Annotated in this window: 46 protein-coding genes (1 of these 46 running past the window's edge); 14 read left to right on the forward strand and 32 right to left on the reverse strand. The window is 44.8% G+C overall.

Translation table 11 applies throughout. The annotated features are described in order from the left end of the window. The first annotated feature begins 156 nt into the window (after positions 1-156). A complete protein-coding gene (locus tag ACTIE0_RS00600) occupies positions 157-1,062 on the forward strand; it encodes an alpha/beta fold hydrolase (protein ID WP_046321873.1) in 906 nt (301 codons plus the stop codon). Positions 1,063-1,593: 531 nt separating this feature from the next. Then, positions 1,594-2,718, forward strand: coding sequence for a THUMP domain-containing class I SAM-dependent RNA methyltransferase (locus ACTIE0_RS00605; RefSeq protein ID WP_439516819.1), 1,125 nt, complete (start codon positions 1,594-1,596; stop codon positions 2,716-2,718). A 612-nt stretch (positions 2,719-3,330) separates the two neighbouring features. Here ACTIE0_RS00605 and ACTIE0_RS00610 read toward each other — a convergent pair. From ACTIE0_RS00610 to ACTIE0_RS00620, 3 genes are all read right to left on the reverse strand, one after another. Beyond that, entirely contained in the window at positions 3,331-5,736 is a 2,406-nt protein-coding gene (locus tag ACTIE0_RS00610) for an ATP-dependent helicase (protein WP_006624312.1), read from the reverse strand. 108 nt (positions 5,737-5,844) lie between these two features. Beyond that, the gene (locus ACTIE0_RS00615) at positions 5,845-6,396 is read right to left on the reverse strand and encodes a hypothetical protein (protein ID WP_006624311.1); all 552 of its coding nucleotides are present in this window, start codon (positions 6,394-6,396) and stop codon (positions 5,845-5,847) included. A 67-nt stretch (positions 6,397-6,463) separates the two neighbouring features. Further along, on the reverse strand, positions 6,464-7,924 hold the full coding sequence (locus ACTIE0_RS00620; RefSeq protein ID WP_006668427.1) for a TIGR03985 family CRISPR-associated protein: 1,461 nt from the start codon (positions 7,922-7,924) through the stop codon (positions 6,464-6,466). An 85-nt stretch (positions 7,925-8,009) separates the two neighbouring features. Between ACTIE0_RS00620 and crn3 the strand changes: the two genes are divergently transcribed. After that, positions 8,010-8,939, forward strand: coding sequence for a CRISPR-associated ring nuclease Crn3/Csx3 (crn3, locus tag ACTIE0_RS00625; RefSeq protein ID WP_006624309.1), 930 nt, complete (start codon positions 8,010-8,012; stop codon positions 8,937-8,939). A 188-nt stretch (positions 8,940-9,127) separates the two neighbouring features. Beyond that, positions 9,128-10,057, forward strand: coding sequence for an RluA family pseudouridine synthase (locus ACTIE0_RS00630; protein ID WP_006624308.1), 930 nt, complete (start codon positions 9,128-9,130; stop codon positions 10,055-10,057). Positions 10,058-10,187: 130 nt separating this feature from the next. Here the strand turns inward: ACTIE0_RS00630 and ACTIE0_RS00635 are convergent, their stop codons facing one another. Continuing rightward, the gene (locus tag ACTIE0_RS00635) at positions 10,188-11,345 is read right to left on the reverse strand and encodes an AAA family ATPase (RefSeq protein ID WP_006624306.1); all 1,158 of its coding nucleotides are present in this window, start codon (positions 11,343-11,345) and stop codon (positions 10,188-10,190) included. A gap of 155 nt (positions 11,346-11,500) precedes the next feature. Continuing rightward, positions 11,501-14,131 carry an alanine--tRNA ligase gene (gene alaS, locus ACTIE0_RS00640; protein ID WP_006668426.1) on the reverse strand — a complete coding sequence of 877 codons (2,631 nt, stop codon included), beginning with the start codon at positions 14,129-14,131 and terminating at the stop codon, positions 11,501-11,503. 39 nt (positions 14,132-14,170) lie between these two features. On the opposite strand from alaS, the gene ACTIE0_RS00645 reads away from it, so the two are divergent. The 3 genes from ACTIE0_RS00645 (at position 14,171) to ACTIE0_RS00655 (ending at position 17,256) form a co-directional block, all read left to right on the forward strand. Further along, positions 14,171-15,679, forward strand: a complete 1,509-nt coding sequence (locus ACTIE0_RS00645; protein WP_006668425.1) for a DUF3370 domain-containing protein — start codon at positions 14,171-14,173, stop codon at positions 15,677-15,679. Between the two features lie 228 nt (positions 15,680-15,907). Then, a complete protein-coding gene (locus ACTIE0_RS00650; RefSeq protein ID WP_006668424.1) occupies positions 15,908-16,726 on the forward strand; it encodes a HoxN/HupN/NixA family nickel/cobalt transporter in 819 nt (272 codons plus the stop codon). Between the two features lie 53 nt (positions 16,727-16,779). Next, positions 16,780-17,256 (forward strand): hypothetical protein, encoded by a 477-nt coding sequence (locus tag ACTIE0_RS00655; protein ID WP_006668423.1) that lies wholly within the window; start codon positions 16,780-16,782, stop codon positions 17,254-17,256. A gap of 264 nt (positions 17,257-17,520) precedes the next feature. Here ACTIE0_RS00655 and leuS read toward each other — a convergent pair whose 3' ends face one another. The 3 genes from leuS to ACTIE0_RS00670 all read right to left on the reverse strand — a co-directional run bounded on the left by leuS (position 17,521) and on the right by ACTIE0_RS00670 (position 23,036). Next, positions 17,521-20,100, reverse strand: a complete 2,580-nt coding sequence (gene leuS, locus ACTIE0_RS00660) for a leucine--tRNA ligase (protein WP_006624300.1) — start codon at positions 20,098-20,100, stop codon at positions 17,521-17,523. A gap of 117 nt (positions 20,101-20,217) precedes the next feature. Next, positions 20,218-20,508 (reverse strand): hypothetical protein, encoded by a 291-nt coding sequence (locus ACTIE0_RS00665; protein WP_006624299.1) that lies wholly within the window; start codon positions 20,506-20,508, stop codon positions 20,218-20,220. A gap of 14 nt (positions 20,509-20,522) precedes the next feature. Next, positions 20,523-23,036 carry an HD family phosphohydrolase gene (locus tag ACTIE0_RS00670; protein ID WP_006624298.1) on the reverse strand — a complete coding sequence of 838 codons (2,514 nt, stop codon included), beginning with the start codon at positions 23,034-23,036 and terminating at the stop codon, positions 20,523-20,525. Positions 23,037-23,934: 898 nt separating this feature from the next. Here ACTIE0_RS00670 and ACTIE0_RS00675 point away from each other — a divergent pair. Both ACTIE0_RS00675 and ACTIE0_RS00680 read left to right on the forward strand, forming a co-directional pair. Further along, positions 23,935-24,081, forward strand: a complete 147-nt coding sequence (locus ACTIE0_RS00675; RefSeq protein ID WP_006624295.1) for a hypothetical protein — start codon at positions 23,935-23,937, stop codon at positions 24,079-24,081. Between the two features lie 36 nt (positions 24,082-24,117). After that, positions 24,118-24,354 carry a hypothetical protein gene (locus tag ACTIE0_RS00680; protein ID WP_006624294.1) on the forward strand — a complete coding sequence of 79 codons (237 nt, stop codon included), beginning with the start codon at positions 24,118-24,120 and terminating at the stop codon, positions 24,352-24,354. A 220-nt stretch (positions 24,355-24,574) separates the two neighbouring features. On the opposite strand, the gene ACTIE0_RS00685 is transcribed toward ACTIE0_RS00680, so the two are convergent. From ACTIE0_RS00685 to glyA, 6 genes are all read right to left on the reverse strand, one after another. Further along, positions 24,575-25,399, reverse strand: coding sequence for an ADP-ribosylglycohydrolase family protein (locus tag ACTIE0_RS00685; RefSeq protein WP_006668420.1), 825 nt, complete (start codon positions 25,397-25,399; stop codon positions 24,575-24,577). Between the two features lie 16 nt (positions 25,400-25,415). Continuing rightward, a complete protein-coding gene (aroQ, locus tag ACTIE0_RS00690) occupies positions 25,416-25,856 on the reverse strand; it encodes a type II 3-dehydroquinate dehydratase (RefSeq protein ID WP_006624291.1) in 441 nt (146 codons plus the stop codon). Positions 25,857-25,897: 41 nt separating this feature from the next. After that, on the reverse strand, positions 25,898-26,035 hold the full coding sequence (locus tag ACTIE0_RS00695; RefSeq protein ID WP_006624290.1) for a hypothetical protein: 138 nt from the start codon (positions 26,033-26,035) through the stop codon (positions 25,898-25,900). 231 nt (positions 26,036-26,266) lie between these two features. Further along, complete coding sequence (locus ACTIE0_RS00700; protein WP_006668419.1) at positions 26,267-27,511, reverse strand: competence/damage-inducible protein A; 1,245 nt, start codon at positions 27,509-27,511, stop codon at positions 26,267-26,269. 31 nt (positions 27,512-27,542) lie between these two features. Further along, positions 27,543-28,610, reverse strand: a complete 1,068-nt coding sequence (locus ACTIE0_RS00705) for a glycosyltransferase family 4 protein (protein WP_006668418.1) — start codon at positions 28,608-28,610, stop codon at positions 27,543-27,545. A gap of 141 nt (positions 28,611-28,751) precedes the next feature. Then, positions 28,752-30,035 carry a serine hydroxymethyltransferase gene (gene glyA / locus ACTIE0_RS00710; protein ID WP_006624286.1) on the reverse strand — a complete coding sequence of 428 codons (1,284 nt, stop codon included), beginning with the start codon at positions 30,033-30,035 and terminating at the stop codon, positions 28,752-28,754. A 298-nt stretch (positions 30,036-30,333) separates the two neighbouring features. On the opposite strand from glyA, the gene ACTIE0_RS00715 reads away from it, so the two are divergent. Beyond that, complete coding sequence (locus tag ACTIE0_RS00715) at positions 30,334-30,528, forward strand: hypothetical protein (protein ID WP_006624285.1); 195 nt, start codon at positions 30,334-30,336, stop codon at positions 30,526-30,528. A 160-nt stretch (positions 30,529-30,688) separates the two neighbouring features. Then, a complete protein-coding gene (locus ACTIE0_RS00720) occupies positions 30,689-31,156 on the forward strand; it encodes a Tic20 family protein (RefSeq protein ID WP_006624283.1) in 468 nt (155 codons plus the stop codon). 71 nt (positions 31,157-31,227) lie between these two features. On the opposite strand, the gene ACTIE0_RS00725 is transcribed toward ACTIE0_RS00720, so the two are convergent. The 5 genes from ACTIE0_RS00725 to ACTIE0_RS00745 form a co-directional block, all read right to left on the reverse strand. Continuing rightward, the gene (locus ACTIE0_RS00725) at positions 31,228-32,298 is read right to left on the reverse strand and encodes a hybrid sensor histidine kinase/response regulator (protein ID WP_006668417.1); all 1,071 of its coding nucleotides are present in this window, start codon (positions 32,296-32,298) and stop codon (positions 31,228-31,230) included. A gap of 87 nt (positions 32,299-32,385) precedes the next feature. Next, entirely contained in the window at positions 32,386-33,645 is a 1,260-nt protein-coding gene (locus tag ACTIE0_RS00730) for a S1 family peptidase (protein WP_039932312.1), read from the reverse strand. Positions 33,646-33,672: 27 nt separating this feature from the next. Further along, positions 33,673-34,560, reverse strand: coding sequence for a S1 family peptidase (locus ACTIE0_RS00735; RefSeq protein ID WP_006624279.1), 888 nt, complete (start codon positions 34,558-34,560; stop codon positions 33,673-33,675). A 37-nt stretch (positions 34,561-34,597) separates the two neighbouring features. Continuing rightward, positions 34,598-35,194, reverse strand: coding sequence for a COP23 domain-containing protein (locus ACTIE0_RS00740; RefSeq protein WP_006624278.1), 597 nt, complete (start codon positions 35,192-35,194; stop codon positions 34,598-34,600). Between the two features lie 237 nt (positions 35,195-35,431). Continuing rightward, the gene (locus ACTIE0_RS00745) at positions 35,432-36,727 is read right to left on the reverse strand and encodes a glutamate-5-semialdehyde dehydrogenase (RefSeq protein ID WP_006668415.1); all 1,296 of its coding nucleotides are present in this window, start codon (positions 36,725-36,727) and stop codon (positions 35,432-35,434) included. Between the two features lie 153 nt (positions 36,728-36,880). Between ACTIE0_RS00745 and ACTIE0_RS00750 the strand changes: the two genes are divergently transcribed. From ACTIE0_RS00750 to treS, 3 genes are all read left to right on the forward strand, one after another. Then, on the forward strand, positions 36,881-37,618 hold the full coding sequence (locus ACTIE0_RS00750) for an AsmA family protein (protein WP_006624276.1): 738 nt from the start codon (positions 36,881-36,883) through the stop codon (positions 37,616-37,618). 72 nt (positions 37,619-37,690) lie between these two features. Next, the gene (locus ACTIE0_RS00755; protein ID WP_006624275.1) at positions 37,691-39,022 is read left to right on the forward strand and encodes a dihydroorotase; all 1,332 of its coding nucleotides are present in this window, start codon (positions 37,691-37,693) and stop codon (positions 39,020-39,022) included. A 43-nt stretch (positions 39,023-39,065) separates the two neighbouring features. Beyond that, positions 39,066-42,386 (forward strand): maltose alpha-D-glucosyltransferase, encoded by a 3,321-nt coding sequence (gene treS / locus ACTIE0_RS00760; RefSeq protein ID WP_006624274.1) that lies wholly within the window; start codon positions 39,066-39,068, stop codon positions 42,384-42,386. Between the two features lie 86 nt (positions 42,387-42,472). Here the strand turns inward: treS and ACTIE0_RS00765 are convergent, their stop codons facing one another. The 13 genes from ACTIE0_RS00765 to trxB all read right to left on the reverse strand — a co-directional run. Beyond that, the gene (locus ACTIE0_RS00765) at positions 42,473-43,180 is read right to left on the reverse strand and encodes an MgtC/SapB family protein (protein WP_006624273.1); all 708 of its coding nucleotides are present in this window, start codon (positions 43,178-43,180) and stop codon (positions 42,473-42,475) included. 161 nt (positions 43,181-43,341) lie between these two features. Next, positions 43,342-43,953 (reverse strand): DUF7219 family protein, encoded by a 612-nt coding sequence (locus ACTIE0_RS00770; RefSeq protein WP_006668414.1) that lies wholly within the window; start codon positions 43,951-43,953, stop codon positions 43,342-43,344. Positions 43,954-44,032: 79 nt separating this feature from the next. After that, the gene (gene mgtE / locus ACTIE0_RS00775) at positions 44,033-45,403 is read right to left on the reverse strand and encodes a magnesium transporter (protein WP_006668413.1); all 1,371 of its coding nucleotides are present in this window, start codon (positions 45,401-45,403) and stop codon (positions 44,033-44,035) included. Positions 45,404-45,767: 364 nt separating this feature from the next. Next, positions 45,768-45,902, reverse strand: a complete 135-nt coding sequence (locus tag ACTIE0_RS00780; protein WP_006668412.1) for a hypothetical protein — start codon at positions 45,900-45,902, stop codon at positions 45,768-45,770. A 107-nt stretch (positions 45,903-46,009) separates the two neighbouring features. After that, positions 46,010-46,354 carry a hypothetical protein gene (locus tag ACTIE0_RS00785; protein ID WP_006624269.1) on the reverse strand — a complete coding sequence of 115 codons (345 nt, stop codon included), beginning with the start codon at positions 46,352-46,354 and terminating at the stop codon, positions 46,010-46,012. Between the two features lie 400 nt (positions 46,355-46,754). Then, complete coding sequence (guaA, locus tag ACTIE0_RS00790; protein ID WP_006624265.1) at positions 46,755-48,380, reverse strand: glutamine-hydrolyzing GMP synthase; 1,626 nt, start codon at positions 48,378-48,380, stop codon at positions 46,755-46,757. A gap of 111 nt (positions 48,381-48,491) precedes the next feature. Beyond that, positions 48,492-49,616, reverse strand: coding sequence for a cobalt-precorrin-5B (C(1))-methyltransferase CbiD (cbiD, locus tag ACTIE0_RS00795; RefSeq protein ID WP_006624264.1), 1,125 nt, complete (start codon positions 49,614-49,616; stop codon positions 48,492-48,494). Positions 49,617-49,666: 50 nt separating this feature from the next. Beyond that, entirely contained in the window at positions 49,667-50,557 is an 891-nt protein-coding gene (locus ACTIE0_RS00800) for a fumarylacetoacetate hydrolase family protein (RefSeq protein WP_006624263.1), read from the reverse strand. A 214-nt stretch (positions 50,558-50,771) separates the two neighbouring features. Continuing rightward, positions 50,772-52,409 (reverse strand): acetolactate synthase large subunit, encoded by a 1,638-nt coding sequence (locus ACTIE0_RS00805; protein WP_006624262.1) that lies wholly within the window; start codon positions 52,407-52,409, stop codon positions 50,772-50,774. A gap of 161 nt (positions 52,410-52,570) precedes the next feature. After that, entirely contained in the window at positions 52,571-53,938 is a 1,368-nt protein-coding gene (locus ACTIE0_RS00810; protein WP_006624260.1) for an NAD-dependent succinate-semialdehyde dehydrogenase, read from the reverse strand. Positions 53,939-54,211: 273 nt separating this feature from the next. Further along, positions 54,212-55,375 carry an RNA polymerase sigma factor RpoD gene (gene rpoD, locus ACTIE0_RS00815; protein ID WP_006668411.1) on the reverse strand — a complete coding sequence of 388 codons (1,164 nt, stop codon included), beginning with the start codon at positions 55,373-55,375 and terminating at the stop codon, positions 54,212-54,214. 966 nt (positions 55,376-56,341) lie between these two features. Beyond that, complete coding sequence (locus ACTIE0_RS00820; protein WP_006668410.1) at positions 56,342-57,226, reverse strand: ABC transporter permease; 885 nt, start codon at positions 57,224-57,226, stop codon at positions 56,342-56,344. Positions 57,227-57,260: 34 nt separating this feature from the next. Next, positions 57,261-57,671, reverse strand: the final stretch of a protein-coding gene (trxB, locus tag ACTIE0_RS00825) for a thioredoxin-disulfide reductase (protein WP_006668409.1). 942 nt of this gene lie beyond the right edge of the window; 411 of the gene's 1,353 nt are visible here — the last part of the coding sequence; its start codon lies beyond the right edge, outside the window — the gene reads right to left on this strand; its stop codon occupies positions 57,261-57,263.

A 57,671-nucleotide genomic window follows, 5' to 3' on the forward strand; every position in this document is an offset into this window, starting at 1 on the left:
ATTAACAGCAGAACCCGGAGGGCGGGTTTATTAATATCCTGGTGGGGTGAGAGAATTAACAGCAGAACCCGCCCCTACAATTATTAATTATTAATTATTAATTATTAATTATTTATGTTGTATGATGGAAGTACAGAGTTTACAAAAGTTCACAATATGACCGCAACCCAACCGTCTGTTACTGTCCGTAGTTGTTTGGAACCTCTCGATTGGACCTGGAAAAGTCACCAAATCCGCTATACAGTCCAGGGAACAGGCCAACCCCTGATTTTAGTCCATGGGTTTGGGGCTTCTATTGGTCATTGGCGACAAAATATCCCCGTTTTAGCCGCTGGAGGATATCGGGTCTTTGCCTTAGATTTATTGGGTTTTGGGGCTTCTGGGAAACCAGCCGTTGATTATAGTTTGGACCTATGGGAAGAATTGCTGCGGGATTTCTGGAGTGAACAAGTGGGAGAACCTGCTGTTTTTGTCGGTAACTCCATTGGGGCGCTGCTGAGTTTAATGATGGCGGTAAATTACCCGGATATTTGCCGGGGGGCAGTCCTGTTAAACTGCGCGGGAGGCTTGAATCATCGCCCGGAAGAGTTGAATTTTCCCCTACGGGTGGTCATGGGAACATTTACTAAGCTAGTCGCTTCCCCGGCTATTGGGCCGTTTGTGTTTAACCAAGTCCGCCAAAAACACCGCATCCGCAACACCCTCCGCCAAGTCTACGGAAACCGAGACGCAATCACAGATGAGTTGGTGGATTTACTCTATCAACCCTCTAATGATGTGGGCGCACAACAGGTTTTTGCTTCCATTTTAACCGCCCCGGCTGGCCCTCGCCCTTCGGAACTTTTGCCGAAATTACAGCGTCCTTTATTAGTAATCTGGGGGGAAAATGACCCCTGGACTCCGATTAAGGGTGCTGATATTTATCGGGATTTAGCGACAACTGGTGCATCGGTTGAGTTTGTTTCTATTCCCGAAACTGGCCACTGTCCCCACGATGAACGGCCAACTGTGGTTAATCCTCTGATTCTTAATTGGTTGGACAACCTGGGTGGGTCGCTTTAGGGTCAGAATTTATCGAAGGTGGGGACTGACCCCCCCTATTCGCTGCTGAATGGGTCTAAGCAAACATCCATTGCTAACGGTGTGGGGAACTATAAAAATTACCTATTTGGCAAGGGTTTTGGGCATTCATCAAAATTTTTTTTGATAAAAGTGTTGACAAAACTATGGGGGTTGGCTAGAGTTACAATCGTGTGAGGAGCGAACCAGTTGGGACACCGAGACGAAACACGGCCAGTCGTCGGTGTCCTTTCTGAAAAAAGAATAGTAATGTCTGCTAAATATGCTTCATTCTTATGTGGTGTGTGAGTGAAATGGGGCGATCGCTTTAATGGTCGCTCCCATAATCTCCGCTTTTAATTAAGAGTGCCATATATGGGCTTTGTCTGATGAAATTTTGATTGCAGATATGTGTCTGGCTGCTTAGATTTGAGTAAAAAGGATATAGAATTGTGGTTGTGATGGTAAACTGCCATGTGAGAGTTGGTATTTGCACCTAGTAAATATTCGGGTGAAATTGTGAGCGGTAGTTGAATGTCTGAGTATTTTGCGACGGTGGCTCATGGGTTGGAATCGGTGGCGGCTAATGAGTTGGAAAGTTTGGGCGCGAGACAGGTAAAGCCGGACTTTGCGGGGGTGAGTTTTAGTGGCGATCGCCACTTGCTTTATAAGGTGAATCTATGGTCGAGAACTATTTTTAGGGTTTTGGTTCCCATAGCGAAATTTCCCTGTCCGAATGGCGATCGCCTTTATAAGGAAGTCCAGAAAATAGACTGGGAAGAATATATTAAACCCCATCAGACTTTATCGGTTCACTGTACGGGTAAAAATAGACAGTTAAATCATACCCATTTTACGGCTTTACAGGTGAAAAATGCGATCGTTGACCAACAGCGAGACAAGTTTAGTCAGCGGTCAACGGTGGATATTTTGGATGCTGATCTACACATAAATCTGCATATTAACGGTAATCATGGCATCCTCAGCCTAGATAGTTCTGGTCCTAGTCTACATCGGCGGGGATATCGTCCGGCGGTGGGAAAAGCACCCCTTAAAGAAAGTCTGGCCGCGGGGTTATTGGACTTAGCACAATGGCAAGGCGATCGCCCGTTTTTAGACCCTTTGTGCGGTTCTGGTACTCTCCCCCTAGAAGCGACTTTAAAAGCCCTCAACGTCGCGCCAGGGCTATTTCGTGAAACATTTGCTTTGATGAAGTGGTCGGATTTTGATGAGTCTCTGTGGAAGCAGTTGGTCTGGGAGGCCCAAGCTAGTTGTCGGGAAGATTTGAAGATCTCTATCGGGGGATGCGATCGCGATTCAGAAGCGATCGCCCAAGCCAATTATAATGCCAAAAAGTGCGGCGTAGATAGTCATATTAGCTTATGGGAGGCATACCTATCAGAGGTGGAACCCACCGGGGATAATGGTTTAATTGTCTGCAACCCTCCCTATGGGGAACGTTTAGGAAATGTGGAGGAGTTGGGAGACTTATATCAGCAACTTGGGGATATTCTCAAACAACGCTTTAAGGGGTGGACGGCGTTTATCTTTACCGGAAACAAAGCCCTATCAAAGCGCATTGGATTAAGAACTTCCCAACGTATACCCCTATACAATGGGGCCCTACCCTGCACTTTACTCAAGTATGAGTTATACTAACAGCCCCCAAAGGTCAAGAAACCCGGTTTCTCAACACGGTGGGGCGAGTTTATTCATTAAGTCGTGGGGATGGAGAATTGACAACAGAACCCGCCCCTACCATTATTAATTAATTATCGCCGGGTTTCTCCCCCAAAGGTCAAGAAACCCGGTTTCTCAAAGAAACCCGGTTTCTCAACACGGTGGGGCGAGTTTATTCATTAAGTCGTGGGGATGGAGAATTGACAACAGAACCCGCCCCTACCATTATTAATTATTAATTGACTGGAATTTCAATGATAAATTCTGCTTTAACTTTGAGAAGAATGGGATGATTTAATATATCTCCCTGTTGTTCTACCACCAGTTCAATGGTACGGACTTGATCAATACCACCGGGAGCAGTTCCCCCACTCAGAGTTTGCAGAACTCCTATTTTTATAGGTTCTCCTGGGTTAATGGTAACGCAAGCGATCGCATCTGTGCATTCAAAAGGTGTCTCCTGAGTACAACCACTCAGTCAGGTAGCCACGGAAAGGGAAAGTGACAGTAAAGGTAGTTTAAACTTCAACATAATGGGAAATAGTTGAGAGTTGATTGTTTACAGTCGATGAATTACAAGGGGATACCTAATTAATTATCTTCATTGTAACTCCTAGATATGAAACTATGGGGAAATTCTTTTTTTAAGGCAGCTAAAACCGGACATGGTCTTTGTTTATCCTGGTTTTCTGGTCTGCGCCAATAAGAAGGGGCCCGTTGGGCGGCGGACATCCATAACAGCCGTTTGGCTCTAGTCATGGCTACATAAAGTAAGCGATATTCCTCAGCAGTTTTTAGGTATTTTGCCTGTTCCCAAGCCGTGGTTATATCCGGTAATTGCTGGGAATTATGGAGGTTAGCGCGAATTTGGGCGCGAGCGACTTCCGATAGGGTAAAATCCCCTAAAAATCTGATTTGGGGATTAACTCGCAGGTTGCCGGGGATAATTTTTTCATGTAAAAATGGCAGAAATACATAATCCCAGTCTAGTCCTTTGGCTTTGTGCATGGTGATAATTGTTACCTGACCGGGACGGGTAAAAATACTATCATCTGAATTTTCTTCCTCTTCTATGGTCTCAAATCTTTCGGAACTAACCATTTCATCCAAAGCCGTTAACATTGCCGATAAGGATTGATTTCCTGCGGTCTTCTGAGAAATTTTAGTGGCGAGTTTATCGGCGCTGGCGAGTTCGCTTTTTTCGTATTGTAAAGCGAGGGCGAGAAATGCAATTAATTCATAAGCGGGAAGTTCGACACGGGCTTTAATTAGGTTACAGCAAAGTTGACGACAGCGGCTGACTGTTTCTGGCTGAGGAGGTGAGAGAGGACTGGGATATAAAAATTGTTCTGGCTGTGCTGCTAGTATGTTAAAATCTTGGTTGGGAATACGATGGCGATCGCTTAATACTTTGAGAGCAGCCTTCAAATATTCGGGAGAATGGGGACGGTGTATAAATTGCAGTAAGTGCAACATTTCCCTAGGAATATGAGACTGACGAGTGCTTTCATAAGCATCAAATATGGTAATTGGATAATCACTAAAGTTAACCTCTAGGTCATATTCTTGGGGTTGACGCAGTGCATTAGCGATAAATTCTCCTTGGCGATGTTCTCGGACTAAAATTGCAAAACTTCCCTCCTTGTGTTGCTGAAAAATGGATATAATTCGCTTAACAATGAGGTTAACTGTATCATAAATATTTTCCGGCTCATATATTTCTAATCCTTTTCCTGTGGGATTAGGGTTGGCGTTTTCTTGTGGGTCATCCGGGTCAACCGGGCGAATTTCCTGTTCTCTAAACGGAAGTTCATTTGGCTGAGAAACTTTATGATTTACCCACTTTAATACAAAGTTAGCCGCTGCAATAATAATCTGATTACTACGTCCCGCCCTATCCATGGTGGCTAACCTTTCCAAGGCTTCGCAGTTTTCACAAAATTGACGAAAATACACCGGGTCGGCGGGGGTAAATGTTGAGTTAATCGCTTGATTTGGGTCTCCCACTCGCACTAAGTTTAAGTTATCCAAATCTGAGTTATTACTACTATCCTGGGCTAAAATTTCTATGAGTTTATTTTGCAATGGTGTCGAGTCTTGGGCTTCGTCCTCAAACACCGCAAAAACTCGCTGTTGCCAACGGAGACGGATTGGGGGATTTTCCAAGACTCGCAACGCCCCTAAAATCATTTCCTCATAATCCAAAAATGGCTGCTTTTGTAACAGTTGTTGATAGTTATAATATAACCCAGCCGCTATGTTCATGATTTCGTAATCGTCCGGGATTTTTTGCCCTAAACTTCGCAACTGGTCGGGAGTTAAACCAGAGCTTTTGGCTTCCTGAATAACTTTCCAGGCTAACTCTGGTAAAACTTCGGTACGCAAAACCGATCGCCGCCGCAATTTTTCGGTTTCTTCCGAGTCAAATTGACATCCCTCGATTAGGGTTTCGTACAGGCGGGGATTATGGGTTATCCACTGTTCCACACAGGCGCGGATTAGGCGGTGGCTGGAAGTGGGAACTACTAAGGTGAAGTTGTCTAGGTCTAAGCCTGATAATTCCGGGTGACTGGTCGCAATGTATAGCGCTAGTCCGTGGAGGGTATTCACCACGAAGCCGACGGGGGGAATGGATAGGTTGTTCAGGTGTTGGCGAATTTTGGCGCGGATATTACTGGCGGCGGCGCGGGTGAAGGTGACAACGATTAATTGGCGTTGGGGGTTGAGTTGATGACGGGCGATCGCTAAAGCTGCCGCCGCGGCCATTCCCGTCGATTTTCCCGCACCAGGAACCGCCGAAACCGCCAAGGGTCCCCCTTTCCATTTACCCATCGCATCCTGTCCCGGACGTAGGCTAGACTCTATGCTATCAAGGGCTTTTTGTCTTTCTCGCCTGCTGATTTCTGCTGTCTCCGAGTCGAGGTTATAGCTTGAGTCCCACAGGTTCCACCCGCTATCAGGGGACGGGTTTAATTGGTCTTCGGTATCTTTAGTCACAGACCGCGCCCATTTTATCGTATGATTTCCAGTTTAGCAGATTTGGGGATTTTTAGCAAGTGATTGGCTAAATTTTCCCGAAAAACCAAGTAATTAATCTGGGTTTTTTTAATCCTGAATTAATTGCCTAATTTTCGGCATACTAGAGACTATACCTTCTCCTCGGTCATTAAATATGGGATTATCATTTACTCCCCAAGTTCCCGTAGCTTCTAGGGAGTACAGGGTTCCTAACAAACGAGCGCCATTTTGGTCAATATTAGTATTTTCCGCCTGGGGATATACTGGCTTCCAGAGATTGATAATATAACGACAATAGGCGGCGACTAAACGACAGGATAAAGCATCATCAAGAAGCGATCGCACAATGGCTACAGGTCTCGGATAATCATCTAATAATTCACTATAGACTAATTCCGCCGTTTTGGGTTTAAATTGAGCCACCCCAATAGACCAGTTAGCCCAATAAACTAACCGAGGGAAAATTCTGGCAATAATTTCTTCCCAATCATCTTTAAAACCTCGCCGTTGTAATTCATCTAAAATAATCCCTCCCACAATTTCGGGAGAAATCGCAAACTCAGCGGCGGCACTATGAATATGATGGCGCAGTTTATGAATGATTATCTCTTTTTTAGACCAGCTAGAAATTGAAACCATGGCTTGATATTTACTCGCGAAAATTTGATAAATTTGTTAATGCCTGTATTAACATTTAATCAGCCTGTTAATTGCTGAAGTCCTGACCATAATGCAAACGTTCGGCTTCTACCTCCTCCCACATTTGTTGACGTAGCACAACTGGTGCAATTATTTCTCCCTGGGGTCGCCAGTCTCGCAGTCGCATCACTATGTTAATATCACCGACCCTCACCCATGCTTGATAGTAGGCATCATCAGGAGAACGTTGCCGCAAAATTTTCTGGATAAGTTGTCTTTCTTCCCTATTATTAATCTGGGTTTCAACGGAGCTAAATAATTCCGAATAAGGGATTTTTTGAAAAGTTGAATGTCTCACAGTATCATCCACATAATTACTAGCAAAGTCTACAGGAAAGCGCATAATCAATAGAGCTTTAGGTAGATAAAAATTAAACCCCCAGGCTTCCTCTAGTTGTTCTTCAATCCATCCAGGATTAGGAAGTGTACCAGTTTCGTGCTGTTTTTTGAGCAGTTGAGGAACTGCTGGATCATCCCAGGATAAAATCCTCAATTGGGGAGACATAATGCGATCGAGTCGATAATTATGCCAAGTAATTTCACCCCAAGGATCAACTCCATAAGCACTTAGATATTTAGCGCGTCTAGCATAGTGTAAACACACAGGATACACTGTAACTAAAGCCACCCGGTTTTCCCTTGCCACCCAGGTTTTAAATTGAATTATGCCACCATCATGATTATACCATAAGGATTCAATTTGTTGTTGCCAATCATCGACTTTTTCTTGAATTTCCGAGGATAGAATATAGTCAAAATGCAGAAATATCCGCCGATTTTGCTCGATCAAATAGTCAGATGAGTTAGGCGTTGAGTTAGTCAATTCCTCCCACAATGTATTAATGGCGATGTCAATATCTGGCTGTACAAAAGCCACTGATTCTAATATATGGATAAGATGCGATTTTTGGCTAGAAGATAGTTGCTCAAAGTGGCGGTTAGACTGAGGGGCTATAGGTGGCTTTGGTAACTGTTGGGGAGGGAAAGAATAATAGCCTTGGCGGGTTCTATGCTTTAACCATCCCTGGGATGCTAACAGGGTTAAATCGTCTCGTAATGAACGGTGAACGGTAGCAAAAGGACAGTCATCTAGGTGAGTTTGAATTTCCGCGACAGATAAGCCTGTGCGTTGGGATGTTTCAGTTACCCATTCACTCAAACTTTGAGGTAAGTTACTATGGCTTAATATGGTACTAAGTGACTGATGACATAAACATTTGGGGTCAGAACAATTTACGGTTAATTCTTGGGCTGATAAAGTTTCGCCTTTGCTATGACTGAGAGAAAATAGACGATCGCGTAATTGGCTATAACGAAATGGCTGGGATAGAGATTGAACCCAGTTAAATTGTCCTCCATAAAGGCGATCGAGTATTAACCACATTCTGACTGATCTATGTAACCGACTAGGAAACTGTCCCTGACTCAACCATTGCAAAATCGCGGGAGTAGGTGGATAAGTAAACATACTAATTAGTTGTAGAAGTACCCTCTTCAATTGCTATGCCATAATACTCTACAATATTTGTAGCTTAATTTGTCGGTTAAAAAAAATGCCCCAGTCTGCTGAACCAGCGATTAAATTAACTTTAAGTCAATCCCGGTCTGTACAAGGGTTAAGTTATCAGATTCTGTCTATTGAATTGGTAACTAAAGACCGCCTAATCTCCCCGGAAGATTTGAGAGACCAGAATTTACCTGCCCACATTGACTATAAAGGTGGTATAGTTATTTCCGGGCGTGGTCCGATCTGGCTTTATGGCTATCTAATTCATGAACTACACCCGGCTGCTTGGGTGGCTTGCTACGATCCGCGCTTAGGTGCGGTGGTAGTTGCCACCCACTCCCGCCAAACTCAGGTCGGACAGGTTTTATCTATCGATGTACAGGAAAATTTACCCCCGCGTTTGTGTCCAGCCATGATGATTGTAGGACCACCTGACAGCGGTAAATCTGTCCTGTCCCACGCACTATTCCGCACCCTATTAACTGAGTATTCTGACATATATTTACAGAGGGCTCACTGGGATGGTGAAGGTAACTGGATTTTGGAGTTAGGGGAGATGACAAAATCAAGCGATCGCGAAGCCTATAAACTTGCTTATAAAGGTGGGATAACTGATAATTTTTTCCAGCATCATAGTCAAGCTATCCTTAATCTACGTCGTCAAAAAACTTTAGTTGTGGTAGATGTAGGTGGTCAAGTACAGACGGAAAAAGTACCGTTACTAGAAGCCTGTACTCATTATTTAATCATTAGTTCTAAGCCAGAAGAAATTGCCCCGTGGCATGAATTTTGTCGCGATCGCGGTAATCTCAAATGTCTGACGGTTCTGCATAGTTCTTTGGAAATAGAGGAAGTAATCCATAAACGGGAACCTTGGCTAGAAATGACTTGGGGTGTACTGGAACAAGGGGGTATTTGCCAAATTCCCACAGTTTTACTAGAGCAGGTAAAAACACTCCTAAACAAACCGCAGTAAAGTCTACTTTAATTCACCAATTAATCGAAGGTTATCTCATGTATAAAATTTGGTGTAATCATCTAGTATGTTGAGGGGGAAATTTACCTGTTAGGGAGAGTTTCCCCCAGGTGATATGTGATGGTCATGGGTTGACAAATTGGTGATTTGGTGATAGATTTAATCTCATGTCTTGAGAAGAGAGTTAATTGTTAAATTCAGGTTGGATTTATCGGGAAAAAGTCGATCGCCTTAGCGCCGGATTAACTGTCTTGGATTACTATAGCAAGCGATATACCCATTCCAGTAGAAATGAATGGTGCGATCGCATTAATAAGCAGCAGATTTGGTTAGATGGAAAGCCAGCGACAGCAGAAATAGAACTTCAAGCCGGACAGCAACTCGCCTATCATCGACCCCCGTGGAGTGAACCAGATGTTCCCCTATCTTTCCAGGTAATTTATGAGGATGCAGATATTTTAGTAGTTGCTAAACCGTCAGGACTTCCAGTGATACCTGGTGGCGGTTTTTTGGAACATACCCTACTGCGACAATTACAAAGGGAATATCCCCAGGATACACCGATACCAATTCATCGCTTAGGTAGGGGAACATCAGGACTGGTGCTATTGGCGAGGTCTACCTTAGGGCGATCGCATTTAACCCAACAAATGCGCCACCGACAAATTACTAAGGTTTATTTAGCCTTAGCTGAAGGTTGTAGTCCTAGGGATTATTTTAGTATTAATTGTGCGATCGGCAAAATTCCCCATCCGATTATCGGGTATATTTACGGCGCGACAGAAACCGGATTATCCGCCGAAAGTCACTGTCAAGTAATTAAGCGAGACACCGATAAAATGATCGTACAAGTAACCATTCTGACAGGTAGACCCCATCAAATTCGCATTCACCTCGCCGCCGCCGGATTTCCCCTAGTGGGAGATCCTCTTTATACCATTGGCGGAAAGCCACGCATACCCGACCCAACCTCAAACCATCATAGCACATTTCCGGGAGATTGTGGATATTATTTACACGCTTATTCTCTGAGTTTCCAGCATCCTCAAACTGGCGCAAATCTCCATCTAACCGCTACCCCACCCCAGGAATTATCTACCGAATATCCACCTATGTAGATATTTGGGTTTTAATCATTTCACAAAAACTAGCATTTATCCCGTAGGGGCGGGTTCCACAGTCAATTAAATTTCCCAGCGACCATATTGCTAAACCCGCCCCCAGACTCAAATTAATTATCAATTAGGCTTATGAACTTATGAGATGATAATTATTATTATTTGCCAGTTCGTCATCTTTAAGGACATTAATTAAATCAATAAAAGCCTTTTGTCTCGATTCTGGGATATGAAAATCTTTGGCACTTTTCACGGTGACTAAACCCCCTTTACGAGTGACTATTTTCCAATAAGCAGGACTGATATTATTAATGATATAAGGGTGATGGCTGGTCAGAATAAATTGAGATTGTCTATCGGTTAAAATTAACTCCGTGACCTGTTCAATGCAATTAACTCCTAAACTATTCTCAAATTCATCAATCAGAATCACGCCATCATTAGGAGATAAATATAATTCACTGATATACATCAAAGTTTTAAACATTCCTGATGAAATATTATCAATCCATTTGTCTACCCCTTTTTCCTTGATACTAACCATCGTCGCCTCTTGTAATAATCGGGATAATGCCATAGGAATATCCTCATCTTTTAAAGTTTCTACTTTGATATCTTCGACATTATTAAAGATACTGATAAAAGTTGTTTTGATTTTGGCAAACTCTTGGGGAAGTATTCTATAAACAATAGCCAATTTAATAAAAATAGGTAAATCACTTCCTTTAATAACTGACAAAGAGGCATTTTCATGCTTTCTAAATACAGAGACTGGTAATCTCCAGATTTTATCAAAATCACGTGCTGAATCAGTAATTATAATTTTGTCTAGTTCTTGTTTAATTGGAATAATAATATCTTCTTCTTTTAATAATTCTATAACGCTCTCAAAAGGCGATAACTTAGGGGTTTTTGAACCCTGAAAAATTATGTTTTCTGGCGTTCTATTGACAATGATATCTCCATTTAATTGGAGAGTTTCTTCGAGAATTCTAGCCGGGTTTTTTTTCTCAGAATCACTATCAATAAGGGTTAAATTTTCTTTGGTTTCAAATTTACCAGACCACAGATATTGATGATTATCTTTGGTAGAAAAATTAACACTCCAGCTAACGCCATTTAAAGACGCACCATTGGCTATGGCTTTTAAACTATAGATAGATTTTAAGATTCTGGTTTTCCCAGCACCAGACACCCCCACCAGTAGGTTACAATTTTCTAATAAATCTATGGGTGCCAGCCTCCATTGATATTCTTCATCGTAATATTGTAGTTGATTGATTTTCATAGTTTGACGTTATCGGTAAATTATGGCAGCAGCCAATTATAACATAAATCTAGGCACTTAATTAATTATCTGGATTCATTATTCGTTGAACCTGTAGCCATAATTATAGCCTAGGTATCAAAAAAGGTGGGTAAAATACCCACCTGATTTACTAACTATTTCAATGCGTCAATTAGCTGAGATTTTGCTGTTGATAAAGCCTCGGGTAATTTACTAGGGTCGCGTCCGCCAGCTTGGGCTAAATTCGGACGACCACCGCCGCCACCGCCGCATAATTTAGCGATCGCACCAATAAACTTACCAGCCTGCAACTTCTTATCCTTAACTACCACCGGACTAAAAGCCGCCACTAGGCTAACCTTACCATCACTTACAGACCCCAAAACCACCGCACTTTCGCCTAATTTCTGCTGTAAACGTTCCGCCGCCGTTTTCAGGGACTCTCCATCAACTCCGGGAAGTTCCGCCACCAGAATTGGCAAATCTCCCACCCTTTCAGCAGTAGATAATAATTGGTCAGATTGTGCTATAGCCAACTCAGCTTTCACAGCTTCCAACTGTTTCTGAGTCGTTTTTAATTCCGCTTGTAAATTAGTGAAGCGTTCTGGCAATTCCTCCGGTTTAGCTTTCAAGCGATCGCCTAATTCTTTAACCACCGCATCTCGGACATTCAAATAATCCAAAACCGACTGTCCCGCGACAGCTTCAATGCGCCGAATACCCGCCGCAATTCCGGTTTCCGAAACTATCTTAAATAATCCAATTTCCGCCGTATTAGTAACATGAGTTCCGCCGCACAACTCCATAGATACACCCGGGTAATCAACCACCCGCACCACCGCCGCATATTTTTCCCCAAACATAGCGATCGCCCCCTTATTTTTAGCCTCCTCTAAAGCCATTTGTGTCACCGTGGCTGGGTGTGCTTCAGCGATCCAACTATTCACCTGATTTTCCACCTGTTGTAACTCCTCAGTTGTCAAAGCACGAGGACAGTTAAAATCAAATCGTAGGCGGTCAAAAGCCACCAAAGAACCCGCCTGAGAAATACCCGGATCAACAATTAATTTTAGTGCCGCTTGCAATAAATGGGTAGCCGTATGATTAGCCTGCGCGCGACGACGACAAGCGCGGTCAATGCGTGCATTCACAGTAATTCCCGCAGTTAAAGTTCCCCTTTCCACCCTACCAAAGTGAATAAAAATATCCGAATCTTTTTTCACATCATCAACCCGGACAATCACATCAGAAGTAGTCAAATAACCGCGATCGCCAATTTGTCCCCCAGACTCCCCATAAAAAGGAGTTTGGTCAAGCACAATTTGCACCTCACTTCCCGCCACCGCTTCCGTCACCGATTTACCAGCAATTAAAACCGCTTCCACCGTCGCTTCAGAGTCCGGGAAATCATAGCCCAAAAATGTCGTTGGGTGGATCTGTTCTGCCAACTTATCCAAACTACCCTGAACAGTTAAATCAATAGTTTCATGGGCGGCTTGCGATCGCTTTCTTTGGGCAGACATTTCCGCCTCAAAACCATCCACATCAACAGTTAACCCATTTTCCTCAGCTATTTCCTGAGTTAATTCTAGGGGAAATCCATAGGTATCATAGAGAACAAAAGCATCCTGACCAGAAATTTGATCCGGCTGTTTTGCCAACAATTCAGCCAGCAGTTTTTCTCCTCTTTCCAAAGTCTCCAAAAACCGCGATTCTTCCCGTTGCAATTCCCCCTTAATCACCCTTTCCCGTTCGCGGGTATTCGGGTAAACATCTTCCGATAAACCAATCGCCGTTTCCGCCACCTTGGTAGTAAATTCTCCGGTGATACCAATCAAGCGCCCATGACGTACCACCCGGCGAATTAAGCGCCGCAGAATATAACCTCGCCCCACATTAGAAGCAGTCACCCCATCAGCAATCAGATGAACCACCGCCCGCAGATGGTCCCCTATCACCTTGAGAGAAACCTTAGTTTTATCATCACTTTTAGCGTAATCAATACCCGCCAGATCCGCCGCCGTTTTAATAATCGGGAAAATCAGATCAGTTTCATAGTTGTTCGGCACACATTGCAGAATTTGCGCCATTCTTTCCAACCCCATACCCGTGTCAATATTCTGATTTTGTAAAGGGGTCAGGTTGCCATCAGCATCCCGGTTATATTGCATAAAAACCAGGTTGTAAAATTCAATAAATCGGCTATCATCTTCCAAGTCGATATTGTCATCCCCCTTTTCTGGGTGGAAATCATAATAAATCTCCGAACAGGGGCCACAGGGTCCCGTCGGTCCAGATTTCCAGAAGTTATCTTCTTCACCCATACGTTGAATGCGGTGGGGGGGGATACCAATTTGATCTCGCCAAATCGCAAAGGCTTCGTCGTCCTCCTCAAATACACTAACAATTAAACGTTCTGGCGGCAGTCCGAATACCTCGGTAGAAATTTCCCAACCCCAAGCGATCGCTTGTTCTTTAAAATAGTCTCCAAAGCTAAAATTACCCAACATCTCAAAAAAAGTATGATGGCGGGCGGTGCGTCCTACATTTTCGATATCATTGGTGCGGATACATTTCTGGGACGTAGTGGCGCGGTTAACTTCCCGGGGTCGCTGTCCTAGAAATATGGGTTTAAACTGTAGCATTCCCGCGATAGTTAGCAGGACGGTAGGATCTTCTGGGACCAAAGAAGCGCTAGGCATAATTTTATGCTGACGTTCGGCGTAGAAATTGAGGAATTTCTGACGAATTTCGCTCCCGCTGAGGAATTGTGGTGAATAGGACATAATCAATTAACAATTTGGAACTCTAAAATCTCAGGATCAATGAAGGATCGAGTTTTCAATCTCATCACCTCTATTTGCATTGTCGCACTCGCAGCTTTAGGCGGCGGTTTGGCGGGGATCTTGTTTCGGGTGTCCGTGGTAGTTCCGGTGAAAAGCCAGGTAACTACCCAATTACTAGCCTGGAAGTCCCCTAAAAACCCCCTATTGGCTGCTCTGAAAGCCCAAAGGGAACATTCAGTCGCCATTCAACCGGGGGAAGTGCGACCTCTCCCCGGCGCTTTGGACGATATCCCAATGTTTAATAGTAACAGCCCGGAGTGGGTGAAGCAGGAGGGAATTTTGCTATCCACATTTCCCCCTCATGGTAAGGCTGTCCCAGAAGCCCATCTTGATTATCCTCTGGGGGGTGAGTTTGAATTGTTCGCCCATCACTTCGTACATACGCCACCAGAGTCCAAAACCCTCTATATAGGTATTTTGGTCTACAACCCCCATAACGAGCCTGTGAGGCTGCATATTCCGGCGGTGGCGAGTTATTTGTTGGAACCTGATGCCCCTTTTCAGGAGAAACCGCCCATGGCTGATAATTCCCTGGGAAATGTCTATTCAGGACCCGGTATTCGCGCCGTTGATGCGGTGATGCGGGGAACCCGACTAGCCGATTTTCCCTCTCAGTTAGAAATTCCCCCCGGCGAAATGCGGATGTTGTTAAATCATCCAATTCCGGTTAAAGGCTTGGAACGTCCGGTCAATGGGCGATCGACTTTTATGCGCCTCAATTGTACCACCAGTGGCACTGTTCCCACTCCTTCTCATCTGTATGTGGCAAGTTTGGCAATGTATGCCAAGATTTCCCCTGATGGTAAGGAGCGATCGCCAGAATTACAAGAATGGCAAAATCTCCTGTATAATGGCAGTTTAGCACAGCCTCGCGATCGCTTACCAACTCCACCCGAACAAACTACTGGTCAGTTAGTTTATAGTCGAGTCGCTGGAGTACAAAAGGGTTCTAAATGGCAAGCCGATTTAGTTGATGAAGCCGCTAACTACCTAACTATTCCTGAAGCCGGAAAAGCCATTTCTTATGTGATTAGTACCATCCGAAGCGGCACCTTGGGAACCCGTCAAATTCAAGCCGCCGAATTAGCCGTTCGCTATCCTGATACTGCTTATCAATCCCATGGTAATTATGGCGTTCATTATGATCTAACTACTCCCCTGTTTAATCCTACAGATACTCAACAGGTAGTCACCATTACTTTAGAAACTCCTCAAAAGGAAGAAAACCTATCCCAAGGCGGGTTGATGTTCCGACAGCCTCCCTGGGATTTCCCCTATTTTCGCGGCACCGTCCGCCTACAATATCACGACGATCGCTCTGTGGAAAATACTAAATATCTGCATTTATGGCATCGTCGCGGACAAATTCTTGAACCCCTACTAACTCTCAAGCTGAAGCCACAAGAAACCCGTTTAGTTCGGTTAGATTTCCGCTATCCCCCAGATGCTACACCTCCCCAGGTGGTGACTATCAGAACCTTAAAATAGTCCCGTAAATCTCCGTTATTTAATCACCTGTAAATCCTCACCCATGAGACTTATCAAACTGCCCAAAAATCAACCGCACTATTAGGGCAAATCAATCATAATCACAAGTCATCAACCAAAACTCACCCTGCAACTTTTCCCCATATCCATCAACGACAGCTTATAATTGGCTATTGTCGTAATATCAACTTAACCGTCAAATCAGACCTATAGCATATCACTGTTAACATGAGAGCAAATCTAATTTTCGCCCATCTCAACCATAGCGCCGATTTGGTGAATCTGCTTACAGCCGATCCGAATTTAACTACAATTCTGGTAGGGGTAGCCATTGCCTTTGGTCTAGGTGCAATTCATGCCCTATCCCCAGGACATGGTAAAACCCTAGTAAGTGCCTATTTAATCGGCAGTAAGGGAACCCCACAACAAGCCATTTTACTAGGAGTCACCACCACAGCCACCCATACCCTCAGTGTTTTTGTCTTAGGTGCGATCGCCCTATTTGCTTCCCAATATATCTTACCAGAACAATTGTATCCCCTACTGAGTGGTTTCAGTGGATTCGCCATTTGTCTCATTGGCTTAGACCTACTCAGAAAAAGATTAAATTCCCACAGCCACAGCCACAGTCACAGTCACAGCCACAGCCACAGCCACAGCCACAGCCACAGCCACGGTCACAGCCACGGTCACAGTCACAGCCACAGCCACAGTCACAGCCACAGCCACACCTCAAGTAGTGTATCATCTCTGATTAAATTAGGGATTGCTGGCGGGTTAGTTCCTTGCCCTACAGCACTTGTTCTGTTATTAAGTGCAGTAGCCCTACACCAGATCGTCTATGGATTATTTCTAGTGGGCAGTTTTAGTTTAGGGTTAGCATTAGTCCTAGTCAGTTTAGGCTTAGTAGCCGTTTATGCTGGTCAGTGGCTGGAAAAGTTCCCAGAAAATCAGATGATTTTGCAGAAGTTATCTATTGTAAGTGCCTTCTTTGTCGTTTTGATTGGCATGGGTTTAACATTTATCTCAGCCCACTCTTTCGCCTAAAACGACCGATATCAGTAGTGCCAATTAGTCAATTTTAGTATTCTCCAAAGCCGATGAAATTTAAACAGTTTGTAGTAGCGATCGCCATTTTTATTAGTCTCCTAGGTTTTCCCGGAGATGCCTTAGCCCATAGTGTCCTCACCAACTATCATCTACAAGGGGAAGCCCTAGAAATCGAGGCCGTATTTAGTACCGGAGAACCCTTTTATAATGCCGATGTAGTCGTGCATCCTCCCGCCGATTCCAATTTACCCGAGACCAAAGGACTAACAGACGAAAACGGTTTATTTTTGTTTGAACCTGATTACTCAGTCATGGGTAGTTGGGCTGTAGAAATTGGCGAAGGTAGCCACTGGGATAAGTTGATGATTCCCATCAGCGATCGCATTATTGACTTAAATGCTATCAGCCAAGTTCATTATCATTCCCCCCAACGCCATCACCATTTTGGTGATCAAATCATTGTCGCAGAAATTGCCCTTTGTTTCGGACTTTTCGGGCATTTTATGAAAAACAAAATCCGCTTTTAACCCCCAGCTACCCTAGTTCCCGTAGGGTGCGTCAGACACCGAGAATTATCCTGAACACCCGATAATTGATTGAAGGTGCGTCAGCCGATAGTTATTCGGTGAGGATTTATATAGCCGGGTTTGGACGCACCCTACCCAAATCATGATTAGAGAATTATCCTGAACACCCGATAATTGATTGAAGGTGCGTCAGCCGATAGTTATTCGGTGAGGATTTATATAGCCGGGTTTGGACGCACCCTACCCAAATCGTTAAATGGTAAATTAACCGACCACAAAATTGACTAACTTACCAGGTACAACAATCACCTTGCGTAGTTGCTTACCCTCCAGGTGTCGTTGAGCAATTTCTGAGTCTTTGGCTAGTTGTTCCAAAGTAGACTTATCCGCCCCACTAGCCACCTGAATAGTGCCGCGAGTTTTACCATTGATTTGAATTACTAAGGTGATTTCATCCACCACTAAAGCACTGGGGTCAAATGTCGGCCAAGACTGTAGATGAACTGAATCACTATGACCAATTTGATGCCACAAATCCTCAGTAATATGGGGACTAAAAGGAGCCAGAAGTTTTAACAGAGTCTCGATTCCTTCCTGATAAATGGGGGAGTCTTGAATTTTGCTGTTATCAGATAGGGCGTTACTCAATTTCATCATTTCCGATACGGCTGTATTAAATTGGTAATCCCCCTCTAAATCCTCGGTAACTTCTTTAATAGCATTATGGATAGCGCGGCGCAGGTCTTTTTCGGCTTTATTCAGATTCCCAGTAGTTGATTTGGTACTACTAACCGAGTGATTAGCCGCAAATTCGGTAACTAACCGCCATACCCGATTCAGGAATCTAAATTGTCCTTCGACATCAGCATCATCCCATTCTAAATCCTTTTCTGGGGGTGCTTTAAAGAGGATAAACATACGGGCGGTGTCTGCGCCATATTTTTCCATTACCAATAATGGATCAACTCCATTATATTTGGATTTCGACATTTTCTCAAAGAAAACCTGCAAGCGATCGCCTGTTTCCGGGTCTTTGGGTTCATTGGTGTTAACTAGATTCGGGGGGATATATTTACCAGTTTTCGGGTTTTTGTAAGTAATCCCCTGCACCATCCCCTGGGTTAATAACCGCTGGAAAGGTTCATCAAACTTTAATAAATTGCGATCGCGTAGTACCTTAGTAAAAAAGCGAGAATACAACAAATGTAGAATCGCGTGTTCAATCCCCCCCACATACTGATCAACAGGCATCCAATCATTAGTCTGAGCCACATCAAAAACCTGGTCAGCATTTTTAGCATCAGGATAGCGCAGGAAATACCAGGAAGAATCAATAAACGTATCCATAGTGTCAGTTTCCCGCTTGGCTGGCGTGCCACAACTAGGACAGGGAACATTAACCCAATCTTCCAAAGTTGCCAACGGAGACGGACCACGGCCGCTAAATTCCACATTTTGCGGCAATTTCACAGGTAAATCCCCATCAGGAACCGGAACCGCCCCACAGTCAGGACAATGAATAATCGGAATGGGACAACCCCAATAGCGTTGACGAGAAATCAACCAATCCCGGAGGCGATATTGAACCCTTCCTTCCCCATAGCCTTCATCTTCCGCATACTCAATCACCGCCTGTTTACCGTGGCTAGAGTGTTCGCCGCTAAAAGGTCCTGAGTCTACCATAATTCCCGGTTCCGTGTAGGCTTGCTTCACCTCATCATCCGGGTCATTATCGTTATCAGCATCATCAGGAACAATCACCTGGCGAATGGGTAAATTGTATTGAGTAGCAAAGGCAAAATCTCTGACATCATGGGCGGGAACCCCCATCACCGCGCCAGTTCCGTATTCATAGAGGACATAATCCGCAATCCAAATAGGAACCTCTTTTTTAGTAAAAGGATTGATAGCTTTTCCACCCGTGGGAATGCCGCGCTTGGGTTTATCCTCAGCGGTGCGTTCCATTTCGCTTTCAGCCGTCACTTGTTTAATAAAGGCTTCTACCTCAGCTTTGCGGTCTTTTGTGGTAACTTGGGCGACTAAGGGATGTTCTGGGGCGAGAACAACGTAAGTCACCCCATAGACCGTATCAGGACGGGTGGTAAACACAGAGATTTGATCATCAACTCCCACAATGGGGAAATCTAAACGCGCCCCCACAGATTTACCAATCCAGTTAGCCTGCATTAGTTTCACTCGTTCTGGCCAACCGGGGAGTTTTTCCAGGTCATTGAGGAGTTCTTCGGCGTAGTCGGTAATTTTGAGGAACCACTGGCGCAATAATTTCCGTTCTACTATGGCACCAGAACGCCAGGAACGCCCCTCATTATCTACTTGTTCGTTAGCTAATACGGTTTGGTCGATGGGGTCCCAGTTAACCGCCGATTCTTTTTGGTAGGCGAGTCCGGCTTGGAAAAATTGCAGAAAAATCCACTGAGTCCAGCGATAATATTCCGGCGAACAGGTGGTTACTTCAGCATCCCAATCAATGGAAAATCCCAGCCGTTGGAGTTGTTCGCGCATTTGGGCGATGTTTTGATAAGTCCAGGTTTGGGGAGGGATACCGCGATCAATGGCTGCATTTTCGGCTGGTAGTCCAAAGGCATCCCATCCCATGGGGTGTAGGACGCGATATCCTTGCATCCGCTTCAGTCGCGCGATTACATCGGTGATGGTGTAATTACGCACATGACCCATGTGCAGGCTTCCCGATGGGTAGGGAAACATGGATAGGGCATAAAATTTGGGTTTATTGGGGTCTTGATGGGTTTGGTACAACCCCTGTTCAGCCCATGTGTTTTGCCACTTCTGTTCGATGGATGCAGGATTATATCGGGACTCCACAGTTTAACTCCGCGCTGTTGATGATCATAGAACTCTCTGGGATTATTTTTGCACATTGAGGGCTAGATGGCATCTGTGAAATGCAGTTAGAGGAAATACCCCAGGGAGCGGTTATTATTATCCCGGTTGAATGGATAAAAATTCAATGGTGGGAATCAGGGGGTCTTTGACCATCCCCAAGCCAGAAAATCCCCAACGTTGAACAATGCTTTGGATTTGAGAACCTGAGATAGATTCAACGGTAAAGCGATCGCTAACTTCTGCGCCATGTTGGTTCAGGTAGCTAAGGGCTTCAAAATGTTCGGCAAATAGCAGCACATAGCTTTCGGGTAAATCCGGGTTAGGATGAGCGGCTACATATTGACCATCTTTTTGAGAGCAGAGTAAATAATAAACTTGGGAAAACATTTGTCAATTATCCATTATCTTGATGAGAAAACACCTTTGGGGTAAGCGATACGTTTATGGTTAACTTGTTCCCAGACCCGGACGAAAATTTCGGCAATTTTTGCCATTTCTTCCCGTGTTAATCCCGAATCTACTAATTGATTATCTTGCCACCGAGCGCGCAGAATTTTATTAACCATTTGTAAGGCTTCTTCGTGGGTGGCATCTTTAAGCGATCGCAATGCCGCCTCACAGGAATCTGCTAACATGACAATACCAGTTTCCTTAGATTGGGGGATAGGTCCATCATAGCGGAAATCTTCTTCCTTAACTACAATGCTATTATCTTCTTTGGCTTTTTGTTGGGCTGCATAGTAAAAATAAGCAATCAACATTTGTCCCTGATGTTCGGGGATAAAAGCCTGAATAGCTTTAGGTAAGCGACATTTACGAGCCATAACTAAACCCTCGCTGACGTGCTTTTTAATAATGCGAGCGCTTTCTGTGGGGTCGTCAATTTCATCATGTTTATTCGGACCACCCATCTGATTTTCAATAAATCCTAGGGGGTCGTGCATTTTACCAATATCATGGTAAAGGGTTCCCGTCCGTACCAGTTCCACATTACAGCCTAGGTGACTGGCGGCGGCTTCTGCTAAACTAGCCACAAACATGGTATGCTGAAAAGTGCCAGGAGCTTCTGTGGCTAATCTTTTCAGTAGGGGGCGATTCGGATTAGCTAATTCTGCTAGTCGTATGGGTGTAATTAGGTCAAAAACGTGCTCTAAATAGGGGCTTAATCCTAAAGCGACAATACTCCAAGCCAAACCTTCCAAAACTTTGAGAGTGACCGCCCCCAGCAGCACATGAAAAATCACCGTAGCCGTAGAACTTACCATCAGGGTAGCGATTAAATAAACTAGCCCTTGAGTTATACCTACCGCCCCACCTAGGAGGGCTAATTCTTCACGCGATCGCAACTTTCCAGCCATTAAACTACCCACCAGACCACCAGCGGCACTAGCCACCAGGGAAATGGTCTCAATTTCCATACCAATGGGAAGCATTATTGATAGGAGAGTTACCACAGTCACACCGACTGCAGAGCCATAAAAACTCCCGATTAATAACCCCACCGCTGGCAAATTCGTAGCTGGTATTTTTAACAGTAATAACACCGGAGTGCTGAGACTTAGTATCAATAAGAGAATATAATCTCGTCGTCGCAAACCCGGACGGAATTTTCTTTGTACTACAAGCACAATCACAATCGAGACTGTCACTAAGCAGACAAACCCCATTAAGCCTCTCCAATTAATCCCCCGTTCACTCTTCCCAAAATAGTCAAGGATGACAAATTCTCGCTGAGTGATCGTCTCACCTTCTTGGATAATCACATCACCTTGATTGACATTCACCATCACAGTTTCAACTTTTTGGGCAGCTAATTCAGCTCGTCGTCGGGTAGCTACGGGATCTTTAATCAAATTAGGTCGGAGATATCTGGTTAAAACTGTATTAGCAAAGCCTTGGGATTCTGGGGGAATTACACCGTTAATATGGAGACTGGCAGCTTGTCTGATAATGTCATTAGGTAAACCTAGAGCGATACCTTGGGATAGCATTTGTCTAGCTATCTGTAAAATGCTAAATTGGGTCTCTTGCCATAGTTGATCAGACCAGTTTAATACAGTGCTATCATATAGCTCTCTAGCTTCTGAGGTCTGTTGTTCGGAGAGTAAATCAACCGCTTGGGCATAGCTGCGACGAGCATTTGAGATTTCCGAGATTAAATCTGAAAAAACTTCCTCGTCAACTCGGTTGCGGTATTGAGACAGTTGTAAATAAGCCTTACGTTGCTGTCTTTCCTGCTCCAATTTACTCTTAAACTTTTGGATATTAGATTTATCGACCGTGACGGTTTCCGGTTCGTCGGTGGTTTCTAAACTAGGGGTCTGATTAACTTTGGTAATCAACTCTTGCCATTGTCGTTGTGGTAGCTGGCGAATATGGCTCTGGACATCTGTGGAGACAATGCCAGTGTTAACATAGGGAAGGGGTCCAGCTAATTCTCGAATGGTGTTAATTTGATCAAATACTGATTCCAGGTTTTGCAGAATTTCCCGGTCAATAGTCGGATCGATAACCAGAACGGATATCTCCCCCATCTGAGCGGCTCGGCGCTTTTCTTCGGTGGTTTTTATGTCTTCAATAGTAGCATCAGCCGGAGCGATAAAGGATTCGGGAGCATATCTGCCGACTGATAATCTGGGTTGGTTATAAAAGCGAACCCCCATGACACCTGTGAGGGTGCTAATTGCTATTACCCACAGGAGGGGATAACCGATTTGAGACGATCGCCTTTTCCGGGTCGGGGAACCGTTACCGTTTCCCGCCGGAGTTTCTGAGTTCTTCAATGCGATCGCACTAGATTTTTGCTTATTTGTACCCTGATTTACCACTTCAGCCGTCCCTCCTCGCGATGATAAATGGCGAGTATGACTCCGAAGCCTTTCAATCTGTCGGGTGATTGACTCAAACCTATCCATACAAACCTATCCGGCACAATTTAAATTTAACCTAAATCCCCGGCGCGATATTCCTCAATTGGGATGAGTCATATTTCCGCACCAGTAGTTATTTAGGTCCTAGACCCCTCGAATCCGCCCCTTTTCTGCCTAGCGGCGGGCAGTATTTGTTATTTTAACTTGTGTTTTGTTCGGACGGGTATAAGTCCCGCGAACCACCCCCTTTTTTGAGTGTCGGGATACATAGATTGGCGGCGGGAATTGAGGGGCGACTTGCCCGGAAAATCGACAATCACCTATCCTCTGATGGTATTATAGTGCTAATGGTGCGATCGAGTTTATTCACAAGGGAGTCAAAGCCAGAATCTATCCGCCGGGAACCCCCGCCTTGAGACCATAGCCACCCCCCAAACCTCCTAAGAAACCTTTACCACCCTCGCCGCCATCACGGATAGGAGTTTTTTATGAAACAATCAATCACCGTTCTCTTTTGTAGTATAAGTCTGCTTTTTGGCAGTCAATTGCCATCTTTTGCACAGTCTAATTCTTGTCGTAATGCAGTAATAAACGTTAGGACCACTATTCAAAATCGTCGGAATATCGTTGTTAACTTTGAAGTTAGGGACGTTAGAGAAAGGTGGCGGGCTTTTCCTTCCGGTCGATTGGCTCATCTAGTAGTTAAGTTAGGTGGATACCCCTTTCATCCACGACAATTTGAGTGGGCGGATGATATATTAAATTCTCCTCAAATGCTTAACTCTCTATCGCACCAAATAATCAGCAATTGTGGCGATGTCAGTGCTGTTACCTATGCCAAATATAGAACAGGTCTGAGTCGAACTTTTGGAATAGTCAATGGTTCTGTTCGGCAGTTTCAATGTATTGATCCGGGCAATGTTCTCAGGTGGGGACAACATATGTGCAGTGTGTAGAGTGTGGCTGGGGTAAAGTTACTCCCACGCCCTCAGCTTGGATGAGTTATGGGACGAAACCCAACACCCAGAAAAATCTCACCAGCGAAAAGGCTAAAGAAATGGCTGCCAGTAACGAGGACACCGCCGCCTAAAATTTGGGATATTTCTAGTTAATCTAACCATGGAATATGGCAGAATTTATGTTAATTGAAAAAATCATCCAAGAATTACAAGCTATTCCCGAAGACAAACTCACCGAAATTTATGACCTAATTCACTATTTCCGTTTGGGTTTAAATCCAGAAAAATCTGCCACTGTGACCGATAACGAAGCGGAACCGCGCCGCCCTGGTTTACTCACCGGAGAACTCTCAGACGCATTTTTTGAACCTTTACCAGAAGAAGAATTGCAGCGATGGGAATAAGCTATCTCGTTGATACTCATATCCTCCTCTGGTGGCTTTTCAATGACCACAATTCGTAACCCCAACCATTACATTATGGTTAGCAGTCCCACCGTCTGGGAAATTGCCACCAAATATCGGATCGGCAAACTTCCAGAAGCAAAACCCCTGATCTAAGACTATGGAGAATAATGCGATCGCCTTTCGATCGCTAGATAACCCCCGCCATATTGTGGACCTGTTAAATTAAAGCACTGTCCAGGGCGCATGGATCAACCCCAGACCAAATTTTAAATAATTTTTCTCCTAGGTCAAGCATAGAGATTTCCGCTGGGGGGTAGGGAGTTTGATGGTTGATTCTCCAACCGACAGGAATGCCTAACAGAGTATTATAGGCTCCCGATAATATACCACTGATGATGGTTGTCAGTGCAGACCTTGAATTAACTTGGGATGAACGCTTTAGGGTTAATAGGGGTTGCTCAGGTGTACTCAGAAAACAGTACAATCCTAGGGCTAGGCTGGAATGAGGAAAACTCGACAAATGCGCCTGTGTTTGTATCAGCGTCATTGATTCAGCTAGGGCTATTTGCACCTGAGACAGTTGCTGCTCAACCCTGGTGTTGTTGGTGGATAGGTTTTCTAATATCCTCCGTATTATGGGGCGATTATCCCTTGCTGTTGCCATGATTTGGGCTATGATTTCACCCATCACTAACATTGTGGCTTCCCTTTCCAGACTGCCATCACTCTCAGACCATATTTCGGCTAATTGTTTTAATTGCTGTTGCTGGAGGGGTCGGTTTTCATGGAAAAATAGAGCTACAGGGAAGGCAATTAAAGCCGCTTCATCGGGGTTTGGTGGGCTATCTGGGGGGCGCTGGCAGCTTTTTTGCCAAATTTGACCCCAATGGTCTAAATCTAAGCCTTGATGCTCAATGAGACTGGCGGTGCAAGCCATAGTTAAACCCACCCAGTCCGGTTCGGGTGGGTGATGACTGAGATAACTACCGCAAGCCGCGCCTAGCAAAGCGCCTTGGAACTTTGCTAATAATGGGTGTTCCATGTGGAAGGTTTGGGTTTTAGGGCGATCGCAGATAGTTTACCAATGCTCTCAAACCTAAACAATAACTATCAGCCCCAAAACCGCTAATCTGACCGATCGCGATCGGGGCTATATAGGAATGATGCCTAAAGGGTTCGCGGGTGTAAATATTACTCAGGTGAACCTCAACAGTGGGAATTTTGACTGCTGATATAGCGTCCCTAATAGCAATACTGGTATGAGTATAGGCTCCTGCATTGATCAGCAAGCCATGATGGTGATCTAATGCCGAGTGAATGGCATCGACCAAGACTCCCTCGTGATTAGACTGCCTAGCCACAACCTCAGCCCCTAATGATGCTGCCTCCTGTGTTAGCAGTTGGTTAATGTCATCTAAAGTGGCTTTGCCATAGATACCCGGTTCCCGCTGACCTAAGAGGTTTAGGTTAGGACCATGCAGCACCAGAATACTTAACAATTTCTTAATACCTCAGCAGTTGACTTTAAACTGATTTACCACTATCTCTGGCGAGGAAAATCTCTTACTGGCACAGGAACTGGTTCCGCTTCCGGTTGTGCTTCTGGACCTAATAATGCTTCGATTAGATCCCGCGCCCATTCCCGGAGTTTCTCCAGTACCTTTTCAATGTATTCCATTGCAAAAATGGCTCCTTTTTACAAATTCGCAGGCTAATCTAACTCCAACCCGCAATTTCTTTGATTTTAGGGTAGTAGCAATTTCGGAACTGCTCCTACACGAAATGGGTAGACAGACTATTAGCCTTCAGTGCCTACTGTTAGCAAAACTGACATACCCTAAGATTAGCTAGTTGCCCAGCACTGATTTAATCATAACAAATCTTCATAGAATTTGGCAAGATGATCAGGTTAAAATTGGCGGCGGAGTAGGTCTAGGGCGCTACAGGCGCTGGCTCGTTGAATCCAGGAGCGTTCTCGCTGGTCCCCGAAACGAAATTCTTGGACGGTGGCGGTTCCGTCGGGTTGGGCTAGTCCGATGTATACTAATCCGACGGGTTTGCTGTCTGTACCTCCTGATGGTCCAGCAATTCCGGTTATGGATAGTCCCCAGTCGGTTTGGAGGAGCGATCGCACTCCCAGAGCCATTTGTTCCGCAACTGTAGCGGATACTGCCCCCAATTGCTCTAAGTCGGTGGCATTAACTCCCAGGAGTTGGTGTTTGATGCGGTTATCGTATGCGATAACTCCACCTAAGAAATATTGGGAACTGCCAGAAATTTCGGTAATCATTTTACCCAAACCGCCGCCGGTGCAGGATTCAGCTACACTCAGGGTCTGTTGTGTTTGTCGCAAATGCTGACCGACCACGGAGGCGAGGGTGTCATCATCCGCACCATAACAGTTTAATCCGGCAATTTGTCTTAATTGGGTTACGATTGGTTCAATAAGTGCGGCGGCGCGGGTGGCAGATTCGGCACAGGCGGAAATTCGCAGTTTGACTTCGCCATAATTAGCATAGGGGGCTACTGTGGGATTTTGTAGGTCTAGGAAGGGGGCTACTTGTTCGGCTAATGCTGATTCGGTAATCCCCCAAAATTTGAGGATGCGGCTGTAGATGGTCTGAGAACACCAGCCTTGTAGCCGTAGGTAGGGAATGGCGATTTCTACCCACATTCGTTTCATTTCGGCGGGAACTCCGGGGAATGTTAGGATGGTGAGGCGATCGCCTTTTGGTTGCCAAATAATCCCCGGAGCGCTACCAATAGGATTGTAGAGGATGTCTGCCCCTTGGGGAATTAGGGCTTGTTTGCGGTTACTGGGAGACATTTCTCGCCCACGGCTGGCGAATTTTTGGGCAATATCTTGGATGATTTCTGGTTTTTCAATCAGGGGGGTCTGGAAAAAGTCGGCAATGGTTTCTACCGTCAGGTCGTCGGGAGTCGGTCCCAAGCCTCCGGTAAAAATTAGGAGTTGTGATCTTTCCGAGGCGATCGCGATCGCTTTTTTGAGACGTTCTGGGTTATCTCCCACCACAGTTTGATAATAGTGAGGAATACCAAGTTCGGCTAATTGTTCTCCCAGAAATTGGGCATTAGTATTAGTAATGTTACCCAGGAGTAATTCTGTCCCCACACAAATAATTTCAGCCGTCATATATTTGATGATGAAAAATCGTCAGAGATTATTAACTTGATGATTTGGCACGCTTTACGGCTTTCCAACTGGTATAACCCAACAATCCGGTAGCCCCCCAAGCATAGACCAAACCACTGGGAAAACCGGAGAAAGCCAGAGCCAAACTCCCTACCCATAGGGTGAGAGTATAGATAAAGAGAACCGTTAACCTTTGAGATAAACCCGCTTTTAGTAGTCGGTGATGCAGATGGCGGTTATCAGCAGCAAAGGGAGATTTTCCATGTCGTAATCGTTCAATAATAACTGCTGACATATCCAAAATCGGCACAGCTAGAATTAGATAGGGTAGTAAAACAGAGGTTACGGCGGTAGTTTTAACTAAACCAATAACTCCGACACCAGCCAAGGTAAACCCCATAAAATAGGAACCGCCATCGCCCATAAAAATCTGAGCGGGGTTAAAATTATATCGGAGAAATCCCAGACACCCCCCAGCTAGGGCGGCGGCAATGAGGGCGGCGGCGGGTTGATTCATATATAGAGATGCGATTAACATCACCACGGCTGCAATACCGGAAACTCCAGCAGCGAGACCGTCGAGACCGTCAATCCAATTTATAGCATTAGTCATTCCCACTAACCAAAGGACGGTGACGGGTAAACTTAACCAGCCGATATGTATTAAGCCGCCAAAGTAGGGGATACTCAGAAATTCAATGCGGACTCCGACCCCCCAGACTGAACTGGCGATCGCTGTTTGTAAGATTAATCGAGTTAAGGGAGACAGACCAAATAAATCGTCTCCCAAGCCAATGAGAAAGAATGCTATAGCGCCTATAGCGACCCCTAAAATTTCAAATTCTTGTTTAGGGGGGAGGGGCTGACCATCTGCGCCGATAAAACCACCCAAGCACCAAACTAATAGTAGTGCGATGAGTGTACCGATGAAGATAGAAACTCCCCCCAAGCGAACCATAGGACGCTTATGCACTTTGCGATCGCAGGGTAAATCTACTCGTCCACTTTTCAGCCCGATATTTTTGACTATCGGTGTACTCCACAGGACCACGACGGTAGAAATTACAAAAGCCAGCAGATGATAAAAAGGATAGGGCATCTGATCAAAGTTTTTTTGGGATGGGTGCTAAAAGCTAGTTCAGGGTGAGTCTACTATATTTTGAACCGCCTGATCACAGTCTCCCTTTAAAAGATGGGGGTATTGTTGGTTATTTTGGCACCCATCAGACCCAGAAACTGATTAAGTCAGTGCGGGAACTTTGATTTGTAGATGGGGATATAGGGGGAAGCGATCGCAAAGTTGGGCGACGCGCGCGCGACAGTCGGCTGTCACTGTGTCATCATCAGGATTTAATAGGCGATCGGCGATAATATTACCGATTTCCATAAATTCTGAAATTCCCATCCCTCTGGTGGTCATGGCTGGAGAACCTAACCGCAGACCACTGGTGACAAAGGGTGATTCTGGGTCAAAGGGGACTGTGTTTTTATTGGCGGTGATGTTGATTTCACTCATCAAGCGATCGGCAATTTTTCCGGTCATTTTCACCGATCGCAAATCCACCAACATCAGATGGTTGTCTGTACCACCAGAAACAATTTTTAAGCCCCGTTGCTGTAAGCAGTTAGCTAACGCTTGAGCATTGGCGATCACTTCGGTTGAGTAGGTTTTAAATTCCGGTTTTAGTGCTTCCCCAAAGGCGACCGCTTTACCAGCAATCACGTGCTCCAGGGGTCCGCCTTGAGTACCGGGGAAAACCGCTTTATCTAGTTTTTTGCCCAATTCTGGGTCACGGGTAAGGATTAACCCCCCCCTAGGTCCCCGCAGAGTTTTATGGGTGGTGGTGGTGACCACGTGACAATGGGGTAATGGGTTGGGGTGATGACCTGTGGCGACCAGTCCCGCAATATGGGCGATGTCCGCTAGGAGATATGCTCCCACCTCATCGGCGATCGCTCGGAATTTGTCAAATTCAATAATCCGGGGATAGGCGGAATAGCCACAAATCATCAGTTTGGGTTGATGTTGTTTAGCCAGTTCCAAAATCTTGTCATAGTCCAAGGTTTCCGTTTCTGGACTGACTCCATAGTGGCAAACATTAAACCATTTACCCGACACATTGACCGGGGAACCGTGGGTTAAATGTCCCCCGTGGGATAGATCCATCCCCATGATTGTATCTCCCGGCTGTAGGAGAGCCAGGAACACGGCAAAATTAGCTTGAGCGCCTGAATGGGGTTGAACGTTCGCATGGGTAGCATCAAAGAGCTGACAAGCGCGATCGATGGCTATTTGCTCGATTTGATCGATAAATTCGCAACCGCCATAGTAGCGTTTTTTGGGGAGTCCTTCCGCATATTTGTTGGTGAGGACTGACCCTTGGGCAGCTAAAACGGCCGCGGAGGTAAAGTTTTCGCTGGCGATTAGTTCCAGGTGTTCCCGTTGACGCTGTAATTCCTGTCCGATGAGTTCTGTTACCGTTGGATCACTTTGGGCTAATTGGTCTAGGTTGGTGTCACTCACTGTATAAATTCCCCTTTCAGAGTTCTTAGGTTTTGGTACTATGGAGCGATCGCTTGAAAGTGCGCCCCAAATTCACCATCATAACCCGCTTACTGCCCCCAGATACATTTAACCCAGAAAAATCTGGCCGCGGCCAGTTGATATTTCCACCCCAGCCAACAAAATCTGAGCATTGGATGTATCCCGTGACACAACCTGATATTAATGGCCATGTTAAGTTGTGCATCAATCCTGGGGTCTTAACGAATCTCAAAATATAATGGGGATAGGGCTTCAGCAATCGCGGGGAGGGAGGATTATGTTAGTCATGGTCATGGAAAACCAAATTATTGAAAGCCATCAAGTGTGTCAGGGGTGTTTACTCGCCGACCATAGCGGTCAACCCCGATGGCGTGGCGACCATCTCAGTTGTGGTCATCTGATCCGTAAACCCGGAGATAATCAACCCGGTCAGTATGAGTGTCAGATGGGATTCCGCATTGCTAATATTTAACTGGCGGCGTGGGTTGAGCGATCGCTATTCATACTCCCGTTAGGTTTGGCTATAACGGGGGCTGTCTCTGTGAAATCTAAATTGGTAGTTGAGCCATATTCCGTCGTCACTGCGTTATCCTGGGAGTATCGACTTTTTTTGGTTAACAGGAGAGCTGACTATGAATTGGCGTGGGACAACGACTGTTCGCGATCGCATTTTTGCTTGTTTGCCCTATATGCTACCCTTGATGTATGGAGTACAGTTCGGCAGATTTTTATTAACTCAATTTCCCATACTACAGATTATTTTGATTCCCGTAGCTCCCCTAATGGCAATTTTTCAGTCTATTCCTTTTGCGGGTCTGATTGTCTTTTTCTTGCTGTATCTGCTGGTGGTGCGTAACGAAAATATCCCCCACTTTATCAGATTTAATGCCATGCAGTCGATTTTGTTGAATATTATCATTTTGGGCTGTAGTCTGATTTTGGGGATTATCCCATTGCAAGGGTTTATCCAAGAAACTCTGTTTAATATGATTTTCTTGGGTGTTTTAGCCTCTGTTAGTTATGGTATTGTCCAATCTATCCGGGGACAGTATGCAGAAATTCCGACTATATCCGATGCCGTTTATATGCAGGTTCGCTAAAATTACCAACTGTTAATATCTGGGGGCGGTCTTAGGGGCTGCCCTTGTTTTCCGACAGTCGGAAATAACTATTATATAGTAATCTCAAAAATACTGCCTTGTGGTTGGTTAGGGATAACTCTAATGTGTCCGCCGTGTGCTTCAACAACCATTTTACAAAAAGCCAATCCCAAGCCAATTTGAGAGACATTTTTAACTATTTTACCGATGTCATATTTATTAAAAATACTCGCTCTAAATTCCTCCGGGACTCCCGGACCAAAATCAACTACTTGGACCCTAGCACCTTTGGGGGTAAGATAATCAGCATTAATAATAATTTCACTATGACGGGGTGAGAATTTCGTGGCGTTGGAAAGTAAGTTATCTAAAACTCGTGTAAATAGTGCCTCATCCACTCTAATTGTACCACCAGGCGCGGGAAGTTGACAAATAAGTTGGATATTTTTTTGAGTGGCGATAACCTGGAAATTTTCCACAGTGGATTGAATAGTAGTACACAGATCAACATCCGCCAAATTTAACTCAATGTGTCGGTTTTCCATTTTCCCCATGATTACCAAGTCGTTGATTAACGCTTGTAAACGTTGGGCGGAGAGTAAGCATTTACCAATTTTATCTTCAATTTTATGGGGAAGTTCTGTCCTCTGTAAAAGATATAGGCTAAATAATAAACTCATTAAAGGATTCCGCAGGTCATGAACTATCATATTAACCATATCTTCGCGGGATTTTAGAATAGCTTCCAGGTCATCATATTGAGACTTTATCCGCAACATAGAGTTAACTCTAGCAACGAGTTCCACCCGATTAATGGGTTTACTAATAAAATCATCAGCCCCGGTTTCTAAGCAGCGGGCGAGGTCTTCTTTACTGTCTAAGGCGGTGACCATAATAATGGGTAAAGTTTGCCATTTGCGAATGTCTTTAATAGCGCGACAAACTTGCTGGCCATCCATGTCGGGCATCATGACATCGAGTAAAATTAAATTGGGTTGCAGTATATCCAAGGAGGCGATCGCCCGAGTCCCATTAGATGTATAATGCAACTGATAATTTTGGTCTGATAATAAAGTTTCGATTACATCAAAATTATCGGGGTCATCATCTACAATCAGAATAGATGGCAAGGAAGATGTCATAAGTTAACTTTTCAGATGATATCCCAGTAGTTGTCGCAACTACCAAGACACGGGAGCCAGTCTAATTTGGGCTATTATAACATACATTTACCAACAAGGCTCTCCCAAAAGTAGACTATCGCAACCGCCAGACGGTGTATCTCGCAGTCGAGAACCTAATCCCTCAAAAGAACTGTAACTATCATAAATGTTAGGAATTACATCTTGAGGGTCATCAAAACTGCCAACAGGAACAGATCCGATCGCAAAATCTACCGTTCCCGTGCTACTTCCGGCGGGAATGGCGGTCAAGGCGAATTGAATCATTTGGGGCGGTGGAGGATTGGTATTAAATGATAGATTTAAACCCGTGCGGCGAATTAAGCCGATAAAATTATTAAAGGCTTGACCGCTACTAAAGCGGGTTCGTAGAGCCTCTGGGTCTGCGCGTCCGGTTCCTTGACCTTCGATCGCAAAATCCCCCGACTCAAAGGCTTGGGCGTTGGGGGCATTACTAACCGAACAGAATCGATTGACCAGTTGGGCTTTCCCAGCGGAACCGCGACCGTGAACGCCGACCACGCGACCTTGGTTGTCAAATACAGGACCGCCACTCATTCCCGGACGGGTATTGTCTAAGTAAAAAATGCTATAACCGTTTTCGCTGCTGGCGGGGTTAACTACTCCCGTAACCGGTCCCCAGGTAAATCGTCTTTGGCGACGGGCTGCTCTCCCGAGACAGCGTCCGGTGGTGGCATCTCTTTCTTTTTCGGGGTCAGGCCAGCCGGAAACATAAATAGGGTCGCCCACATTGAGGGAGTTTTCGGTCGCGGAAGGGGCTACAGGATAGTGATGATCGCTTTCAAATACTACTACGGCTAGATCCGGTCCGTCTACTCTCGTGGGTAGGCTGATGGAATAACAGCCAAATCTCATTAAATTTCCTGGGGTGGGAGAACCGTTGAGGGGACAGCCTCGCCCATCGTTGGGTTGTTGGACTATATGAACTTTACCGTCACTGGTGCGGATACCGTAAGAGATTCCAGCATTTAGGTCTCGCTGTCGGAAGTTGTGGCTAACAGTCAGAACATAGTGGCGATTACCTTCGCGGGCGATAATGACACCAGAGCCGGGATGCCATACGCCATCGGGGTTGTTTTGGCTGGCTAGGGGATTTCTGTAGTTATTTTCTAGGGCTTCGATGAGTTCCGGTCGCAATTCTGGCGCAATTAATACGGTGGTTTGGCTGGCGATGGAGTTGATTTCTGCGGGGGAAAGTGCAGCCAGGGCGGCGGGCGCTAGAGTGGCTAATAGGGAGACTCCGGCTAACAGTAGTAGATTTTGAGTAAGCGATCGCATTTTTGTCATTGTTCCTAACCTGATATTTGTTCTGGTTTACCAAAACCATTGCGAGGGTGAGGATACCGGTTCAACGGGTTCAACGGGGGGTGAGGGTTTGGGGTTGATGGTGTTTGCTGATGTGAAATTGGGGGCGAGTTGTAACACGGTGTGAATGGGAACCGCCCAACTGTACTCAACCAGTTTTGCTGCTAGGGCGGGGTCCGGGGATGAACCGTCTACAAATTCATAAGCATTTCCCCACAGTGGATATTTGTGCATTCCATTAATAGCCACCAGTTCCCCTCGGCGATTTAATAGGGGTCCGCCACTCATTCCTGAAAAAATGTCGTTGGTGTATCCTACCTGATAACCTCCGATAAATGGCTGTGGCATCCAAAGGGAGACTTCACCTTCTGTAATCACAAACCCTTGGAGGGCTGATGGGTCGGGTTCTAAGGGAAATCCAGCCGCGATTACGGTTTCTCCTAGGTCTACTGGGGTGGAGGCGATCGCTGCTACATTATAGGAGTGATCTACACTGCGAAATTGCACAATCCCTAAATCATTGTGAAACCAAGATATAGAGTTAACTATTTCGGCAGCATGGATGCGGTTATCGTAGGTCTGGACTCGATAATTTTGCCCTCCCCCTGGTAGCAAAACATGATCATTGGTGACCACTGTATAAATGCCACCCTGATGGTCAATAATTACCCCGGTTCCCCACATCCTTCCTGAATAAACGCGGACAGTAATCTGTCTAGCTTTTTGGTGCAGTGCGGCTGTTGAGGGAATTGGTGGACTGGTGTTGGCGGCTAGGGTTGGTTCCCGCTGAAATTGTCTGCTTTCTTCTTCTGTCAGCACTTGTGCTTGACAGCTTAATCCTAACAGGGGAAAACTAATGGCGATCGCTCTCGCTAAAAATTTGAGTGGTTGCTGCACCTTAGATACTTGAGATACTTGGTAGATATTTGAAGGCTCACCACGCTGTCCCCGGTTGAGAACTGGGGGGGTCTGATGGTGTCATGGGTGCGGGGGTAGAACTTTCGGCGGGAACTCCCCCTAAAAATTGATCAAAGTTGATGTAGACACCTGCATCATCTTCGCTTTCAAATAGGATATCACTGGCTCCTCGGCGGATGTTGAACAGTCGCTGAAGTTTACTTTCGGCGGGTTCGGGGTCGTCCGCTTTCATGGTAAATAATATGGTGTTACTAGCGCAGGGCATTCCATGATCGGAAACTACGCAAATTACTGGTAAATTGTTGACATATCCGGCGGTTAGATATTTCAGTTGTCCAGTATGGGAAAAGTTGGTAAACCTTTGGGCGATTTCCTGACAGCGGCGTTCTGGGGAATAGCCAGAGGCGCTGAAATATTCAGAATATAAGCTAACTACGGGTTTATTTCCGGCGGGTGTGCGAGCATAGACGGTGGGATAGCCTATGGGGGAGTTCATGTCGCAGTAGAAGGATGTTACTTGCGCTTGGGCGACATCAGGTGGCTGAAATACGGCGAAACCTCCCAAGGCAATGGCTGCTACAGTTGCTAGTTGCACAGTTGGATTTTTTTCCATTTTCTAAGCCCTTGAGACCTTACCTTATATTATGGACGGTTTGGGGGCGATCGTCAACTATTAAGAAATGATTATGTTTTGGGAATTTTAGGAAAATTTATGCTAAATAATAATTCTAGTAACTTGGTGTAATCTAGTTAACCATAATCAGTTAGGCGGGTTAAGCAATGTTGGGGGTGAGATGATCAACCTGAATAATTGCTCCCGCCTTTTTCGGTGGAAATGGCTAGGCTGTTATTAAAGTAAGTTTCTATGGGTAAATGGTTTAGGATTATTTCCGGCGTAAGTGGCGACGATATGACCATCCCCAATTAATTGATATTTATAGGTCACTAATCCTTCTAAACCTACGGGACCTCTGGGGGGCATTTTGTGGGTACTGATACCAACTTCCGCCCCAAAACCATAGCGAAAACCATCAGCAAAACGGGTGGAACAGTTATGAAATACTCCCGCTGAATCTACAATTGCCATAAAGGTTTGGGCGGCTTGTCGGTCTTCGGTAATGATGCCATCTGTATGCCCTGAACCGTAGGTATTAATATGAGAAATGGCGGCTGCTAAATTTTCAACGACTTTAATTGAGAGAATTAAATCAGTATATTCTGTCTGCCAGTCTGCGTCTGTGGCTGGGGCAATATTGACGATTTTTTGGCTGTGACTATCCCCCCTTAATTCTACTCCTTTTTGTTGGAGTTCTGCGGCTAGTTTGGGTAAAAATTGCGGGGCTATTTGCTGATGCACTAACAGGGTTTCTAGGGCATTACAAGCGGCTGGATATTGGATTTTTGAGTCAATGACTATGGGTAGGGCTTTGGATATATCTGCCTCCCGGTCTATATATAGATGACAAATACCATCCGCATGACCTAAAACGGGAATCCGGGTATTTTCCTGGACGAATTGTACAAAAGAATTGGAGCCCCTGGGGATAATTAAATCGACATATTTATCTAACTGCAATAACTCAATAATTTCGGAGCGAGTAGTTAATAACTGTACGACTTCGGGATTGACTGCTGTTGTGGCTAGTCCCTGGCGGATGGCTTTGACGAGTTCTCGACAGGAATTAATCGCCTCTTTGCCACCTTTTAAGATTACGCCATTTCCCGACTTGACGGCTAAGGCGGAAATTTGAATAACGGCATCTGGTCGCGCCTCGAAGACTACTCCTAAGACTCCTAAAGGACAGGTTATCCGGCGCAAGTTTAAGCCTTGGTCTAGTTCCCGATTAATTTGAATTGCGCCTACTGGGTCGGCTAATTTTTCGACATCTCGCAAGCCGGAAATCGCGCCTTTTAACTTGGCTTCATCGAGTTTTAAGCGGTTATAAAGAGGTTTCGCAATACCATCAGCTTGGGCTTGCTGACAGTCCATCTGGTTGGCGGCGAGAATGTCTGGGGCGGCATTTTCTAGGGCTTGGGCTATGGATGCGATCGCCTGATTTTTGGCATCTGTAGATAAAACAGCCAATTGGCGGGCTGCTGCTTGGGTTTTTTGGGCGGTTTCAATTAGCAACGGAGAAATAGTCATGGTCAGCAATTTATGTAAAATATAGTTAAGCAGTAGTAGTGGACAGTAGACAGCTATAATAATTATAGCAAACAATTGACGGGGAACCTATCAACTGTGAAATTTTCTGGTCTATAATATATCCAAATCACGGGCTAAATCTGGAGTGAAACCATGACTAAAAAACGGAAAAATTGGTTAACTATTGCTGGGATTGTGGGCGGGGTGCTGATTGTCCTAGCTGCGATCGCCAATGTGACTTTATCAAGGGTAGATAGCCAATTGCAAAACTACCTAGAAAATACAGTGAGTTCTACCCTAGGAGTACCGACCGAAATTCAATCTTTGAGTTTGGATAAATTGCGGGGTGATTTGCGGATTAATAATCTGACCATCAACAATCCTGATAATTTTAGCACTCCCCATGTTCTCAAGATTCATCAGGTGGATATTGATGTGACTCCGAGAAGCCTGTTAACTGATGTGGTGGAAATCAATAATTTCGCGATTAACTATATTGATGTCAACATCGAACAGAGACTACTAAACAACAATATCCTGGCAATTATCAATAATCTGAAATCCACCCAACCTTCGGAACCGCAGACACGGACTGAAACCACAGAGGAAACCTCGAAAACTAAGCTAAAAATTAACTTTGATGTTATCGATGTTCAGAATACTAAAGTTAATGTGACTTTAGCACCTTTGGGATTTGCCAGTTCTCTCGATTTTCAACTCCCTAACCTGCGTCTAACTAATGTGTCATCAGAGGACTTTGAAGAAATTTTGACCAGCGACTTGATTCGGCAAGTTGTACAAGATATATTCGAGAGTATTATTAGAGATGGTGGGGAAAAAATCCCGGAGATTTTACAAGAAGCGATCGCCCCGGAAACTAATCCGAGCTAAATGATGATAAGTTGTAGCCAGTTGATGGTAAAATGGTAGTGGTTATCTAAACTACACGGTCACAAATCAGTCATGTCTACTACCCAAATCATCTATATCCGTGGCGCGAATATTCTGCTACCGGATGGCAATTTCAGCTTAGGAGATGTTAAACTGGGGGGGGGTAAAATTCTGGAAATTAGTTCAGAACTTCCCGCCGCCGGAGAGTCAGAAATGGACCTAAATGCAGAGGGGTTAACTCTGTTACCGGGAGTAATTGACCCCCAGGTTCATTTTCGGGAACCGGGACTAGAATATAAAGAAGATTTATCAACAGCCAGTCGCGCCTGCGCTAAAGGTGGCGTTACGTCGTTTTTGGAGATGCCGAATACTCGCCCTTTAACTAGCACAAAGGAAGCGTTGGCGGATAAACTAGAAAGGGCAGCCCAAAAGTGTTTGGTAAATTATGGCTTTTTTATGGGGGCGACTCCTGAGAATTTACCGGATTTATTAGAGGCTAACCCGAGTCCTGGGATTAAAATTTTTATGGGGTCAATGCACGGACCTTTATTGGTCGATCACGAAGAAATTTTAGAACCGATTTTTGCTAAAGGCGATCGCCTAATTGCGGTACACGCGGAAAACCAGGACCGGATTAATCGTCGGCGCGAGGAATTTGCGGGACAAACAGATCCAGCCATTCACTCCCAGATCCAGGATGAACAAGCCGCCCTAGAAGCCACCCAACTGGCTCTGAAGCTGTCTAAAAAGTATCAACGAAGATTGCACATTTTGCATCTATCTACAGGTATAGAAGCCGAATTGCTGCGACAGGATAAACCCGCCTGGGTAACAGCAGAAGTTACCCCCCAACATTTGGTGCTAAATATCACCGATTATGGTAAAATTGGCACCAAAGCTCAAATGAATCCGCCTTTGCGATCGCCTGAAAATAATGAAGTTCTCTGGCGAGCGTTGTTGGATGGAGTCATCGACTTTATTGCTACAGATCACGCCCCCCACACCCTAGAAGAAAAAGCCAAACCATATCCCAATAGCCCTTCAGGAATGCCGGGAGTTGAGACATCCTTACCAGTGATGCTAACTCAGGCGATCGCCGTCGGACGTTGTAGTGTTGCCCAGGTATCTAACTGGATGTCAACAGCCGTAGCAAAAGGTTATAATATCCCGAATAAAGGAGCGATCGCCCCTGGTTATGATGCTGACTTAGTGTTAGTTGATTTAAACAATTATCGCCCAGTTTTAGCCTCAGAATTGCAAACCAAGTGTGGCTGGAGTCCCTTTGAGGGTTGGCAGCTAACCGGGTGGCCAGTGGTTACTATTGTCGGAGGTCAAGTAGTGTATGACCATGGCAAACTTAACTTAGAAGTAAGAGGGAAAGCCTTGACATTTGACCATCATTAAACCCCTAAACATCAGCAAATATTGACGAACAGAAATTCAACCTATGGCACAATCAAAACTCAATAATGATCCGCTTTGGTTCAAAGATGCGATTATTTACGAAGTGCCAGTCCGCGCCTATTGTGATAGTAATGGCGATGGTATTGGCGACTTTGCTGGACTCACGGAAAAATTAGATTATCTGGAAGAACTCGGCATCACTGCCATCTGGATTTTACCATTTTTCCCCTCTCCCTTGCGAGATGATGGTTATGATATTTCCGATTACCGAGATGTTAATTATATCTATGGTAATTTAGATGATTTTAAAACCTTTCTGGATGCCGCCCATGAAAGGGGAATTAGGGTAATCATCGAGTTAGTAGTTAACCACACTTCCGACCAGCACCCGTGGTTTCAGCGGGCGAGGAGACTCCCCAAAGGCAGTAAAGAACGGGAATTTTATGTATGGAGTGATACCCCCGACAAATACCCAGAAGTTAGGATTATTTTCCAGGATTTTGAGACCTCTAATTGGGCGTGGGACCCGGTAGCAAAAGCCTATTATTGGCATCGTTTTTACTCCCATCAACCGGACTTAAATTATGAGAGTCCCGAATTGCAGCAAGCCGTGTTAGAACTCGCGGATTTTTGGTTAGGAATGGGAGTAGATGGGATGCGCTTAGATGCAGTCCCCTATCTGTGTGTGAGGGAAGGAACCAACTGCGAAAACCTGCCAGAAACCCATGCCTTTTTGAAAAGATTACGGGCTTATATTGATAGCAAATATGAGGATCGGATGCTATTAGCGGAAGCCAATCAATGGCCGGAAGATGCCGCCGCTTACTATGGGGAAGGTGATGAATGTCAGATGAATTTTCACTTCCCGTTAATGCCTCGTTTGTTTATGGCATTACGAATGGAAGATAGTTTCCCCATTGTGGATATTCTCAACCAAACTCCCTCTATTCCTAATAATTGTCAGTGGGCATTATTTCTGCGTAACCATGACGAGTTAACCTTAGAAATGGTGACAGACGAGGACCGAGATTATATGTATCGGGTCTATGCAGAAGATACCCAAGCGCGACTAAATTTAGGCATTCGTCGCCGTCTCGCGCCACTACTGGGGAACGATCGCCGCCAAATTGAACTAATGAATAGTCTGCTGCTTTCCTTACCAGGAACTCCCGTGCTGTACTATGGTGATGAAATTGGTATGGGGGATAATATATATATAGGCGATCGCAATGGAGTTCGCACCCCCATGCAGTGGAGTCCTGACCGTAACGCTGGCTTTAGTCGTGCCAACCCTCAGAAACTGTATCAACCAGTTATTTTAGACTCTGAATATCACTACGAAGCCATCAACGTGGAAGCGCAAAGCGCTAATCCTAATTCCCTGCTGTCATGGATGAAACGTTTAATTGCGATGCGGAAACGTTTTCAAGCCTTTGGACGTGGAACTTTTGAACTGTTACATCCCGAAAACAGGAAAGTATTAGCATTTGTCCGCACCTACTCTGGGGAACATATTTTAGTAGTGGCAAACCTGTCGCGATTTGTGCAGAGTGTAGAATTAGATTTAACCCCATTCCAGGGAATGGTTCCCGTGGAAATTTTCGGGCGAAATCAGTTCCCCAAAATTGGTGAATCTAGCTATTTTCTGAGTATCGCACCCTATGGATTTTACTGGTTTATGCTTCAGTTTGATCCAGCCACCAGCCTGCTACCACGTCCCCGCCACCAACTGCCAGCTTTAGAAGTGGCTAAAAGTTGGCATCAAATATTTTCTCAGTCGGATACCCGCGAACGTTTAGAGTCTTTATTCCCGGAATATCTGCATCGATCCTCGTGGTTTATTAGTAAATCTAGGGTTATGCAGTCGGTGACAATTGCTGATTTTATTCCGATTCCTTTTCCGAAACAGGAAGCAGCTATTGTCATGCTAAATGTAGACTATACGGAAGGGTTTGCCGAAACCTATGTAGTGCTGTTATCTTGTGCTATTGGTGAACAATCAAAAGAAGTTAGTGCTAACTTTCCTAGTGCGGTACTGGCTTCAGTAAAAATCGATGATCAGGAGGGAATTTTATTTGAAGCAAGTGCTGATCAAGACTTCTTAACTCTCCCCTTAGATATGATTCGGAACCGCCAACAGTATAAGGGTAAACATGGCACTTTAACGGCCACGACTACGGAGGCGCTGGCGGGGGTAGATATGAGTCAAGAGAAACTCAACCCTCAGCTAATGGGAAAAACGGATAAAAATGCCTTAGTTGTTTATGGCGATCGCCTAATTTTCAAATTCTTCCGCCGAGTCGAACCGGGTATTAATCCCGAATTAGAAATTCGCAGTTTTTTGGGACAGAAACAACAATTAGAACACATTGCGCCAGTAATGGGAGGGTTAAAATATCAACCCCGTCGCGGAGAGTCTACAACTTTAGGAGTTTTGCAGGTATATATTCCCGATGGTGTTAAGGCTTGGAATTATACTTTAGATAATCTCCGAGACTTTTTCGATCGCATAACTTTACCAACCACGGAAACTCCGGTGGAGGTTCCCTCAGAATCTCTGCTAACCTTAAAAAATGAGGAAATTCCCGAAGAAGTAGGGATCGCGATCGGATCATATCTGAGTAATATTCAACTACTAGGTCAACGCACAGCCGAGTTACATATTGCCTTATCCAGCGATACGGACGATCCGAATTTTACCCCAGAACCCTTTTCATCTTTGTATCAGCGATCGATTTATCAATATTCCCGAAACCTGACCGGACAGGTAATGCTAAAGCTGAGAAAAGGACTGGGTTCTATGAAACCGGAAACCCGCGATTTAGCCAAAAAAGTTCTGAGTAAACATGAGTATATTTTAGGGCGTTTTCAATCCCTACTGAACCTCAAAATTACCGGAATGCGAACCCGTTGTCATGGGGACTATTCCTTAGATGAAATCCTCTATACAGGTAAAGATTTTTGGGTGATTGACTTTGAGGGAGAAACCTACCGCACTTTAAATGAAAGGCGGATGAAGCGATCGCCTTTGCGGGATGTCGCCGCCATGTTACAATCCCTCAATTATGCCACTCGTGTGGCTTTACTCAACGAGGTAGAAAATGGCATGATTCGACCCGAAAACGTACCCGAAATGGAACAATGGGCGAAAATCTGGTATAATTGGGTAGGTGCTAAATTTTTGGGCAGTTATTTAGAAGTAGCTAAAGAGGATGGATTTTTACCCAAGACCAAGCAGGAATTACAGGTATTGCTGGACAGCTACCTCCTAGAGCGAATTATCCAAAGTTTAGACTTCCACTATAATCGCAATCAACAACTAATTGATATTCCCTTACAGCAACTCTTAGAGGTTGTGGTCTAAAGGTTTATCGAATCGATGGGGAGGCGGAGCATTGACAGTGTAACCCGCCTCTACCGGGTCATGAATAATTGATAATCAACCATTAATTATTCATCATAGTCTTGCTCAAGAATCCGCCAACTCACAGATTTAATCGAAGGATCTAAACTTAATCGGCTAATTATTTGCTCCAACAAATTATCATCACGATTCTGGGCTATCATTTCAGCTTCAACCTCAACCAAATGATTAAAGTCATCCAAATCTTGACTCCGCAAAGAACGCAGCTTAATTTTCTTCATTTGACCCAGAGCATCCAGTAACAAAATCCTGACATTAGCTTCCTCATTACCCCGACAAACCAGGGAACAGAGATAATTAAATTCCAATTCAGTCCCTTCTGTAGGTTGCTGGTTAATGCGAAGACTCAAGGGGCGCAAAACCGTGTTAGCAATCAAAACCGCACCGGCTCCCATAAATGCTTCGGAAAAAAAACCAGCCCCCGATAAAGTCCCAATTGCCGCAGCGCACCAAATAGTCGCCGCCGTATTCAACCCCTTAACCGTGAGGCCTTCTTTTAAAATTACACCCCCAGCCAGAAAACCAATTCCAGACACAACTTGAGCCGCAATGCGGGTAGGGCTACCCTCTCCGGGAGTCATCACGGAAAGAATAACAAACATAGACGCTCCCGTGGCTACCAATGTATTAGTCCGTAACCCAGCCATGCGCTGTCGCCACTGACGTTCAATTCCCAAAGCCGAGCCTAACAAAAATGCCACAGTCAGTCTCAGCAATGTTTCTGTCCACTCCATGTATCACCTTCCGATTGTGGTTCGATGGACTCTGTACACAGTTGAGTTAAACTATGCCAAGAACCTACTGACTGCTGATTTTAGGATATTTTCGGCAGCATTCACCGGAAAAATAAGTGATGGGGAGTTCAACCTCCCCATGTTGCCCTATTCGGGAGCGGTTATGATTCGGGTTGGGAGTCTTGCAACTCCTCCCACAACTGTTCCAGACGATCCATTGCTTGTCCGGGTGAGATTTTACCACTGGTTTCTAAAGCACAGGCGATCGCCACTTGATTAGAAAAATCCTGAAAAACTTGGTTAAAACGCAGATGTTCTGAAGTCAGTTGTCCGCGATAGCGACAATGGGGAGATAACATTTGTTGCAAAACCAGCCGATCTTCGCTCCGATCATTGATAGCAGCAGTAGTTTTTTGTCCATATTCAGCCAAAATTTGATTCAAATAATAGTTATCCTGTGCCTCTAACTTCTGAATCAAATGCAAAATCAAGGGAAGATTAACTTGGGCAATTAATTGATGCCATGACCGCTGCCACCATGAATATTTGAGACTAGGTACTGATTCCCCTAACTGGTTCAATGTGCAAGCTGGAGATAAAATAGATTGCTCGGAGGAACTCGCCATTTTGCGTAAAGTCTCCCGACGGGATGCCGAAGATTCCCGTTTTGCCATAGCTTTGTAAATTTGTGCAATTTCCTGTTTCCGCAAACAAATTTGTTTGAGGGTAGAAATAACACTGGGGCGGGAAGTGATAGCTTGACTCATCATCATGTTCTTATCTCCTTAGTTGTTACAATCTTTTTGCCAGCTTAGGGTGATTCCGTGACTCAGATACTGGGTTTAATGGCAGTTAACTAACGCCAACCAGTAACCCCACTAGGGAAAAATAAATCCACAGACCGGAAAAGTCTTTAATTGTGGTGATAAATGGATCGGCACCAGGACCGTGATCAAAGCCTAGTCTTAGCATAATCATCGGTAACATTGCCCCTAAAATTGCTCCCAGAGTAATTACACAAGCTAGGGCAATTCCGACGGCTAAACCGAGTTGGGGGATATCGTTAGGTAATCCTTGCCAGAAGTAGGCGGCTACTCCCGCCACAGTGCCTAAAATCACCCCCATAATCAAGCCAATGCGAATTTCTCGGAATAGATAAGCAGTAAACTGGCTGGGGTGAATTTGACTCCAGGCTAAACCACGGGCGAAAATAGTGCTTGATTGAGTGCCGACATTTCCTCCCATATCCATGACTAGGGGAATAAATACGGCAGCCGCCACGATCGCCTCTAGGGTATCTTCAAACCTTTCGATCACACCACCGACTAAAAAACCGCCAATCAGGGTGACAATTAAGAAAATTATCCGCAGTCTAATGGCATATATGGAAGGACCACGCACCAGTTTTTCACTCCAGCCTTGATCGCGGGTTAATAAATTCCCGACTCCGGCTTGGCCTAAAATTGTCTCGGTGGCTTCTTCTTCCACTAAGTCAATCACATCATCAAAGGTGATATCTCCAATTAATCGCCCTTCGTTATCGACTACGGGAATGGCGGGAAGGTCGTTATTTTTCAGGAGTTTAGCCGCTTTTAAATCGCGATCGCTGGCGCGGACGGCAATGGTTTCTCCCTCGGCTAATTCACCAATAATTTGATGGGGGTCGAATCTAATCAGGTTAACGGTAGAAACAAATCCGCGATAATATCTTTCGGCATCAATAATAAACACAACCGCCAGTTGATTCGGGTCTAATTCCGATTGGCGGATAATGCTTAGGGCATCCGCAACGGTCATGTTACTGCGGACTGTAATAAACCGCAGATTCATAATTCTTCCCGCACTATTTTCGGGATATCCCAGTAGTAAGTTAACGGTTTCCCTGGCTTGGGGACTGAGTTTCCCTATCAGTCGCTTAGTCACTTTAGCCGGAAGTTCCTCAAATAGCTGCACACGATCATCAGGATCAAGTGCTTCCAGAAGCGTCATTACTTCGGGATTTTCCATATCTTGAATTAGATCGGCTTGTTCTTCCGGGCGTAAATATTCAAAAACAGCGATCGCTCGGTTTTTTTCTAGTAATCGAAACGCTATAACTCGCTTATGGGGTTCAATTTGCATCAGCAGTTGTACCAGTTCCGAAGCTGGTAAACTATTCGCCTCTTTTTTCGCCGCTTCTAATGCAAAAGGTTGTAGTAAATCGTTCAAAACATTGCCACGCATTTTTCACCTCTACTCACGAAATACCGGATAATTGGCAGCATCAAACCATGTTTATTGCCTTAATTTTTTGAGGATATTTGCCAGCACAAATCGACTCACAAAAGGTCATTTTGGGAGTGGCAAAAGTAGACTAAACACAGTTTCAGGCTGAATAAATCCTCAAAGATCCAACCTGTCAACCAGTCCACTGGCTGCACTATTTATTCAATAATCAAACATCCAAAAACAGCCTGGCTTTTTCTTCCAATAACCAGAAAAAACCAACTCGAAATTGATTGAAATATTCAGTAATAGTCTAGGGGGTTTACCTCCTTCCTTCCCAGTCACTATGCCCAGCAGTGACCGGAGATGAACCCCCTAATCTCTAATAAAGCGATCGGGGCAAATTCATCAAACCAATCAACTGCCAGCCACACCTAGGGCCAGGGTCAGGGTCTTCTGTAGACGAATCGGACTCTTGATGTGTAGTTATAAAACTACTACTACCAGGAATCTCCATTGGTTTAGTTTCCTCAAAAAGTTAAAGCAAACTTGTGGCATCCAAGCTGGCATAAACCAGCCTTCTGCCATACACCTTAGCATTGTAAGCATACAATCTGGTTTTTGTCAATACCATTGACCGGAAAAAATACTTTTCACCCCCAGAGATATCCGATTAAGATCTTCTTGGAGTAGGGGAGGCCATTCGACACCCTGTTTAGACTTGAGAATCAATTGCTGATGGCTTTCCATGGCTAATTGATACAAAGCCAACACCAGGGGGCGATCGAAGTTATCGGTTTCTTTGAGGGAGTCATACACCAGTTTAATTGCTAACAAAATCGATGTCACTTGACCAGGGACCGGGGGCTTACCTTCTTTCAGACGAATTAAAAAGGCATCGGGGTTATTTTGTATTTCCAAAGCCATACCCTGGTCAATTAAGAAACTACGGGCAGTTTTATAGTCCATTTTTCATCAGTAACAATGAATAATTAACAATTAATAATTAACAATTAATAATTAACAATTAATAATTAACAATTAATAATTAACAATTAATAATTAACAATTAATAATGATTCGGGTGGGGGTGATGATTTACCGCTGTGGGGCGGGTTTACCAAAACCCCCGTGGGAATGATGATTTACAGCAGAACCCGCCCCTACAGGATGAACAACTAATAATAATTAATTATTAATTATTAATTATTAATTATTAATTATCCGGGTGGGAATGATGATTTACCGCTGTGGGGCGGGTTTACTAAAACCCCCGTGGGAATGATGATTTACAGCAGAACCCGCCCCTACAGGATGAACAACTAATAATTATTAATTATTAATTATTAATTATTAATTATTAATTATCCTACTCCCATTCGATGGTTCCTGGGGGTTTAGATGTGATATCGTAAACTACCCGATTGACCCCTCGCACTTCATTGACAATGCGGTTAGAAATAGTTTCGAGTAAATCGTAGGGAACCCGCGACCAGTCGGCGGTCATACCATCTTCACTAGAGACAAATCGCAACACGACGGGATAGGCGTAAGTACGCTGATCTCCCATAACTCCTACACTGCGGACGGGAAGCAATACGGCGAAGGCTTGCCAAAAATCATGATAAACGCCGGATTTGTGAATTTCATCACGGACGATAAAATCAGCATCACGGAGAATATTCAGTTTTTCGGCGGTAACTTCCCCCAGAATACGAATGGCTAAACCCGGACCGGGGAAGGGGTGGCGGCGGACGATTTCTTCGGGTAAACCTATCGATCGCCCAACTTTGCGAACTTCATCTTTAAACAGTTTACGGAGAGGTTCAACTAATTTGAACCGTAAGTCCTTGGGTAAACCGCCAACGTTGTGATGGCTTTTGATTTTCACGGCTACCCTTTCCCCAGTTTTCGGGTCAACATTGGTATCGGCTGACTCAATGACATCAGGATAAAGGGTTCCCTGGGCGAGATAGTCAAAGGGTCCGAGACGGGCTGATTCTTCTTCAAATACCTGGATAAATTCCGCCCCAATGCGTTTGCGTTTTTCTTCGGGGTCGGTCACTCCTTTGAGTTTTTCCAGAAAGCGATCGCGGGCGTTAACGTATTCAACAGAGATATGAAACCGAGCATCAAATAATTTTACCAGTTTTTCGGGTTCATATTTCCGCATAAACCCCTGGTCAATAAACATACAGGTAAGTTGATCTCCGATCGCCTGATGGAGTAAAAATGCCAGAGTTGAGGAGTCCACGCCGCCAGAAAGGGCTAATAATACCCGTTTATCTCCTACTCTAGCCCGAATCTCGCGGATAGCTTCTTCGACAAAGGTTTCTGTCGTCCAGGTCGGTTCACAGTCGCATATATGATAAACGAAATTCCTGATTAAGGCTTGACCACCAATAGAGTGAACTACTTCGGGGTGAAACTGAACTCCATAGAGTTGGCGTTCATGGTGAGCGATCGCTGCACAGCGTGTATTCTCGGTATGGGCGAGAACCTCAAACCCTTCTGGTAGTCTGGTACAGGAGTCACCATGACTCATCCACATGGTAGACCCTTGCTCTACATTAGTGAGTAAATCGGTCGGATCATCAATAGTTAGGGAAGCCTTACCATATTCGGCTAGTTTAGCGCGTTCTACCCCTCCCCCCAGTTGTTGAACCATTAACTGCATTCCATAACATACACCCAACACCGGAACCCCCAGATTCCAAATTTCTGGGTCACAATGGGGGGCTTTTTCGTCATAGACCGAACTAGGTCCACCGGATAAGATAATCCCTTTTAAGTTCAGGTCGGCTAATTTTTGGGCGCTGGTGCGATAGGAAATGACTTCGGAATAGACTTCGGTTTCCCGAATGCGACGGGCGATCAGTTCGGAGTATTGGGAACCGAAATCTAAGATGACAACCATTTCCCGATTAACTGAGGTAACCGGTTCGGCTATTGGTGTCGGTCGAGTTTGCTCTGGGGCTGAGGTTTGCACAGTCATATTTAGTTCAGGGTTGTAGATGTTAATAGAGTCATGGGGCTAGTGGGTTCTGGTAGCACCGGGAGGAGTGAAAATGCGAGAATTTTGCTGATAATTTGTTGAGAGACTATCTTAACCAGCATAACAAATTTGCTGCCAAATTGTATCACCGATCGCACTTTTGCAGATAATTTGACGTTGGCGATCAAATAAAACTGACCCCACCTGGACATTTACTTCGGCGTGGGTGTGGATATAGGCGGCGGCGCGATGATCAATAGCCGAGGCGATCGAACCATAAATGCGATCGACCCAATCCCCTTTTAGTTCCCGCAGGTACAATAAAGCATCTTCGGTGGTCGGAGAATGCAAAACCTTCTGTAGATCTGGGGTTGGTAATCCCATATCCGCACAGTGGGCGGTTAAAATTTCTAAGCGTCCGTCTGCGAGGTGGTGATGGGTGTGGAAAATACCCCCAGCCATTTTGATCAGCTTTCCGTGATATCCAAATAGTAAAATTGATTCAACTTCCACAAATCCTGCTGTTACTAGCATTGGTCCCAACCAGTTAGCCGTTTTGACAATTTGTTCGGGCTTAATACCTAAATGGGTGGCTAGGTCGAATCCATTTTCACCAATACAAAATACTAGGGTCTGAAAGTCGGTAGCTTTGGCTTCCAGGGTCTCCCGATACACTTCCAACTGTTCCGGGACGCTGAGGGGTTGGGATATACCTGTTGTCCCCAGCAATGATAGTCCTTGGATGACTCCAAAGGCTTCGTTAGATGTGCGTTTGGCTAGTTTTTTGCCTTCTGGTAAAATAATGGTAACTTGAATGCGATCGCCTAGTGATACCAGGGATTTCAGGTTACTTAAAATCAGGGATTTGGCATATTTATAAATCGCCGCCTGTTCCCCTTTTTCCTGGACTCCCACCCCTTCACCACCGACAATTTTAATGGGGGTTTCTAGGGAGTTAATATTACGGCCTATTATTTCTACTATTGCCCAAACTGGTGTATGGCGAGTAATATCTAAGTTATCTCCTGGGTCTGAACGAGTAATTCCTAAAGCGGCATGATCACTAATACGAGCCACCTGTTCGATCGCAATTTCCGCCGTTTCTGGTGGGTCAATTAAATCCACGTTCACCGTATTTTTATCATTAGGGGTCGGGTCTTGGAGATGCTCCAAAGCTGCGATCGCCGCCGCACAAGCAAAAACCGGGAGTGTATATCCAGAACGAGGTTTAGTCATAAGTCAAACCTAGATATGAGTAAATTATATATATCATCTTCTCCCATATTTTACCCTACCTTATTAATCAATTTACCTACCCCTGTCACTTCCACAACTACCTCATCTCCAGCAGTTAGGAAACGGGGGGGATTAAATCCCATACCTACCCCCGCCGGAGTACCTGTCGCAATAATATCTCCTGGTAATAGAGTCATTCCCGCCGACAGAGTAGATATAATTGCGGGGACATCAAAGATAACTTGATCAAACTTAGCTTGTTGTCTTTTTTCCCCATTCACCCAACAGCAAATCTCAATATTTGCCGGGGGTGGCATAATCGAACGATGCACCACTACCGGACCCATAGGCGCAAAACCATCTAGGCTTTTTCCCCGAAACCATTGGCGGTGATCTGATTGCAAATCCCTAGCCGATACATCATTTAAAGCCGTATAACCGAATACATAATCCCAGGCATTTTCCGGTAAAATATTACTGCCTTTTTTACCAATAATAATCGCCAATTCTGCCTCATAGTCTAATTTCGAGGTTAAATGGCTATAGCTAGGAATTATGTCACCGGTAGCGATCGCCGTAGTGGTAGCTTTAGTAAAAATAATCATTTGGGTGGGTAGTTTATCGTCCTGGTCAACTCTACCCAGCATTTCTTTAGCATGATCTAAATAGTTTTTACCCAAACAAAAAATATTGCGTTTAGGATGAGGAAAAGGCGCGAGAATTTGAGTATCTGTCAACGGCGCACAGGCAATTTTTGCCGCGAAAGCGATCTCGGTCAAATCCCCAACCGCCTGAAGGGCAGTTTCTCCAGCTTCTACTAATTCTAATAAAGTCTGAGTAGTTAAGGACTCATCCAAAATCTGACTAGCTTTAACTAAGTCCACAACAGTCTGAGCAACTAAAGTCCCCAATTGTCCATTTTTTAGGGTTACAAACTTCATACTTAGAATCTCACCCACTGCACATCCTACATGACCACAATTGTATCAGGCTATTGATAGCAATCCTGAATCAACCGACAAATAAGCCCTCGCCCCCAAGCCCTCTCCCAGAAAGGGAGTACCCAGCGACCAAAGGCGATCGCTGGGTCTGAGAAATGCAAATCTGAGAAAATCAGAAAGTCTCAGCGGGTTGGTGGTGAAATCAAATCAATAGTTAAATAGGACAGCACAAACCGCCAGCCCGTTGGCTAAAGCGGGCATTTTCCCGATAGTCTACGGGACAATCAATCACCACAGGAACTTCCGAAGCCAGTGCTTCTTTAAGAATAGGAACCAAATCAGTCGCCGCCTGAACCCGGTATCCTTTCAATCCCATACTTTCAGCAAACTTGACAAAATCAGGATTACCGAATTTAATAAACGAGGACGAGCCAAACTGGTCTTCTTGTTTCCATTCAATCAAACCATAGCCACCATCATTAAAAATCAGGGTGACAAAAGGTGTACCAACTCGCAGGGCGGTTTCTAATTCCTGACAGTTCATCATAAAACCGCCATCTCCAGTAACAGCCACTACTTTTAATTCAGGATTGACAAATTTAGCGGCGATCGCCCCAGGAATAGCAATTCCCATAGCCGCAAAACCATTGGAAATCAAACAAGTATTAGGGCGATCGCAGTGGTAATGTCTTGCCATCCACATTTTATGGGCCCCGACATCAGAAATCACGATATCTTCCGGTCCCATCACCTGCCGCAAATCATAGATAATTTTTTGAGGTTTAATGGGGAAACCATCATCATTAGCATAGCGTTCATAATCTTGGCGAATCTCTGAGCGCAGTTTTACCCCATAGGGGTCAGGTTTACCAGTGCGGTCAGACCGACGCAGAATCTCATGAAGAGAATCTGAAATATCCCCAACAATTTCGGCAATAGGAATATAACTGCTATCGATTTCCGCGGCATTAGCCCCCACATGAATAATCGGAATTGTGCCTTTAGGATTCCATTTTTTCGGGGAATATTCAATCAAATCATAGCCAATGGCAATCACCAAATCAGCTTTATCAAAAGCACAACTAATGAAATCCCGTAACTGAAGTCCTGTAGTCCACAGAGATAAAGGATGGGTATAAGGAATCGCCCCCTTACCCATAAAAGTATTAGCTACAGGAATATTTAGTTGGGTAGCAAATTCAGTCACCGCCTCACTAGCATTAGCTCTCAAAGCTCCATTACCTACTAGGATAAGGGGATTAACAGCTTTAGAGATAGCGCTGGCTGCTTCATTCATGCTTTGATAAGCACAATAAATTTTTTCGCGGCGATCGCGATTTAGCGGCTGCCCTTCCACAGCCATACTAGCAATATTTTCCGGTAAATCAATATGAACCGCACCGGGTTTTTCCGTTTGGGCTAATTTAAAAGCCTTACGGACAATTTCCGGGGTAATGCTAGGTCGGACAATTTGAGCATTCCACTTAGTTACAGGGGAAAACATTGCCACCAAATCCAGGTATTGATGGGATTCAATGTGCATTCTGTCTGTACCCACCTGACCCGTAATTGCCACCAAGGGAGCGCCATCAAGGTTAGCATCTGCGACCCCTGTCATTAGGTTAGTAGCACCAGGTCCCAAGGTAGACAAACAAACCCCTGCTTTTCCGGTCAAACGTCCGTAGACATCTGCCATAAATGCAGCACCTTGTTCATGGCGGGTGGTGATAAATTGGATAGAAGAATCTTTCAGGGATTCGAGAACTTCCATATTCTCTTCTCCCGGTAGTCCGAAGACATATTTAACCCCTTCATTTTCGAGGCATTTTACCAAAAGTTCGGCTGTATTCATTGGGCAATTTTTCAACCATACAAATAGATTAAAACAACCGGATAATTATCCGCATAATTTCCGCAGTTTTTAGGGTCAAATATAGGCGCAAAATCCCCCAGTAAAAATGTCATATATCAACAATTAACCAGGTAATTTTTACCCCTAATTTGGAGTCGGAGTTATTTAATCCAGACCGTTTTCACATTGACAAACTCATGAATGCCTTGGATGCTTAACTCTCGTCCGTAGCCAGAGCGTTTAATGCCACCAAAGGGCAAGCGCGGATCGGATTTGACCAAACCGTTAATAAACACGGCTCCGGCTTCTAGTTCTAAAGTTAAACGATCCTGTTCGGCAGTGTCTGTAGTCCATGCACTTGCACCCAGACCAAAAGATGTGCTATTCGCTAATGCGATCGCCTCATCTAGGCTTTTCACCCTAAATAAGAGCGCCACAGGTCCAAAAAATTCCTCCTGATCAGCAGGTGTTCCGGGGGGGATGGAAGCTAAAATAGTAGGCGCATAGAAGTTTCCCGGACGCTCAGAGAGTCGATGACCGCCAGTGAGCGCGATCGCTCCTGCTGCTAGGCAAGTTTGCACTTGTTCGTCAATATCCTTGAGAATTCCCGGCGTAGCCAGGGGACCTACTTCTGTATCTGGGAGCATTGGGTCTCCCACTTTCAACGCCTTAAATTTGGCGACCAGTTTTTTTTCAAATTCTCCGGCGATGCGATCGGCAAGAATAAACCGCTTGGCCGCAATACAAGACTGACCGTTATTCAGCATTCTAGCTGTCACCGCCGTTTGTACTGCTGCTTCTAGATCGGCACTTTCTAGCACAATAAATGGATCGCTGCCTCCTAATTCTAGCACTGTTTTTTTGAGATTTTTACCAGCTTCCGAAGCTAAACTAGCTCCAGCCGGTTCACTTCCTGTCAGGGTGGCCGCTTTAACGCGCGGGTCAGCCACAATTTGAGCTACTTTGTCTGCTCCCACTAGGAGGGTTTGGAAAACTCCAGGGGGAAACCCAGCCGCTTTGAAGATTTCGGCAATAGCTAAAGCACATTGAGGCACGTTAGAGGCGTGTTTGAGCAACCCCACATTTCCCGCCATTAAAGCCGGAGCCGCAAAGCGGAACACCTGCCAAAATGGGAAATTCCAAGGCATGACCGCTAAAATGGCTCCTAGGGGTTGATAGCGCACGAAACTCCGAGTCGCATCACTGGCAGCCGGAACATCAGCCAGAAACTGAGGCGCGTTTTCCCCATAAAACCGACAAACCAAGGCGCTTTTTTTCGCTTCGGCGATCGCATCTTTGATAGGTTTTCCCATCTCCAATGTCATGATTTGAGCAAATCTCTGTGCATCTCGCTCCAAAATCTCCGCCGCTCGGTTCATCCATTCAGCTTTTTTGTCAAAAGGCAGATAGCGGTAACGGGTAAAGGCTTGCTCTGCTGATTCCAGACAGGCTTCTATCTCCGAGTCAGTCAGGGATTCAAAGGTTTTGACCACTTCTCCCGTGGCTGGGTTGATGGTGGCGATTCCCATAACAAATTGATGTTTTTCATAAAATTAAATGTTTACATCTAATCATCCTACCTCTGAAAAACCATCTATTATCAATTAATTTCCCCTTCAGCCAACTGTTTACACAAATCTATAACTTTATTTAAATAACTTAAAATTTATGAGAAAACATCCGGCTCTAATTCCCGACAAATTTAATTTTTCTTCATCTTACTTACAAAACTAAAAGAACACCCAGAAAGCTGTTCTCTGGGTGATATAAGACCAAATTATGGTTCAGGCTGTAGGTATCCCCTAGCGAATATACTCTTTGAGAATACTATTGCGGTTGGGGTGACGTAACTTTCGTAAAGCCTTAGCTTCTATCTGGCGAATGCGCTCCCGAGTCACGTTGAATATCTGCCCTATTTCTTCTAGGGTTTTCATCCGTCCGTCATCGAGTCCATAGCGTAGTCGCAAAACATCTCGTTCCCTGGGGCTGAGAGTATCTAATACACTTTCGAGGTCTTCCCGTAGCAAATTCTTAGAAACCTGATCTTCTGGGGTTTCTCCATCAGACTCAATAAAGTCTCCCAAGCGAGAATCTTCTTCTTTACCAATGGGAGTTTCCAGAGAAATAGGTAGTTGAGCGGATTTCGCAATAAATCTTAACTTCTCGATGGTCATTTCCATCCGGGTAGCGATTTCTTCCTCCGTCGGTTTACGACCCATTTCCTGAGATAGGAGTTTAGTAGTCTTTTTGATCCGAGAGATAGTTTCATACAGGTGAACTGGAAGTCTTATCGTCCGAGACTGATCAGCGATCGCCCGAGTAATAGCCTGACGAATCCACCAAGTCGCATAGGTACTGAACTTATAGCCTTTCTCGTGATCGAATTTTTCCGCCGCCCGGATTAACCCTAGGCTTCCCTCTTGAATTAAGTCTTGAAACGACAAACCCCGATTCATGTACTTTTTAGCAATGGAAACCACCAACCTCAAGTTAGACTGAACCATTTTATCCTTAGCTCGTCTGCCCAGAAATAGGCGACGGCGGAATTCTGGTAGCCTCATATCAACCGCATTTGCCCATTCCTTTTCGTTAGGTTCGCGATGATAATGCTCTATTAGCTTTTCTCGTATTCGCTCCAACTCCAGCAAATCGGCAATTTTACGAGCCAGTTCAATTTCCTCATCGGCTCGCAGTAAGCGAATCCGACCAATTTCCTGAAGATACAGTCGAATCGAATCTTCTGTATAGTGCTTTTTTTTTGTCTGGGCACGTCGCCGAGATTTCCCGGCACTCCCAGCCTTAGCTAGTTCTGTTTCAGATTGAGACTCCTCTAATTCTTGTTGGAGAGATTCTCCATGTTCAAACAAATTTTCAACTAAATCTGGATCAGATTTCGGGTCAGATAATTCAATTGTTTCCATTTCAGGCTCAATGGTGGTTGCGAGTCCGTCTTTTATTTGGATCATGCCGCGTTCCTCATGCTCCTCAATTCAAGAATCCATCACGAGAGACAGAATATATCTGTCTTATGACAGTTTAGCCAATTACCCACTGGGTCTGACTGTAACATCGGCTTGATCATCATAAACTATTGATGATTTAATTCCGACACAGCCAATCAGCTAGGGGTGACAAAAGTTGTTCAAACCATATAGATAAAATATCTCAGGTTTCATTGACCAGGGTCGGCCCTGACCGGGTGAACTACAACAGCCAACTCAGTCCCATTAGCAACAGCATTGGAGACCAAGGGAGTTTGACTACTACTGCCATCGATTCATTCTGGCTTACCCTACCCCTAGCGTGTCAAGGAACACAATAAGTATGGTAGGTACAATTCATTAAGTGATTTATGAATCGCTTTCCCAATCTATGTTAGCCCATATAAGAGACTATGGGGGTTAGGTTAATTGAGCAATCCTATTTTAATTTTCATCCCAAACCTCGCGGAGAAACTTCGAGGAGTTTAATTCAGAATTGAAATACATATCTGGTCAGCACCATCTCGGTGATTCCATAGCTGGCGCTACTTCAGGTCTCAATCCCTTGGTCTGTCCTCAATAGAGAATTTTCAAGACTGGGTATTCTCAAACCGGCCAACTGGGTTGTCGAATACAGGATATCCTCAGTTTTCCCGCTTTCACAGGACTAATGCCAACTTGCATCATATAGAGGCTAAGTTGCTGGGTTTGGTCTTGAGCCAAGGGATCTGCTCAAAAAACTGAAACCAGACGAATCGGAGAACTCCAGTTCAATAAAGACTTCCACGGTAAACGTGATCATTGAGTTCTCAGATTGCGTCAGCCTTTTCTGTTAAGGTAGCTCAAATTTGAAAAAATGGAATCCCATAAAATGTTAAATCACATTAAGTTTTTGCTGTCATCTCTTAATATTTGGTGGTCAATTGTTGATTTATTAATCATTTTCTGGGTTTAACTTTGATTTCGGGTCTTAGGATTTATCCACTCACTAATTCCCTCTCCTAACAAAGATAGCCCCACTACCATGATGGTAAGGGCTAATCCGGGAAACAATGTACTCCACCAAATCCCAGTGGGAAGCGCTTCTAAGGCTAGGCGTAAATCATGGCCCCATTCAGGAGTTTCTGGTGGTAGCCCTAAGCCTAAAAATCCTAATCCTCCTAAAATCAGGATCGCATCGGCTGCATTCAGAGTTAACAAAACCGGGACACTCTGAATTACATTTAAGAACAGGTAGCGAGAAAGCACTGTCCAAGTATCAGCCCCCATGGCTTGGGCGGCTTCGACAAATAATTCGGTTTTGACGCTGGTGGTATGGTTACGAACTACCCGATAATACTGGGGGATATAGGCAATACTAAGGGCTAAGGCTGCATTAAACACCCCACGACCAACGACAAAGGCTAAGGTAATGGATAGCAGCAGTCCCGGTAAGGTGTAGATGGTATCCATCAAAAACAACAAGCAACGATCTATTTTCCCGCCCTGATAGCCACTCAGAAGCCCCAGAGGAACGCCGATACATAAACTTAATACTGTTGCTAACAGTACCACCTTCCAGGCTGCTTGAGTGCCGAATAGGGTACGAGAAAAGATATCATACCCCTGGCGATTGGTTCCAAACCAGTGCTTGAGTCCGGGGGGTTGATGAATGGGGTTGGCGAGAAATTCGGTGGGACTCTGTATCCATCCCCAACTTTCTAATACTGGGGAGAAAATAGCGATCGCCACAAAAACAGTTGTGATCACAAAACCAATTGTCATCATCCAACTGGAAACACTAGGGGAACCCGCGCGGGTCCAAAATCGAGCCAATCGAGATTTAGTGGAAGTCATTGTTCAGTTAACAGCTAACATACCGAAAGGATAACTATAAATTACTTTGAATGACATCTCGATACTGACTTTTTTGTTTAACCCCCTTCATTTCTCTGACTAACTCCTTATGTTTAAAAAACTGAATAGTTGGAGTTCCCATCACTCCGGCATTTTGTGCAATTTCCGGGTCCTGTTCTATATCAATTTCGACAAAGTGGATTTCACCATCAAACTCATCGACCAATTTATTTAAAATCGGTTTGAGGCTGTGACAGGGGCCGCAGGTGGGGGATACATATTTAACCATAATTAGGCGATCGCTCTCATGGTAGAGTTTCCGCAGGGCATAACTTCCTTTATGCTTAGTTTTATTGATATCGTAAGTTTCCTCAGTGTCTGCGGCCTCAGTTTCTGGGTGAGTGGCTGTTGTCTCTGATGATGATTGAGTTTGTGCAAATTCCCG

The organism is Limnospira sp. (genome assembly GCF_051859755.1).
Lineage (GTDB): Bacteria > Cyanobacteriota > Cyanobacteriia > Cyanobacteriales > Microcoleaceae > Limnospira > Limnospira fusiformis.

Excerpts from the sequence above, each read along its gene's own strand:
- ACTIE0_RS00750 (WP_006624276.1), top strand. The coding sequence starts at position 36,881 with ATGACTAAAAAACGGAAAAATTGGTTAACTATTGCTGGGATTGTGGGC.
- guaA (WP_006624265.1), bottom strand. The coding sequence starts at position 48,380 with ATGACTGTGCAAACCTCAGCCCCAGAGCAAACTCGACCGACACCAATA.
- mgtE (WP_006668413.1), bottom strand. The coding sequence starts at position 45,403 with ATGCGTGGCAATGTTTTGAACGATTTACTACAACCTTTTGCATTAGAA.
- ACTIE0_RS00820 (WP_006668410.1), bottom strand. The coding sequence starts at position 57,226 with ATGACTTCCACTAAATCTCGATTGGCTCGATTTTGGACCCGCGCGGGT.
- alaS (WP_006668426.1), bottom strand. The coding sequence starts at position 14,131 with ATGTCCTATTCACCACAATTCCTCAGCGGGAGCGAAATTCGTCAGAAA.
- ACTIE0_RS00700 (WP_006668419.1), bottom strand. The coding sequence starts at position 27,511 with ATGACGGCTGAAATTATTTGTGTGGGGACAGAATTACTCCTGGGTAAC.
- ACTIE0_RS00635 (WP_006624306.1), bottom strand. The coding sequence starts at position 11,345 with ATGAAAATCAATCAACTACAATATTACGATGAAGAATATCAATGGAGG.
- ACTIE0_RS00740 (WP_006624278.1), bottom strand. The coding sequence starts at position 35,194 with ATGGAAAAAAATCCAACTGTGCAACTAGCAACTGTAGCAGCCATTGCC.
- ACTIE0_RS00600 (WP_046321873.1), top strand. The coding sequence starts at position 157 with ATGACCGCAACCCAACCGTCTGTTACTGTCCGTAGTTGTTTGGAACCT.
- ACTIE0_RS00730 (WP_039932312.1), bottom strand. The coding sequence starts at position 33,645 with ATGACAAAAATGCGATCGCTTACTCAAAATCTACTACTGTTAGCCGGA.
- crn3 (WP_006624309.1), top strand. The coding sequence starts at position 8,010 with ATGCCCCAGTCTGCTGAACCAGCGATTAAATTAACTTTAAGTCAATCC.
- ACTIE0_RS00720 (WP_006624283.1), top strand. The coding sequence starts at position 30,689 with ATGAATTGGCGTGGGACAACGACTGTTCGCGATCGCATTTTTGCTTGT.
- ACTIE0_RS00765 (WP_006624273.1), bottom strand. The coding sequence starts at position 43,180 with ATGGAGTGGACAGAAACATTGCTGAGACTGACTGTGGCATTTTTGTTA.
- ACTIE0_RS00680 (WP_006624294.1), top strand. The coding sequence starts at position 24,118 with ATGGCAGAATTTATGTTAATTGAAAAAATCATCCAAGAATTACAAGCT.
- ACTIE0_RS00655 (WP_006668423.1), top strand. The coding sequence starts at position 16,780 with ATGAAATTTAAACAGTTTGTAGTAGCGATCGCCATTTTTATTAGTCTC.
- ACTIE0_RS00715 (WP_006624285.1), top strand. The coding sequence starts at position 30,334 with ATGTTAGTCATGGTCATGGAAAACCAAATTATTGAAAGCCATCAAGTG.
- ACTIE0_RS00810 (WP_006624260.1), bottom strand. The coding sequence starts at position 53,938 with ATGGGAATCGCCACCATCAACCCAGCCACGGGAGAAGTGGTCAAAACC.
- treS (WP_006624274.1), top strand. The coding sequence starts at position 39,066 with ATGGCACAATCAAAACTCAATAATGATCCGCTTTGGTTCAAAGATGCG.
- ACTIE0_RS00615 (WP_006624311.1), bottom strand. The coding sequence starts at position 6,396 with ATGGTTTCAATTTCTAGCTGGTCTAAAAAAGAGATAATCATTCATAAA.
- ACTIE0_RS00785 (WP_006624269.1), bottom strand. The coding sequence starts at position 46,354 with ATGGACTATAAAACTGCCCGTAGTTTCTTAATTGACCAGGGTATGGCT.
- ACTIE0_RS00670 (WP_006624298.1), bottom strand. The coding sequence starts at position 23,036 with ATGGATAGGTTTGAGTCAATCACCCGACAGATTGAAAGGCTTCGGAGT.
- ACTIE0_RS00755 (WP_006624275.1), top strand. The coding sequence starts at position 37,691 with ATGTCTACTACCCAAATCATCTATATCCGTGGCGCGAATATTCTGCTA.
- rpoD (WP_006668411.1), bottom strand. The coding sequence starts at position 55,375 with ATGATCCAAATAAAAGACGGACTCGCAACCACCATTGAGCCTGAAATG.
- ACTIE0_RS00620 (WP_006668427.1), bottom strand. The coding sequence starts at position 7,924 with ATGTTTACTTATCCACCTACTCCCGCGATTTTGCAATGGTTGAGTCAG.
- ACTIE0_RS00665 (WP_006624299.1), bottom strand. The coding sequence starts at position 20,508 with ATGTTTTCCCAAGTTTATTATTTACTCTGCTCTCAAAAAGATGGTCAA.
- ACTIE0_RS00770 (WP_006668414.1), bottom strand. The coding sequence starts at position 43,953 with ATGATGATGAGTCAAGCTATCACTTCCCGCCCCAGTGTTATTTCTACC.
- ACTIE0_RS00650 (WP_006668424.1), top strand. The coding sequence starts at position 15,908 with ATGAGAGCAAATCTAATTTTCGCCCATCTCAACCATAGCGCCGATTTG.
- ACTIE0_RS00695 (WP_006624290.1), bottom strand. The coding sequence starts at position 26,035 with ATGGAATACATTGAAAAGGTACTGGAGAAACTCCGGGAATGGGCGCGG.
- ACTIE0_RS00780 (WP_006668412.1), bottom strand. The coding sequence starts at position 45,902 with ATGGAGATTCCTGGTAGTAGTAGTTTTATAACTACACATCAAGAGTCC.
- cbiD (WP_006624264.1), bottom strand. The coding sequence starts at position 49,616 with ATGACTAAACCTCGTTCTGGATATACACTCCCGGTTTTTGCTTGTGCG.
- ACTIE0_RS00745 (WP_006668415.1), bottom strand. The coding sequence starts at position 36,727 with ATGACTATTTCTCCGTTGCTAATTGAAACCGCCCAAAAAACCCAAGCA.
- ACTIE0_RS00685 (WP_006668420.1), bottom strand. The coding sequence starts at position 25,399 with ATGGAACACCCATTATTAGCAAAGTTCCAAGGCGCTTTGCTAGGCGCG.
- ACTIE0_RS00725 (WP_006668417.1), bottom strand. The coding sequence starts at position 32,298 with ATGACATCTTCCTTGCCATCTATTCTGATTGTAGATGATGACCCCGAT.
- ACTIE0_RS00645 (WP_006668425.1), top strand. The coding sequence starts at position 14,171 with ATGAAGGATCGAGTTTTCAATCTCATCACCTCTATTTGCATTGTCGCA.
- ACTIE0_RS00705 (WP_006668418.1), bottom strand. The coding sequence starts at position 28,610 with ATGCCCTATCCTTTTTATCATCTGCTGGCTTTTGTAATTTCTACCGTC.
- ACTIE0_RS00805 (WP_006624262.1), bottom strand. The coding sequence starts at position 52,409 with ATGAATACAGCCGAACTTTTGGTAAAATGCCTCGAAAATGAAGGGGTT.
- ACTIE0_RS00800 (WP_006624263.1), bottom strand. The coding sequence starts at position 50,557 with ATGAAGTTTGTAACCCTAAAAAATGGACAATTGGGGACTTTAGTTGCT.
- ACTIE0_RS00605 (WP_439516819.1), top strand. The coding sequence starts at position 1,594 with ATGTCTGAGTATTTTGCGACGGTGGCTCATGGGTTGGAATCGGTGGCG.